This is a genomic window from Kitasatospora sp. NPDC056076 (genome assembly GCF_042266305.1).
GTDB lineage: Bacteria > Actinomycetota > Actinomycetes > Streptomycetales > Streptomycetaceae > Kitasatospora.
The window spans coordinates 1-55,980 of record NZ_JBHJWG010000049.1 but is presented as its reverse complement, the minus strand read 5'-3'; the positions used below and the strand labels follow the sequence as shown (position 1 = coordinate 55,980).

At 72.2% G+C, this 55,980-nt stretch carries 51 protein-coding genes and 1 riboswitch (1 of these 52 only partly in view); of the genes, 30 read left to right on the top strand and 21 right to left on the bottom strand.

Translation table 11 applies throughout. The annotated features are described in order from the left end of the window. Nucleotides 1-1,090: the 3' portion of a catalase gene (locus ACFC1T_RS31530; protein ID WP_375894148.1), read on the top strand. 386 nt of this gene lie to the left of the window's left edge; the window shows 1,090 of its 1,476 coding nt (coding positions 387-1,476); the start codon falls outside the window, past its left edge; it ends in the stop codon at nt 1,088-1,090. A gap of 124 nt (nt 1,091-1,214) precedes the next feature. Here ACFC1T_RS31530 and hisN read toward each other — a convergent pair whose 3' ends face one another. The 5 genes from hisN to ACFC1T_RS31505 form a co-directional block, all read right to left on the bottom strand. After that, nucleotides 1,215-2,012, bottom strand: a complete 798-nt coding sequence (hisN, locus tag ACFC1T_RS31525; protein ID WP_375894145.1) for a histidinol-phosphatase — start codon at nt 2,010-2,012, stop codon at nt 1,215-1,217. 44 nt (nt 2,013-2,056) lie between these two features. Next, complete coding sequence (locus ACFC1T_RS31520) at nt 2,057-2,380, bottom strand: multidrug efflux SMR transporter (protein WP_188303055.1); 324 nt, start codon at nt 2,378-2,380, stop codon at nt 2,057-2,059. Between the two features lie 130 nt (nt 2,381-2,510). Further along, nucleotides 2,511-3,566: a ribosome small subunit-dependent GTPase A gene (rsgA, locus tag ACFC1T_RS31515; RefSeq protein WP_375894142.1), complete on the bottom strand. Its 1,056-nt coding sequence runs from the start codon at nt 3,564-3,566 to the stop codon at nt 2,511-2,513. A 15-nt stretch (nt 3,567-3,581) separates the two neighbouring features. After that, nucleotides 3,582-4,913: a 3-phosphoshikimate 1-carboxyvinyltransferase gene (gene aroA / locus ACFC1T_RS31510; protein ID WP_375894139.1), complete on the bottom strand. Its 1,332-nt coding sequence runs from the start codon at nt 4,911-4,913 to the stop codon at nt 3,582-3,584. 66 nt (nt 4,914-4,979) lie between these two features. After that, a complete protein-coding gene (locus ACFC1T_RS31505) occupies nt 4,980-5,705 on the bottom strand; it encodes a M50 family metallopeptidase (RefSeq protein ID WP_375894136.1) in 726 nt (241 codons plus the stop codon). Between the two features lie 166 nt (nt 5,706-5,871). Here ACFC1T_RS31505 and ACFC1T_RS31500 point away from each other — a divergent pair, with 166 nt between their 5' ends. From ACFC1T_RS31500 to ACFC1T_RS31455, 10 genes are all read left to right on the top strand, one after another. Then, nucleotides 5,872-6,624: an SOS response-associated peptidase gene (locus tag ACFC1T_RS31500; RefSeq protein WP_375894133.1), complete on the top strand. Its 753-nt coding sequence runs from the start codon at nt 5,872-5,874 to the stop codon at nt 6,622-6,624. A gap of 18 nt (nt 6,625-6,642) precedes the next feature. Continuing rightward, on the top strand, nt 6,643-7,281 hold the full coding sequence (locus ACFC1T_RS31495) for an alpha/beta family hydrolase (protein ID WP_375894131.1): 639 nt from the start codon (nt 6,643-6,645) through the stop codon (nt 7,279-7,281). Nucleotides 7,282-7,454: 173 nt separating this feature from the next. Further along, nucleotides 7,455-8,360: a sigma-70 family RNA polymerase sigma factor gene (locus ACFC1T_RS31490; RefSeq protein ID WP_375894128.1), complete on the top strand. Its 906-nt coding sequence runs from the start codon at nt 7,455-7,457 to the stop codon at nt 8,358-8,360. After that, nucleotides 8,357-8,776, top strand: a complete 420-nt coding sequence (gene rsrA / locus ACFC1T_RS31485) for a mycothiol system anti-sigma-R factor (protein WP_375894125.1) — start codon at nt 8,357-8,359, stop codon at nt 8,774-8,776. The genes ACFC1T_RS31490 and rsrA overlap by 4 nt, the downstream gene beginning before the upstream one ends. Before the next feature lie 328 nt (nt 8,777-9,104). Next, a complete protein-coding gene (locus ACFC1T_RS31480; RefSeq protein ID WP_375894122.1) occupies nt 9,105-10,538 on the top strand; it encodes an HD-GYP domain-containing protein in 1,434 nt (477 codons plus the stop codon). A 146-nt stretch (nt 10,539-10,684) separates the two neighbouring features. After that, on the top strand, nt 10,685-12,124 hold the full coding sequence (locus ACFC1T_RS31475; protein ID WP_375894119.1) for an HD-GYP domain-containing protein: 1,440 nt from the start codon (nt 10,685-10,687) through the stop codon (nt 12,122-12,124). A gap of 346 nt (nt 12,125-12,470) precedes the next feature. Beyond that, a complete protein-coding gene (locus ACFC1T_RS31470) occupies nt 12,471-13,457 on the top strand; it encodes a hypothetical protein (protein ID WP_360233351.1) in 987 nt (328 codons plus the stop codon). 52 nt (nt 13,458-13,509) lie between these two features. Continuing rightward, nucleotides 13,510-14,148 (top strand): peptide deformylase, encoded by a 639-nt coding sequence (gene def, locus ACFC1T_RS31465; protein ID WP_375894116.1) that lies wholly within the window; start codon nt 13,510-13,512, stop codon nt 14,146-14,148. Nucleotides 14,149-14,565: 417 nt separating this feature from the next. Then, entirely contained in the window at nt 14,566-15,342 is a 777-nt protein-coding gene (locus tag ACFC1T_RS31460) for a tRNA-dependent cyclodipeptide synthase (protein ID WP_375894113.1), read from the top strand. Nucleotides 15,343-15,384: 42 nt separating this feature from the next. After that, complete coding sequence (locus tag ACFC1T_RS31455) at nt 15,385-16,605, top strand: cytochrome P450 (RefSeq protein ID WP_375894111.1); 1,221 nt, start codon at nt 15,385-15,387, stop codon at nt 16,603-16,605. Nucleotides 16,606-16,692: 87 nt separating this feature from the next. Here the strand turns inward: ACFC1T_RS31455 and ACFC1T_RS31450 are convergent, their stop codons facing one another. Then, entirely contained in the window at nt 16,693-16,854 is a 162-nt protein-coding gene (locus ACFC1T_RS31450; protein WP_375894109.1) for a hypothetical protein, read from the bottom strand. A 418-nt stretch (nt 16,855-17,272) separates the two neighbouring features. After that, nucleotides 17,273-17,929 (bottom strand): TetR family transcriptional regulator, encoded by a 657-nt coding sequence (locus tag ACFC1T_RS31445; protein ID WP_375894106.1) that lies wholly within the window; start codon nt 17,927-17,929, stop codon nt 17,273-17,275. A gap of 82 nt (nt 17,930-18,011) precedes the next feature. Between ACFC1T_RS31445 and ACFC1T_RS31440 the strand changes: the two genes are divergently transcribed. The 3 genes from ACFC1T_RS31440 (at nt 18,012) to ACFC1T_RS31430 (ending at nt 21,432) form a co-directional block, all read left to right on the top strand. After that, nucleotides 18,012-18,932 (top strand): oxidoreductase, encoded by a 921-nt coding sequence (locus tag ACFC1T_RS31440; RefSeq protein ID WP_375894104.1) that lies wholly within the window; start codon nt 18,012-18,014, stop codon nt 18,930-18,932. Nucleotides 18,933-19,268: 336 nt separating this feature from the next. Then, nucleotides 19,269-20,213 (top strand): hypothetical protein, encoded by a 945-nt coding sequence (locus ACFC1T_RS31435; RefSeq protein WP_375894101.1) that lies wholly within the window; start codon nt 19,269-19,271, stop codon nt 20,211-20,213. A 136-nt stretch (nt 20,214-20,349) separates the two neighbouring features. After that, on the top strand, nt 20,350-21,432 hold the full coding sequence (locus tag ACFC1T_RS31430) for a hypothetical protein (protein ID WP_375894098.1): 1,083 nt from the start codon (nt 20,350-20,352) through the stop codon (nt 21,430-21,432). A 241-nt stretch (nt 21,433-21,673) separates the two neighbouring features. Here the strand turns inward: ACFC1T_RS31430 and ACFC1T_RS31425 are convergent, their stop codons facing one another. The 3 genes from ACFC1T_RS31425 to ACFC1T_RS31415 are packed head-to-tail and all read right to left on the bottom strand — an operon-like array spanning nt 21,674 to nt 22,640. Further along, on the bottom strand, nt 21,674-21,895 hold the full coding sequence (locus tag ACFC1T_RS31425) for a hypothetical protein (RefSeq protein ID WP_375894095.1): 222 nt from the start codon (nt 21,893-21,895) through the stop codon (nt 21,674-21,676). Nucleotides 21,896-21,954: 59 nt separating this feature from the next. Next, entirely contained in the window at nt 21,955-22,230 is a 276-nt protein-coding gene (locus tag ACFC1T_RS31420; RefSeq protein WP_375894092.1) for a hypothetical protein, read from the bottom strand. Beyond that, nucleotides 22,227-22,640: an ATP-binding protein gene (locus tag ACFC1T_RS31415; RefSeq protein WP_375894089.1), complete on the bottom strand. Its 414-nt coding sequence runs from the start codon at nt 22,638-22,640 to the stop codon at nt 22,227-22,229. The genes ACFC1T_RS31420 and ACFC1T_RS31415 overlap by 4 nt, the downstream gene beginning before the upstream one ends. A gap of 226 nt (nt 22,641-22,866) precedes the next feature. Here ACFC1T_RS31415 and ACFC1T_RS31410 point away from each other — a divergent pair, with 226 nt between their 5' ends. Further along, nucleotides 22,867-23,727, top strand: coding sequence for a helix-turn-helix domain-containing protein (locus tag ACFC1T_RS31410; RefSeq protein WP_375894087.1), 861 nt, complete (start codon nt 22,867-22,869; stop codon nt 23,725-23,727). Further along, nucleotides 23,724-23,936, top strand: coding sequence for a DUF397 domain-containing protein (locus tag ACFC1T_RS31405; RefSeq protein WP_375894186.1), 213 nt, complete (start codon nt 23,724-23,726; stop codon nt 23,934-23,936). Before ACFC1T_RS31410 ends, ACFC1T_RS31405 begins: the two co-directional genes overlap by 4 nt. A 39-nt stretch (nt 23,937-23,975) precedes the next feature. Here ACFC1T_RS31405 and ACFC1T_RS31400 read toward each other — a convergent pair whose 3' ends face one another. The 3 genes from ACFC1T_RS31400 to ACFC1T_RS31390 form a co-directional block, all read right to left on the bottom strand. Beyond that, the gene (locus ACFC1T_RS31400; protein WP_375894084.1) at nt 23,976-24,449 is read right to left on the bottom strand and encodes a hypothetical protein; all 474 of its coding nucleotides are present in this window, start codon (nt 24,447-24,449) and stop codon (nt 23,976-23,978) included. Nucleotides 24,450-24,546: 97 nt separating this feature from the next. Beyond that, complete coding sequence (locus ACFC1T_RS31395) at nt 24,547-25,563, bottom strand: ribonucleotide-diphosphate reductase subunit beta (protein ID WP_375894081.1); 1,017 nt, start codon at nt 25,561-25,563, stop codon at nt 24,547-24,549. Next, on the bottom strand, nt 25,563-27,974 hold the full coding sequence (locus ACFC1T_RS31390; protein WP_375894183.1) for a ribonucleoside-diphosphate reductase subunit alpha: 2,412 nt from the start codon (nt 27,972-27,974) through the stop codon (nt 25,563-25,565). The genes ACFC1T_RS31395 and ACFC1T_RS31390 overlap by 1 nt, the downstream gene beginning before the upstream one ends. 194 nt (nt 27,975-28,168) lie before the next feature. Continuing rightward, nucleotides 28,169-28,301: riboswitch (cobalamin riboswitch) on the bottom strand. 529 nt (nt 28,302-28,830) lie between these two features. On the opposite strand from ACFC1T_RS31390, the gene ACFC1T_RS31385 reads away from it, so the two are divergent. From ACFC1T_RS31385 to ACFC1T_RS31365, 5 genes are all read left to right on the top strand, one after another. Beyond that, nucleotides 28,831-29,742, top strand: coding sequence for a hypothetical protein (locus ACFC1T_RS31385; protein WP_375894078.1), 912 nt, complete (start codon nt 28,831-28,833; stop codon nt 29,740-29,742). Between the two features lie 139 nt (nt 29,743-29,881). Continuing rightward, the gene (locus ACFC1T_RS31380) at nt 29,882-31,336 is read left to right on the top strand and encodes a glycoside hydrolase family 26 protein (protein ID WP_375894075.1); all 1,455 of its coding nucleotides are present in this window, start codon (nt 29,882-29,884) and stop codon (nt 31,334-31,336) included. Nucleotides 31,337-31,460: 124 nt separating this feature from the next. Next, nucleotides 31,461-32,336, top strand: coding sequence for a hypothetical protein (locus tag ACFC1T_RS31375; protein ID WP_375894072.1), 876 nt, complete (start codon nt 31,461-31,463; stop codon nt 32,334-32,336). 46 nt (nt 32,337-32,382) lie between these two features. Further along, nucleotides 32,383-33,834 carry a glycosyltransferase family 2 protein gene (locus tag ACFC1T_RS31370; protein ID WP_375894069.1) on the top strand — a complete coding sequence of 484 codons (1,452 nt, stop codon included), beginning with the start codon at nt 32,383-32,385 and terminating at the stop codon, nt 33,832-33,834. Nucleotides 33,835-33,850: 16 nt separating this feature from the next. Continuing rightward, entirely contained in the window at nt 33,851-35,044 is a 1,194-nt protein-coding gene (locus tag ACFC1T_RS31365) for a hypothetical protein (protein WP_375894067.1), read from the top strand. Between the two features lie 8 nt (nt 35,045-35,052). Here the strand turns inward: ACFC1T_RS31365 and ACFC1T_RS31360 are convergent, their stop codons facing one another. Together ACFC1T_RS31360 and ACFC1T_RS31355 are read right to left on the bottom strand one after the other, a co-directional pair. Further along, nucleotides 35,053-37,194 (bottom strand): acyltransferase family protein, encoded by a 2,142-nt coding sequence (locus ACFC1T_RS31360; protein WP_375894065.1) that lies wholly within the window; start codon nt 37,192-37,194, stop codon nt 35,053-35,055. A gap of 193 nt (nt 37,195-37,387) precedes the next feature. Continuing rightward, nucleotides 37,388-37,882 carry a GNAT family N-acetyltransferase gene (locus tag ACFC1T_RS31355; RefSeq protein ID WP_375894062.1) on the bottom strand — a complete coding sequence of 165 codons (495 nt, stop codon included), beginning with the start codon at nt 37,880-37,882 and terminating at the stop codon, nt 37,388-37,390. A 394-nt stretch (nt 37,883-38,276) separates the two neighbouring features. On the opposite strand from ACFC1T_RS31355, the gene ACFC1T_RS31350 reads away from it, so the two are divergent. Continuing rightward, a complete protein-coding gene (locus ACFC1T_RS31350) occupies nt 38,277-39,236 on the top strand; it encodes a helix-turn-helix domain-containing protein (protein ID WP_375894059.1) in 960 nt (319 codons plus the stop codon). Nucleotides 39,237-39,272: 36 nt separating this feature from the next. On the opposite strand, the gene ACFC1T_RS31345 is transcribed toward ACFC1T_RS31350, so the two are convergent. The 4 genes from ACFC1T_RS31345 to ACFC1T_RS31330 form a co-directional block, all read right to left on the bottom strand. Then, nucleotides 39,273-40,115 carry a histidine phosphatase family protein gene (locus ACFC1T_RS31345; RefSeq protein ID WP_375894056.1) on the bottom strand — a complete coding sequence of 281 codons (843 nt, stop codon included), beginning with the start codon at nt 40,113-40,115 and terminating at the stop codon, nt 39,273-39,275. 155 nt (nt 40,116-40,270) lie between these two features. Further along, nucleotides 40,271-41,881 (bottom strand): monocarboxylate uptake permease MctP, encoded by a 1,611-nt coding sequence (gene mctP, locus ACFC1T_RS31340; RefSeq protein ID WP_375894053.1) that lies wholly within the window; start codon nt 41,879-41,881, stop codon nt 40,271-40,273. Then, entirely contained in the window at nt 41,878-42,141 is a 264-nt protein-coding gene (locus ACFC1T_RS31335; protein WP_375894050.1) for a DUF3311 domain-containing protein, read from the bottom strand. The genes mctP and ACFC1T_RS31335 overlap by 4 nt, the downstream gene beginning before the upstream one ends. A gap of 296 nt (nt 42,142-42,437) precedes the next feature. Then, on the bottom strand, nt 42,438-43,229 hold the full coding sequence (locus ACFC1T_RS31330; RefSeq protein WP_375894047.1) for a GntR family transcriptional regulator: 792 nt from the start codon (nt 43,227-43,229) through the stop codon (nt 42,438-42,440). A gap of 337 nt (nt 43,230-43,566) precedes the next feature. Here ACFC1T_RS31330 and ACFC1T_RS31325 point away from each other — a divergent pair, with 337 nt between their 5' ends. From ACFC1T_RS31325 to ACFC1T_RS31295, 7 genes are all read left to right on the top strand, one after another. Continuing rightward, the gene (locus ACFC1T_RS31325; RefSeq protein ID WP_375894044.1) at nt 43,567-44,850 is read left to right on the top strand and encodes an extracellular solute-binding protein; all 1,284 of its coding nucleotides are present in this window, start codon (nt 43,567-43,569) and stop codon (nt 44,848-44,850) included. 90 nt (nt 44,851-44,940) lie between these two features. Further along, nucleotides 44,941-45,969, top strand: a complete 1,029-nt coding sequence (locus tag ACFC1T_RS31320) for a carbohydrate ABC transporter permease (protein ID WP_375894041.1) — start codon at nt 44,941-44,943, stop codon at nt 45,967-45,969. After that, nucleotides 45,966-46,793: a carbohydrate ABC transporter permease gene (locus tag ACFC1T_RS31315; protein WP_375894038.1), complete on the top strand. Its 828-nt coding sequence runs from the start codon at nt 45,966-45,968 to the stop codon at nt 46,791-46,793. The genes ACFC1T_RS31320 and ACFC1T_RS31315 overlap by 4 nt, the downstream gene beginning before the upstream one ends. 6 nt (nt 46,794-46,799) lie before the next feature. Beyond that, nucleotides 46,800-48,353: a glycoside hydrolase family 3 protein gene (locus tag ACFC1T_RS31310; RefSeq protein ID WP_375894036.1), complete on the top strand. Its 1,554-nt coding sequence runs from the start codon at nt 46,800-46,802 to the stop codon at nt 48,351-48,353. Between the two features lie 454 nt (nt 48,354-48,807). After that, on the top strand, nt 48,808-50,085 hold the full coding sequence (locus ACFC1T_RS31305) for an extracellular solute-binding protein (protein ID WP_375894181.1): 1,278 nt from the start codon (nt 48,808-48,810) through the stop codon (nt 50,083-50,085). A gap of 191 nt (nt 50,086-50,276) precedes the next feature. Next, nucleotides 50,277-51,335, top strand: coding sequence for an SIS domain-containing protein (locus tag ACFC1T_RS31300; protein WP_375894033.1), 1,059 nt, complete (start codon nt 50,277-50,279; stop codon nt 51,333-51,335). 551 nt (nt 51,336-51,886) lie between these two features. Beyond that, nucleotides 51,887-53,407 carry a sensor histidine kinase gene (locus tag ACFC1T_RS31295; RefSeq protein WP_375894031.1) on the top strand — a complete coding sequence of 507 codons (1,521 nt, stop codon included), beginning with the start codon at nt 51,887-51,889 and terminating at the stop codon, nt 53,405-53,407. A 447-nt stretch (nt 53,408-53,854) separates the two neighbouring features. Here the strand turns inward: ACFC1T_RS31295 and ACFC1T_RS31290 are convergent, their stop codons facing one another. Beyond that, nucleotides 53,855-54,106, bottom strand: a complete 252-nt coding sequence (locus tag ACFC1T_RS31290; RefSeq protein WP_014138019.1) for a WhiB family transcriptional regulator — start codon at nt 54,104-54,106, stop codon at nt 53,855-53,857. Between the two features lie 369 nt (nt 54,107-54,475). Further along, on the bottom strand, nt 54,476-55,447 hold the full coding sequence (locus tag ACFC1T_RS31285; protein WP_375894028.1) for a diacylglycerol/lipid kinase family protein: 972 nt from the start codon (nt 55,445-55,447) through the stop codon (nt 54,476-54,478). Nucleotides 55,448-55,497: 50 nt separating this feature from the next. On the opposite strand from ACFC1T_RS31285, the gene ACFC1T_RS31280 reads away from it, so the two are divergent. Beyond that, nucleotides 55,498-55,914, top strand: a complete 417-nt coding sequence (locus tag ACFC1T_RS31280; RefSeq protein WP_375894025.1) for a hypothetical protein — start codon at nt 55,498-55,500, stop codon at nt 55,912-55,914. The last annotated feature ends 66 nt before the right edge of the window (nt 55,915-55,980 follow it).

Genomic DNA, 55,980 nt, shown 5'->3' with positions numbered 1-55,980 from the left:
CGTCGGCAACAACACCCCGGTGTTCTTCATCAAGGACGCCATCAAGTTCCCCGACTTCATCCACACCCAGAAGCGGGACCCGTACACCGGCTCGCAGGAGGCCGACAACGTCTGGGACTTCTGGGGCCTGTCGCCCGAGGCCACCCACCAGGTGACCTGGCTGTTCGGCGACCGCGGCATCCCGGCCAGCTACCGCCACCTGAACGGCTACGGCTCGCACACCTTCCAGTGGCAGAACGAGGCCGGCGAGCACTTCTGGGTCAAGTACCACTTCAAGACCGACCAGGGCATCCGCAACCTCACCCAGGCCGAGGCCAACCGGCTCGCCGGCGAGGACCCGGACAGCCACCAGCGCGACCTGCGCGAGTCGATCGAGCGCGGCGAGTTCCCCAGCTGGACGGTGCAGGTCCAGGTCATGCCAGCGGCCGACGCGGCCGGCTACCGCTTCAACCCCTTCGACCTGACCAAGGTCTGGCCGCACGCCGACTACCCGCCGATCGAGATCGGCCGGCTGGAGCTCAACCGCAACCCGGAGAACGTCTTCGCCGAGGTCGAGCAGTCGGTCTTCTCCCCGGCGCACTTCGTGCCCGGCATCGGCCCGTCCCCGGACAAGATGCTCCAGGGCCGGCTGTTCGCCTACGCGGACGCCCACCGCTACCGCGTCGGCATCAACGCCGACCACCTGCCGGTGAACCGCCCGCACGCCACCGAGGCCCGCACCAACGGCCGGGACGGGTACCTGTACGACGGCCGCCACGGCCGGCAGAAGAACTACGAGCCCAACAGCTTCGGCGGCCCGGTGCAGACCGGCCGTCCGCTCTGGGCCGCGACCGCCGTCGACGGCCCCACCGGCACCCACGCGGCGCCCTCGCACGCCGAGGACGACGACTTCGTGCAGGCGGGCGACCTGTACCGGCTGTTCTCGGAGGACGAGAAGCAGCGGCTGATCGCCAACCTGGCCGGCTTCATCGCCAAGGTCTCGGCCGACCGCGAGGACATCGTGGAGCGGGCGATCGACAACTTCCGCAAGGCCGACGCCGACTACGGGCAGCGGCTGGAGGCGGCGGTCCGGGAGCTGCGCAAGCAGTAGGACGGGCCGGAACGAGCGGCGGGCCCTGTGACCAGCTCCCACTGGTCACAGGGCCCGCACCATTGCGCCCGGGGCCCCGGGAGCGCTCCGGGGGCGCTCCGGGGGCGAACGGGCGAACAGCGGCTCAGACGGAGAGCCGCCGCAGGGTCTCGTCGTGCAGCAGGCCGTTGGTGGCCACCGCGTCGGCGCCGCCCGGGCCGGGGACGCCGTCCAGGCCGGTGAAGCTGCCGCCGGCCTCCTCGACGACGATGCACGGCGCGGCCATGTCCCAGAGCGACAGCTCGGGCTCGGCGGCGATGTCCACGGCGCCCTCGGCGACCATCATGTAGGACCAGAAGTCGCCGTAGGCGCGGGTGCGCCAGCAGGCCCGGGTGAGGTCCAGGAACGGGTCGAGCCGGCCGCGGTCCTCCCAGCCGGTGAGGGAGGAGTACGAGAAGGACGCGTCCTCGATCCGGGACACCCCGGAGACGTGGATCCGGGAGGCCTTGGTCAGGCTGCGGCCCGCGTAGGCGCCCAGGCCCTTGGCGGCCCACCAGCGGCGCTGCAGCGCCGGGGCGGAGACGATGCCGACCACCGGGCGCTCCACGCCGTCCGGGCCGTCCTCCAGCAGGGCGATCAGGGTGGCCCAGACCGGGACGCCGCGGATGTAGTTCTTGGTGCCGTCGATCGGGTCGATCACCCAGCGGCGCGGGCCGGAGCCCTGGAGGCCGAACTCCTCGCCGAGCACGGCGTCGCGCGGGCGGGCGCGCTGGAGGATGCTGCGCACGAGCTCCTCGGCTGCCTTGTCGGCGTCGCTGACCGGCGTCAGGTCGGGCTTGGTCTCGATCTTCAGGTCGAGGGCGCGGAAGCGCTCCAGGGTGACCGAGTCGGCCGAGTCGGCGAGGACGTGGGCGAGTCGGAGATCGTCGTGGTAGTCGGCCATGCCCGAAACCCTAGCTCAGCGGGTCGGCCGGGGAGGGCGGGCGCTCAGTGGGCGGAACCGCTGAGCTGGAGGCCGATCACGCCGGCGATCACCAGGGAGATGGACACCAGTTTGAGCACCGAGGTGGTCTCGTCCAGGAAGGCCATGCCGTAGATGGCGGTGCCGGCGGCGCCGATGCCGGTCCACACGGCGTAGGCGGGGCCGACCGGCAGGCTCTTGAGCGAGAGGGTGAGCAGCCCGAAGCTGCTGAGGGCGAACACGCAGAAGCTGATGGTGGGCCAGAGCTTGGTGAAGCCCTCGCTGAGCTTGAGGTTGATCGCGAAGCCGGTCTCCAGCAGGCCGGCCAGGATCACCAGGGCCCATGCCATCGCGCGCCCTCCCTGTCGATCGACGGACGGGCCGTGTCCGGCCCGACTTTCCTATGATCGCCAGGGAGGGGCGGTCCGACACCTCGAACGGGCCGCGAGCCTCGGGGAAGGGGCGGGGCCCCCGCCGGGCTCAGTCGCCCTCGCGGGCCTCCTTGCTGGCCAGCAGACGGCGCAGCGAGTAGAGCCGGGCGGCCTCGGCGTGGCCGTCGGCGACCCAGGCGTCCAGGGCGCAGTCCGGCTCGTCGTGGCTGCAGGCGCGCGGGCAGTCGACCGTGCCCGGCTCCAGGTCGGGGAAGGCGAGGATGACCCGGGACGGGTCGATGTGGGAGAGGCCGAAGGAGCGGAAGCCGGGCGTGTCGATCACCCAGCCCGGGTCGAGCGCCTTCTTCGAGCCGGGCTTGACGCCGGGCGGCGGGGGCAGCCGCAGGGCCAGGGCGGAGACGGTGGTGTGCCGGCCGCGGCCGGTGACGGCGTTGACGTGGCCGGTCTGCCGCCGCCGGTCCGGGACGAGGGCGTTGACCAGGGTGGTCTTGCCGACGCCGGAGTGGCCGATGAACACCGTGGAGAGTCCGCGCAGGTGCTCGCGGACGGCCTCGGCGCCGGCGGTCTCCAGCTCGTCCCGGCGGGTGACGACGTAGTCGATGCCGAGCGGGGCGTACGACTCCAGCAGCGGCCCGGCCGGGGCGAGGTCGGACTTGGTGAGCACCAGCAGCGGTTCCATGCCCGCGTCGTAGGCGGCGACCAGGCAGCGGTCGATCAGCCGGGGGCGGGGCTCCGGGTCGGACAGGGCGGTGACGATGGCCAGCTGGTCGGCGTTGGCGACGACGATCCGCTCGTACGGGTCGTCGTCGTCCGCGGTGCGCCGCAGCACGGAGCTGCGCTCCTCGACCCGGACGATCCGGGCGAGGGTGTCGGCGTCCCCGGAGAGGTCGCCGACCAGGTTGACCACGTCGCCGACGACGACGCCCTTGCGGCCCAGCTCGCGGGCCTTCATGGCGACGACCTCACGCTCCTGCTTGGTCCCCGGGTCGACCAGGCAGGTGATCCGGCCGCGGTCGACGGTCAGCACCATCGCCTCGTCGGCGTCCTCGTGCTTGGGCCGGATCCGGGTCCGCGGCCGGGAGCCCCGGCGGGCGGGGCGGTTGCGGATGTCGTCCTCGTCGGCGTCCTTGCCGTAGCGGCGCATGGTTCAAGTCTCCGCTCAGGCGTCCGCGGCCGCTCCGCCGAGCAGCTCCGCCCACATCTTGGGGAAGTCGGGCAGGGTCTTGGCGGTGGTGCCCACGTTCTCCACCTCGACGCCGGGCACGGCGAGGCCGAGCACCGCGGCGGCGGTGGCCAGGCGGTGGTCCTCGTAGGTGTGGAAGATGCCGCCGTGCAGCGGGCGGGGGCGGATCCGCAGGCCGTCCTCGGTCTCGCTGACGTCGCCGCCGAGGTCGTTGATCTCCTTGGCGAGGGCGGCGAGCCGGTCGGTCTCGTGCAGGCGCAGGTGGGCGATGCCGTACAGGTGGGACTCGGAGTCGGCGAGGGCGGCGACGGCGGCGATCACCGGGGTGAGCTCGCCGACGTCGTGCAGGTCGGCCTCGATGCCGTGGATCCGGCCGGTGCCGGTGAACTGGAGGCCCTCGTCGGTGTACTCGCAGGCGCCGCCCATCCGGGAGTAGAGGTCGCGCAGCTGGTCGCCGGGCTGGGAGGTGTGGCGGGGCCAGTCGCGGACGGTGACCCGGCCGCCGGTGACCAGGGCGGCGGCGAAGAACGGGGCGGCGTTGGACAGGTCGGGCTCGACGACCAGGTCGCGGCCGAGCAGGGCGCCGGGGGTGACCCGCCAGACGTCCTTCTCACCGCCGTCCTCGGGGGCGTCGACCTGGGCGCCGGCCAGGCGCAGCATCTCGACGGTCATCCGGATGTGCGGCAGCGACGGGACGGGGCCGCCGACGTGCCGGACCTCGACGCCGTGGTGGTAGCGGGCGCCGGAGAGCAGCAGGGCGGAGACGAACTGGGACGAGGAGGAGGCGTCCAGCTCGACCGGGCCGCCGTCGAGGCCGCCGGTGCCGTGGACGGTGAGCGGGAAGCTGCCGCGGCCGCCGTCCTCGATCCGGGCGCCGAGCGCGCGCAGGGCGTTGATCACGCCGTGCTGGGGGCGCTCGTGGCTGCGCGGGTCGCCGTCGAAGTGGACCGGGCCGTCGGCGAGGGCGGCGAGCGGGGGCAGGAAGCGCATGACGGTGCCGGCGTTGCCGACGTCGACGTTGGCGGGGCCGCGCAGCGCGGGGGCGGGGATGACCCGCCAGGCCTCGCCGCCGCCGGTGCCGCCGGAGTCGTTGTTGACCTTCTCCTCGATGGTGACCCCGAGGGCGCGCAGGCCGTCGGCCATCAGCTGGGAGTCGCGGCTGCGCAGCGGGCGGCGTACCCAGCCGGGTCCGTCGGCGAGGGCCGCCAGCACCAGGGCCCGGTTGGTGACCGACTTGGAGCCGGGAATGGTGACGGTGGCGTCGACGGGGGCGCTGGCGACGGGGGCGGGCCACAGGGTCTCGGTCATGGGGGCCAGTCTAGGGTCCGTGACGGAACGGCCCCTGCTACGGCCGGATGGCGGGACGGCGGTGATCTAGTGGAGGGGTTGCAGCAGCCAGGTGGCGCCGAGGGCGAGGCAGGCGAGGGCGGTGAGCAGGAAGACGGTGACCCAGGCCAGGGCGGGGACGTGGGTGAGCCGGGCGAGCTGGTCGGCGTCGGAGTCGCGGGCCCAGCCGGTGCGGCGCTGGTGCTGGAGTTCCAGGACCGGGCGGACCGCCCCGAACAGCAGGAACCAGCAGCCGAGGTAGGCGAAGCCGGCCTGGACCTGGGCGCTGCCGAACCAGGAGACCAGGAAGAAGGCGCCGCCGGCGACGAGCACGGTGAACAGGCCGAAGGCGTTGCGGATCCGCAGGAGCAGGGCCAGCAGCAGGGCGATGGCGAGCCAGAGCAGCAGGGTGATCCGGTCGGCGGCGAGCAGGGCGGCGCAGCCGAGGCCGAGCAGGGCGGGGGCGGTGTAGCCGGCGGCGGCGGTGAGGACCATGCCGGGGCCGGTGGGGCGGCCGTAGGAGAGGGTGAGGCCGGAGGTGTCGGAGTGCAGCCGGATGCCGGCGAGCTTGCGGCCGGTGGCGAGCGCGGCGAGGCCGTGGCCGCCCTCGTGGGCGATGGTGACGGCGTTGCGGGTGACGTGCCAGAGCGGGCGGGCGAGGACGGCGAGCAGGGCGGCGCAGCCGGTCGCGAGGACGAGCCAGCCGGGTGGGGCGGCCTGGGTGCCGGTGACCCGGTCCCACAGTTCGCCGAGGTTCTGGTTGTTCGGGTTCATCGGCGGGCTGCGCCTCCGTTCGCTGTGCTGTGTCGTGATTCGCCGTTCGGGCCGGGTTGGGCCGTTCGGGGCAGCCTCCCATGCGGGGACGGGCGGAGGGGAGCGGGCGGTTCTGCTCCGTGGATGAGGAAGTGCTGAGCGGGCGCGGTGTGGTTGGCTGGCCCGCATGTGCGGTCGCTTCGCAGCCAGCAGCAAGCCGGAGGACGTCGTCGAGCTGTTCGACGTGGAGTTCTGGGACCCGGAGGAGTCCCTGGACCCGAACTGGAACGTGGCGCCGACCAACAGCGCGTACGTGGTGCTGGAGCGGTTGGCCAAGGGGGCGGCGCGGCCGGTGCGGCAGTTGCGGGCGCTGCGCTGGGGGCTGGTGCCGCAGTGGTCGAACTCCGCCGAGACAGCGGTGAAGATGATCAACGCGCGGTCGGACACGGTGCACGAGAAGCCGGCCTACCGGCAGGCCTTCGCCTCGCGCCGGTGCATCCTGCCGGTGGACGGCTACTACGAGTGGCAGACGGTGCCGGGGGAGCGGGGCAAGGCGCGCAAGAAGCCGTTCTTCGTGTCCCGGGCGGACGGCGCCCCGCTGGCGCTGGCGGGACTGTACGAGTTCTGGCGCAACCGGGCGGTGCCGCCGGGGCACCCGGAGGCCTGGCTGGTGACCTTCACGATCGTGACCACGGACGCCGAGGAGTCGCTGGCGCCGATCCACGAGCGGATGCCGCTGTTCCTGGACCGGCGGGACTGGGGGCAGTGGCTGGACCCGGGGCTGGGCGACCCGGAGGAGGTGCGCCGGCTGCTGATACCCCCGCCGCCGGGGGCGCTGCTGGCCACGCCGGTGTCGCCGGCGGTCGGGAACATCCGCAACAACGGTCCGGAGCTCAAGGAGCCGTGGACCGAGGTCGAGTACGAGACCACACTGTTCTGAGACTTGGGAGCTGCCGGGATGACCACCTCCGAACTCGTCACCACCGGGGCCGGGGACGCCCGGATCACCTACCACCGGGCGGCCGCGCCGAGGGCGGTGCTGGCGCTGGGCCACGGGGCGGGCGGCGGGACCGGTGCCCGGGACCTGGTGGCGCTCGCCGGGCGGCTGCCGGAGCGGGGGATCACGGTGGCGCTGGTGGAGCAGCCGTGGCGGGTGGCGGGGAAGAAGCTGGGCCCGGCGCCGAGGACGCTGGACGTGGGCTGGCTGCCGGTCGCGGAGCGGCTGGCCGGGGCCGGGCTGCCGCTGGTGGTCGGCGGGCGCAGCGCGGGGGCGCGGGTGGCCTGTCGGACGGGGGCGGCGAGCGGTGCGGTGGGGGTGGTGGCGCTGGCGTTCCCGCTGCACCCGCCGGGGAAGCCGGAGAAGAGCCGTGCCGAGGAGCTGCTGGGGTCGGGGCTGCCGACGCTGGTGGTGCAGGGTGCGGCGGACCCGTTCGGCGGGCCGGCGGAGTTCCCGGAGCTGCCGGCGGGGCACGAGCTGGTGGCGCTGCCGTACGGGAACCACGGGTTCGAGGTGCCGAAGCGGGCGTCGGTGGGGCAGGACGAGGTGCTGGAGCTGATCTGCTCGGCGGTGGGGGACTGGGTGCTGGGGCTGCTGTGACGCCGGTGCCGCTGTGGCTCCGGTGCCGGTGTGAGGGGCCGTGAGGGGCCGTGAGCAGGGTGTTTCCGCTCGCTCACTCGTGCGAGTGAACGGCGGGTGCGGGCGGGAATGCGGGCGGGGCCGGTGTGGTTGTCGTGTCCGTCAGCATGAGTCACCGGTGAGAGGTAGGGCAGATGGGTTCGATCGCGTGCCCCGAACGGCCGGAGGAGCGCGAGGCCGCCGCGGCGTTCGCCCCCTCCTGGTCGGACTGGCTCGACGCGGGCGAGAAGCCCGTCAGCCCGATATCCTCCATTTCTGGGCGGCCCGCAGTGGGCCGTGCCCGTCATGCCGAGGAGGTGGGTCCGGTCGTCGGGACCGAGCACGAGGCCGATCCGGGCCGTGGCCCGGACGAGGCCCTGCCTGCGGGCGAGGCGCTCACCGGTGAGGAGCTGGCCGAGGCGATCGGTGAGGACACCTTCCGGGTGTCGGCGGAGGAGTCCGAGGAGGCCCGGCGGGAGCGCTTCGAGCGCGACGCCCTGGGCTACCTCGACCCGATGTACTCGGCGGCGCTGCGCATGACGCGCAACCCCGCGGATGCGGAGGACCTGCTCCAGGAGGCGTTCGCCAAGGCGTACGCGTCCTTCCACCAGTTCCGTGAGGGCACCAACCTCAAGGCCTGGCTGTACCGCATCCTCACCAACACGTTCATCAACTCGTACCGCAAGAAGCAGCGGGAGCCCCAGCGCACCGCGGCGGAGGAGATCGAGGACTGGCAGCTGGCCAGGGCCGAGTCGCACATGTCGACCGGTCTGCGCTCGGCCGAGACCCAGGCGCTCGACCACCTGCCCGACAGCGATGTGAAGGACGCGCTCCAGGCGATCCCGGAGGAATTCCGGATCGCCGTGTATCTCGCGGACGTAGAAGGCTTTGCGTACAAGGAGATCGCGGACATCATGGGTACTCCCATCGGTACGGTGATGTCCCGGCTGCACCGCGGCCGCCGGCAGCTGCGCGGCATGCTGGAGGATTACGCCCGTGAGCGCGGGCTGGTCCCGGCCGGCAGCGGGGCAGGGCAGGAAGCGAAGGGCTCGGGCTCATGAGCTGCGGCGATCCGCACGAAACCGAGTGTGGCGAGGTCCTCGACCACCTCTATGAATTCCTCGACAACGAGATGGCCGAGGGCGACTGCGCCAAGCTGCGCGTGCACTTCGAGGAGTGCTCGCCCTGCTTGAAGCAGTACGGGCTGGAGCAGGCGATCAAGGCGCTGATCAAGCGTTCCTGCGGCTGCGACGACACCCCGACGGACCTGCGCAGCAAGGTCCTGGCCAGGATCGACTCGATCCGGGCCGGGCAGCGCTCGGGTGAGCCGGTGGTGGTCGCCGTGGAGACGACCGTCGAGGTGCACGTCGAGGCGGCCCGTCCGGCGCCCAGGCCGGTGCAGGCGCGCGAGGACGCGGGCGACGCGCCGGGCGTGCGCCCCGGTGCGCCGGTCGAGGCCGGAGCGCCGGCCGAGTAGTCCGGCGCAGCGGCCCGTACGGCCCGCCGGCGAGGGCGGTGCCGAGCGGTTCGGGCAGGGAGTTCAGCGGCCCCGGGAGCATGCGCTCCCGGGGCCGCTCCCGTTCTGCTCGCATGCGCCCTCACTCGTTCGAGTGAGTTGGCGGTGCGCCAACTGCGCCATTGCGCGATCATGCGTCCCCACGCCCGGACGGCGGCCTATCCTCCTGACGGACGCTCACCGCCGGTCAGCCCGGCGCGCTGAGGCAACAGGGCCCGGACGCGGGGAGGCCGAGATCGCTACCGACAGTGGAGGCGCGACCCTGCCGCGGGGGGCTGCGCGCTACCTGGTGGCCGTCCCGGTGGCGGCCCTGTGCTGCCTGCTGCCGCTGCTGCCCGAGGCCGTCACGCCCGGGGTGCCGCGCTGGCTCGGACACCCGGCGGACTGGCCCAAGATCGGACTGCTCGGCTTCCTGCACGGCTGCTGGGAGTCGCTCGCCCAGGGCCTGCCCACCCCCTGCTCGCTCCTGCTGCGCCGGCTGCTGCGCCGCCCCGCGCCCGCCGGACGGGTCCCCGCCCGCCCCGGGGCGAACGCCTTCTTCCCGGTGCTGTTCGCCGGGGTGCTGATGCTCCCGCCGGCCGCCGCCGCGCTGGTCGCCGCCCCCGCCGCCCTGCTCGGCGGCCCGACCGGCCCCGGCTGCCGAGGCCGCCAGCTGTTCAACGGCTCGCAGCTCGCGCTGTGCGCCTTCGCCTCCTCGGTCGCCTTCCACCTGCTGCACGGCCCGCAGCTGCTGCTCGGCTCCCGCTTCCCCGCCGCACTGCTGCCCGGCTTCGCCGCCGTCGGCGCGTTTTGCCTGGTCAACGGGCTGGTGGTGGGGGTGATGGTGGTGCTCAGCGAGAGCCGGCCGGTCACCGAGGTGCTCCGCGGCGCCTGCGCGGTGTGCGGGCTGCCGGTGCTGGTGCACGCGGCCGGCGGACTGATGGTCGCGGTGCTCTGGCAGGGCCCGTACGGGGCGTTCGCCGCCCTGCTGGCCCTGCTGCCGCTGTCCATCTCGGCCTGGGTCTTCGCCCAGGGCCAGCGCGAACGGGACGCCCACCAGGCCACCGTGCAGTCGCTGGTGCAGGCGGTGGAGATCAAGGACGCCTACACCCGGGGGCACAGCGAACGGGTCGGCCGCGCCTCGGTGCTGATCGCCGATCAGCTCGGCATGGAGCCCGAGCGGCTGCGCACCCTGCGCTTCGCCGGGATCCTGCACGACGTCGGCAAGCTCGGCGTGGCCACCGAGCTGCTGCGCAGAAACGGTCCCCTCGACGAGGACGAACGCCGCGCCGTGGAGGTCCACCCGGTGTACGGGTACGAGCTGGTGCGCGGGATCGACTTCCTCGGTGAAGCGCATGCCGGGATCCTGCACCACCACGAGCGGATGGACGGGCGCGGCTACCCGAGCGGACTGGCCGGCGAGCAGATCCCCGAGTTCGCCCGGATCATCTCCGTCGCCGACGCCTTCGACTCGATGACCTCCACCCGCTCCTACCGGCGCGGCCGCCCCGTCGCCGAGGCGGTGACCGAGCTGGAGCGCTGCTCCGGCAGCCAGTTCGACCCGGTGATGGTGCGGGCGCTGATCGACGCGCTGGCCGTGCACGACTGGCAGCCGGTGGTGCACTCCGAGGACTGCGTACGGGCCGTCCCGGACATCCCGCTCGGGGTGCCCGAGCCGGTGCGGGCCGCGCCCGGACGGGTGCCCGCCCAGGGCGGGGCCCGCCCCGCGGCCGGGCAGCCGTGACCGGGCGCGCGGCCGGGGGCGGGGGCCGGGCCGAGGGCGGGGCCGGTGCGGGGCACGGGAGCGGGCACGGGGCCGGGGCCGGTGCGGGGCACAGGAGCGGGCACGGGGCCGGTTCGGGGCGTGGGCGTGGGCGCACCGCGCGGGGTGTGCACGCGGCCGCCGCCGTCTTGGTGGTGCCGGCGTTCGGCGCGGTGGCGGTGCGGGGGATCGCCGAGCCGAGGGTCGCGCTGGCGTTCACCGCGCTGATCGCGCTCGGCGAATGCGTCCGGATCACCCTTCCGGGTGACCGTGAGCAGGCGCCCATCGGCGCGGCCGGCGCGCTGGCGTACGCCCTGCTCGGGCCGCTGCGCGGGGTGCCGACCGCGCACGGCACCCTCCAGGTCGTCGCGGTGACCGGGGTCGGCCTGCTGCTGGGCTGGCTGCCCGGGCTCGCCCTGCCGCACCGGCCGGGGCGCCCGCACCGGCGGCCGCCCTGGGCGGACCCGGCCCGGCGGGACAGCGCGGCCCGCCGGCTGCTCGCGGTCGGCTTCGCCGCCGCCGTGTTCCAGCCGCTCTACAACGGCGGCCTGGTCGACCGCTTCTCGCCCGAGGGCCCCGCCTACGGGGCCTTCCTGACCGCCGTCGCCGCGCTGGCCGCGCTCTGCGACGCGACGCTCGCGGCGCTGCTGCGCTCCTCGGGCCCGTCCTCGCCCGCCCGCCGTTCGACCGGAGGGCGGGCCGGGCGCAGCTGGGGGCACCTGACCGGCGCCGCTCCGGGAGCCGTCGGCGACCGGCCACGGCGCGACGGGGCGTGTGCCCCGGCGGCGGCCCGCGGGCGGGAGCCCGAGGACGGGCCCGGGGCCGGCGGGCCGCGCTTCCCGGCCGCGCTGGAGGACGAACTGCGCTCGCTGTTCGGGATCGGTTCGGCGATCGTCGCCACCGGGATGCTGGTCAGCCTCGCGGCCGGCGAGGTCGGGCTGTGGGCGCTGCCGCTGTTCTGCACCCCGCTGCTGCTCGCCCAGGTCTCCTTCCGGCGGGCCGCCGCGGTGCGGGCCACCACCGGGCAGACCATCGCCAGCCTGGCCCGGGCCACCGAGGTCGCCGGGTACACCCCGCACGGGCACGCGCGCCGGGTCGCGGACACGGCGTGCGCGCTCGGCCGCGAGCTGGGACTGGGCACCCGTGAGCTCGCCCTGCTGGAGTACGCGGCGCTGATGCACGACGTCGGGCAGCTCTCCCTGGTCGAACCGGTGCCGGACGGCGCCACCGCGCTGCTGCCCGCCGTCGAGCAGCAGCGCATCGCCCGGCTCGGCAGCGAGGTGATCAGCCGCACCGGGGTGCCCCGGCAGGTCGCCGAGCAGGTCGCCCGACTGGCCGACCCCTGCCCCGGGCCGGTGGGCGGTGAGGGCCCGGTGCCGCTCGCCGCCCGGATCATCCGCGTCGCCAACGCCCACGACGACCTGCTCACCGCCGCCCGGGGGCGGGGCCTGGGCGAGGCGGTGGGGCGGCTGGAGGCGCTGGAGGTGCTGCGGCTGGGGCGCGGGCGGGTCTACGACGCCCGGGTGGTGGACGCCCTCGCCCGGGTCGGCGGGCAGGGGCGGGGCTGAGGGCCGGCTGCCGGGGGCGGGGCTGAGGGTCGGCCGCCGAGAGCGCCGTCCTCGCGAGGGGTGTGGTGGCGCCCGCCCAGGGGCCCGCCCGCCCGCCGGGGCGCGGCGGTGCGGTCGGGGCGCGGCCGGGCGGCGCCCGTCCGGGGTTGAGGAGGTGCGCTCCGACGGGCAGGCTGGGGAGGGGCGGCCCCAACCTCGGCGGTGGGGAGCGCGGGCGGGGGCGGGCGTGGTTGGATGCGGTCGTAGCGTGGAACACCGACCCGGAGCACCGGGACCCGGGCCCCGTCGAGGACGGGACGGGCCCGGCGGCAAGGGACTTGAGCGGACGACGACGGCAGGGACGAACGTGAGGATCTTCCACCGGGCACGGCACCGGCCGTCCGCCACCTGGCGGCAGACGACCGACCGGGCCTTCACGCTGATCGGCGACGGCCGCTACGAGGACGCCGGCGCCCTGCTGGTGATGGCCGCCGACCTGGAGCCCTGGCTGTCCGACTCCTGGTTCAACCTCGCCCTGCTGCACAAGTTCCGCCGCGACTGGGAGCAGGCCCGCTCGGCCGGCCTGCGCGCCGTCGCCCTGCTCGACCGCGAGCAGGGCGCCCCCGACTGGTGGAACCTCGGCATCACCGCCACCGCCCTCCAGGACTGGCCGCTCGCCCGCCGCGCCTGGCAGGCCTACGGGCTCAAGCTGCCCGGCGGCCCCGGCGGGGACGGCCCGGTCAGCCTGGAGCTGGGCACCACCCCGGTGCGGCTGTCCCCCGACGGCGAGTCCGAGGTGGTGTGGGGCCGGCGCCTCGACCCCGCCCGGATCGAGGTGCTGTCCATCCCGCTGCCCTCCTCCGGCCGCCGCTGGGGCGAGGTCGTGCTGCACGACGGCGCCCCGCACGGCGAACGGGTCACCGACGGCGTCGCCTACCCCGTCTTCGACGAGATCGAGCTGTGGGCGCCCTCCCCGGTGCCGACCTACGTGGTGCTGCTGCAGGCCGCCACCGCCGGCGACCGGGACGCGCTGGAACGGCTGGTCGCCGACGCCGGCTACGCCGCCGAGGACTGGACCTCCTCGGTGCGGCTGCTGTGCCGCGCGTGCTCGGAGAGCCGGATGGCCGCCGACGACGGGATCGTCGCCCACCACGACCCCCACGACGACGGCGACGCCGCCCACCCCGGGCACCTCAGCCACCTCAGCCAGGGCGGCGCGGCCGGGATGTCCTGGCTGGTCGAGCGCGAGTGCGGGCTCGCCGCCCCGGCCCACCTGGTCCGCTCCCTGCTCGACCGCTGGGTCGCGGCCGCCCCCTCGACCAGGGCCTACCGGGATCTCGAAGAGGTCTGCTGATCCCGCTGAGTACCCTGGTGAGGTACGCGTAGACCTATGGGAGCGGAAGACAATGGCGGAGCAGCACGACCACCAGCACGAGCACGACGTGGAGGGGGCGGCGCCCGAGGCCCCCGCGAAGGTGATCGGTGAGGAGCCCGACCTCACCAAGGGCACCGCGCGCCCGATCACCGTGGTCGGCAATCCCGTGCTGCACCGCGAGGTCAAGGACGTCACCGCGTTCGACGCCGAACTCTCCGCGCTGATCGACGACATGTTCCAGTCGATGTACGCCGCCGAGGGCGTCGGCCTGGCCGCCAACCAGATCGGCGTCGACCTCAAGGTCTTCGTCTACGACTGCCCGGACGACGACGGCGTGCGCCACATCGGCCACGTGATCAACCCCAAGCTGGAGGAGTACCCGGCCGACCGGCGCCGCGTGCTCGACGACAGCAACGAGGGCTGCCTGTCCGTCCCGACCGCCTACGCCGAGCTGCCGCGCCCGGACTACGCGGCCGTGACCGGCGTCGACAAGGACGGCACCCCGATCCGCGTCGAGGGCACCGGCTTCTTCGCCCGCTGCCTGCTGCACGAGACCGACCACCTGTACGGCACCCTCTACATCGACAAGCTGTCGAAGCGGGACCGCAAGGACGCCCTCAAGCAGATGGCCGAGGGCACCGCGAAGTACGCGACGGTGCCGAACGAGTAACGGCTGAGCGGTAGTCGGCGAAGGCCGGTGCGGATCCTCCGCACCGGCCTTCGGCGTTTCCGGGGGGCGTATCTTCCGAAACGCATTCCCTTTTCCCGAGGGATGTTGGAGGATTTCACACTGGCCCGAGGAGCCGTCCGGGCGGTATTCGGCAGTCGTCGGGGAAATCTTCGTGAACACGTTTCCCGGGTGGCGGTTCACATGGATTCCGGCCGCTCGGTGATCACATTTCGCCAACCCCCGTACGGGACTTGCGGAGCTCCCGCGCGGCAGCGGTAGTTTCAGGGCGCCGCAGCCCCACCAGGTGCACACGGCACTCCGGGTGAACTCCCCCCACCCGCCGTGCACCTCTGCGAATTCCCCCACATCCCCATGAACGCCCAGTCCGTGACCACTGCTGTGATGTGGAGGCAAGGCATGCGCGACGCCCTCCGGGACGAGCGCCCGACGGTGATTCCGTCGGGCGGGTACGAGGCACTTCCGTATTCCCGCCGCTGCCAGGAGATCTGGCGGCGCGGCGAGCACCTGCTCATCGGCGTCAGTTCCGGCAACAGCTATTTCAGCGCCCGGCGGATCACCGAACTCGTCCGGTGGGGGCGGGAGTTCTTCGAGCGGATCGACATCGTCTACGCCGACCTGCTCGTCGGCACCCAGTTCGAGACCTTCGGCTACGCCCCCGAGCAGGCCGAGCGCCGGGCCCGCAAGGAGGTCAAGGCCACCGCCCGCCGGATCGAGCGGGGCGTCGAGGAGGCCGGCCCGCGGGGCGACGTCCGGGACGCCCCGGACGTCCGGGTGCACGCCCTCTCCTCCTTCACCGGCGACCGCGCCTACCAGCGGCTGCACCGGCGGGCCGTCGACGCCCTGCGGACCGACCCGGAGTTCCGGGCGGCCGCCGAGGGCATGGCCCGCGGCTTCCTGGCCGCCCGGCTGGACGAGGGCCTCGCCCCCAGCGAACCCCAACTCGCCGCCGGGCTGCGGTACATCGCCGCCGAACTGCCGTTCTTCCTGGACACCCCGGCGCTGCTCGGCGTGCGCTCCTCGGTCAGCTGCTACCACCTGCAACTCCCGCTCACGCCCGTCCTGTTCGGCCGGGACGAAGGCCTGCGCGCCGCGGCGGGCCAGGCGTACGCGGTGATCCGGCCGGCTGCGGCGTCCTCCGTCGTCGAGGCCGTAGAAGCCGCTGTGCCCGCGTAGTCGACCGTCCGGACCGCCGAACTTCCCCGAGGAGCAACGCCCGTGAGCACGACCGTGACCGTGACCCACCCGCCGACCACCGACATCGCCTTCCCGCTCTCCCGCCGGGGCGACGTCCTGCCCGCCGAGGCGAACCGGCTGAGGGAGGAGACCCCGATCGCCAGGGTCCGTACCCTGACCGGCGATCCGGCCTGGCTGGTCAGCAGCTACGCGCTGGCCAAGCAGGTCCTGGAGGACGAGCGGTTCAGCCTCAAGGACACCGCCAACCCCGGCGTCCCCCGCCAGTACGCGCTGACCATCCCGCCCGAGGTGGTCGACAACATGGGCAGCATCAACAGCGCCGGACTGCGCGACGCCGTCATGAGGACCCTCTCCCCGCGGGCCGACCGCGCCCTCGACGGCTGGCTCCAGGCCGAGGCCCACCGGCTGATCGACGCACTCACCGCCCAGGGCGCCCCCGGCGAACTCCGCGACGGCTTCGCCGACCCCTACTCCGCCGCACTGCACTGCCGACTGCTCGGCATCCCGGCCGAGGACGGGCGGCGGCTGATGGCCGGCGTCGACCTCGCCTTCCTCACCAGCCCGGTGCCCTTCGCCGGTGCGGCCCCCAACTGGTACAAGGACCTCGGCCACGTGCTCGGGCGGCTGAACGCCGACCCGGAACCGGTGGACGGCCTGCTCGGCCGGTTCGCCGCGCTGCGCCGTTCCCCGGACGTCGCGGACCGGGTCGGCGACGAACTGCTCGCCACCGTCGCGCTGTCGCTGTTCGGCGCGGGCGCGGTGTCGACCTCGGCGTTCCTGCTGAACGCGGTCGTCTACCTGTGCGAGCGGCCCGAACTCGCCGACCGGCTCCGGCGGGAGCCGGCGCTGATCGGGCGCGCGGTGGACGAGTTGCTGCGGGTGAACTTGTCGATCGGCGACGCCCTGCCGCGGCTCGCGCTCGCGGACGTCCAGGTGGGCGGGGTGCTGGTGAAGGAGGGCGAACTCGTGCTCGTCCTGGTCGAGGGCGCCAACTACGACCCGGCGGTCTTCCCGGACCCGGAGCGGATCGACTTCGACCGGCCGAGCAACCCGCACCTCGCCTTCGGCGCGGGCCGGCACTTCTGCCCGGCCTCGGCGCTCGGCCGCACCCACGCCGAGATCGCCCTCACCGCGCTCGTCGAACGGCTCCCGGGCCTGCGGCTCGCCGTTCCCGCCGACCAGCTGGCCTGGCGGCCGGGGTTCATCAAGCGGCTGCCGGAGCGGCTGCCGGTGGTGTGGTGAGCCGAGGGCCTTCGGGGCCGGAACGGTCCCGTCCGTACCGGTCCCGTCCGTACCGGTCCCGTCGGTATCGGCCCCTGCGCCGTTCGGTCACACCAGGAGCCACTCCGGGCCGTAGGTGAAGCGGGGGTCGGCCGGGAGCTTGACGTCGACGATCTGCTGGGCGGTGTCGCGCAGTTGGCCCATCAGGCCGATCGCGGTGCCGAGCGGGGACGGGTCGCCGCCCCAGGCGCGTTCGAGGGCGTGCAGCATGGCGCTGTAGTGCTGGTTGAAGGCGTCCAGCTGCCCGGCGGTGGGCCCGTCGGGCGAGTTGGGGTCGCCCTGGCGGGGCCAGCCGCCCTTGGGGACCCGGGCGACCGGGAAGGTGTCCGGCAGCGGGACGTCGGCGCCGGTGAACTCCCACGTCTTCGTCGTGGGGTTCTGGACGAGCTTCCGGCCGACGGCGATCTCCTGGAAGGCGTAGTAGTGGGCGAGTTCGCCCGGGGCGCTGGGGAACGGGTCCTCCGGGGAGGCGGGCGTACGTGGGGAAGACGTTGGCGATGCGCTGGTAGAAGGCGCCGATCGTGTTGCCGTCGGCGGCGTAGGCGAGCGGGTTCTCGGGCTTCTCGATGCCGGTGCGGCCCGGGAGTTCAGTCGGACGGGCGGCGCGCGGCGGTCGTCGACGCGGTCGCTAGCGCGGGGCGGCTCGGACGGGTGCGGCGTCGAGGGCTGCCTCGTTGACGGGTGTGGCGTCGAGGGCCGGGGCGATGGCGGTGAAGGCCTGGTCGGTCAGGGCGGCCGGGTCCGCCGTTCCGCCGCTCGCGCTCCAGCACTGGAGCACGACGTCGAAGGCGGTCAGGGCCATTCCCGCGGCCATCCGGGGGCGGAGTCCGGCCGCGGCGTCCACTCCCAGCCGGTCGGCGAGTTCGGCGGCCAGCTCCTCCCGCCACTGCGACTGGTGCTCCAGGAGGCGGGCGCGCAGCGCGGGTGTGCCGAGGATCAGCCGGACCACGCGCAGGGTCTGCTCGGAGTGGCCGGCGCACGCGTCGACGGCGGCCCAGACGGTGTGCCGCAGGGCGGTGGAGGGGCTCTCCCCGGCGGGCCGCGCGGCGAGTTCGGCGCGCATGCCGTCGCCCAGCTCCGCGAGGAAGCGGACGACCACGTCCTCCTTGGAGGCGAAGTAGCGGAAGAACGTCCGCTTGGACATGCCGGTGGCGGCGGCGATCTCGTCGACCGTGACCGCGTCGAACCCGTGCTCGGCGAACAGGCCCAGTGCGGCCCTGGTCAGTTCGTCGGAGACGAGCCGGCGCTTGCGCTCGGCCAGGCTCGGGGCGGGGAGGGTGGTCATCCCCTGATGCTACACGCGGGGCCGTTTCTGGCGCATGGAGTCGCACTTGACACTTGGTGACATGAGAGGCAGCGTGTGTCGCATGACGAAGCCTCAAGCGTGGAACGCCGACCGGATCCCGGACCAGACGGGGCGACTCTTCGTCGTCACGGGTGCCAGCAGCGGCCTCGGGCTGGCGACCGCCCGCGCCCTCGCCCACCGGGGCGGCCGGGTCGTCCTCGCCGTCCGCGACGAGGCCAAGGGGCGGCGCGTCGCCGCGGAGATCACCGCCGAGCGGCCGGGGGCGTCCCTGGAGGTGCGGCGCCTCGACCTGGCCGACCTCGACTCCGTCCGCGCCTTCGCCGAGCGGCTGCGCTCCGACGGCCTCCGCCCGGACGTCCTCGTGAACAACGCGGGTGTGCTGGCCCCGCCGCGCACGCTCAGCGCGCAGGGGCACGAGCTCCAGTTCGCGGCCAACCACCTCGGACACTTCGCGCTCACCGGCCTGCTGCTCGACCTGCTGGCCGGCGGGACCGACCCCCGGGTGGTCACCGTGAGTTCGGCCAACCACCGGCAGGGGCGGTTCCACTTCGACGACCTCACCGGCGAGCGCGGGTACTCGCCGATGGGGCGCTACAACCAGTCGAAACTGGCCAACGCCGTCTTCGGTCGGGAGCTCCACCGGCGTCTCACCGCCGCAGACAGCCCGGTCCGCAGCCTGCTCGCCCACCCCGGGTACGCGGCCACCGGCATCCAGGCGGGCTCGGTCGGCCCGGTGAAGCTGCTCTTCGGCCGCCTCCTGCGCCCGCTCGCCCAGACCCCGGACCGGGGCGCGCTGCCCCAACTCTTCGCCGCCACCGCCCCGGACGCCCTCGGCGGGCAGTTCATCGGCCCGGGCGGGATGGGGGAGCTGCGCGGCGCCCCGAAGGTCGTGCGGCTCGCCCCGAGGGCGACCGACGCCGAGGCGGCGCGGCGGCTCTGGGAGCTCTCGGAGCGGCTGACGGACGTCCGCTTCGCGCTCTGACGGAGCAATTTTTGCCCTGCGGGGGCGAGTCGGGCGGCGCACGGGAAGTCGGCCCCGCCGACTTCCCGTGCAGAGGCGCGCCTGGGGGCGTCCCCGCGCCGGCCGGGAACCTGGTGTCGGTGGGGATGTCTAGGCTGCCCGGCAAGATCATCGGCAGGTTCGCCGGGGTCGGGCGGAGCGATCGTGCGGGGGTGTGTCCTGGTGGGCTGGTGGGAGCGGAAAGCGGAGGCGAAGCGGGCCCGGTGGGTGCTCGATCCGCTGGTGGGGGTCGGGCCGCTGCGGTTCGGGATGAGCCCCGACGAGGTCAGGGACGTCCTTGCGGAACACCCTTCCCCGGTGCAGAGCACCCAGGACCGGGTGTGCTGGCAGGGGTACCACCACGGTACGGGCGTGACCGCGATCTACGGGCCGGACGAGCGGCTGGCGGCGGTGGCGGTCGACGCGAACACCGGACCACTGGTGCGGCTGCGAGAGGTGGAGCTGATCGCCCGGGTGCCGTCCGAGGTCCGGGCCGAGGTCCACGCGCTCGCCGGCCGGGAGGGCGTTCCGGTCGGGGTGAACTGGAGCGGCGATCCGGAGGTCGCGGCCTGGGGCGTGTCCATGGGCGCCGATCAGGAGTGGGGAACGTCGCCCGACGGGTACCTGGAGCGGCGGGACGCGATGCTGACCGGTGCCCTGCTCGTCGGTCCTGAGCTGGCCGAGGACCCGTACGGGGCCGAACCGGTGCTCGCCTGGCGCGACGTCCGCAGGCTGGAGGCGAACTCCGGCTCCTGGCCGGTGACGTCCGATCAGGACCGGCCCCGCTGGGACTGGACGCCGCTGGAGCGGGTCGGCCCGCTGCGGTTCGGGATGCGCCCGCGAGAGGTGGCGGCCGCGCTGGGCGGTGAGACGCCGGCCGCCCGGCGGGGGTGGTGCTACCAGTCGATGCGGCACTACGGGGCCAGGCAGTGGATCCTGTCGGAGGACCAGTTCGACCGGGCCGGAGTGACCGCGCACTACTGGTACCAGCAGGGCTCTCCCACCCTGGCGGCCGTGACCGTGAACGGCCGTACCGGGCCGCAGCTGGAGTTCGAGGGCCTGCCGCTGATCGGCCGGACGGTCTCCGAGGTCGATGCGGCCCTCACCCGGTACGTCGAGAGCCATGACGGGACGCTGCTCATCGGCTGCGACGGAGACCTCGGGCCGGACGGCTCCGGCATGTCCGTGCGCGCCACCAGGGCCGGGGACACCGTGGTGAGCGGTGCCCGGTTCCACGCGGAGGACTGGGACGACCACGGCTGACCCGGCGCGGTGCGGTGTGGCGTTGTGTGGTGCGCAGGAAGTCGGCCCCGCCGACTTCCCGTGCAGGGGGCAGGGCGGCGCTGGTGGGGGACTCGGCTCCGCCGTCGGAGGGTGGGTCCAGCGAGGGTGTGGCGTGGTGATCTGGTGGAAGCGGAAAGCGGAGGCGGAGCGGGCCCGGTGGGTGCTCGACCCGCTGGTGGGGGTCGGGCCGCTGCGGTTCGGGATGAGTCGTGAGGAAGTCGAGTCGGCCCTGGACCAGGTGGTCCCCGACCCCGCGTGGGACAGGGGCGGAAGCGCGCCCTGGCAGGAGTACCGGGACGAGGGCGTGACCGTGTTCTACGGGCCGGGGTCGCGGTTGGTCGCGGTGGCGATCGATGCCCTGTCCGGTCCGCTGGTGCGGCTGCGGGGCGTCGAGCTGATCGCCCGCGTCCCGTCCGAGGCTCGCGTGGACCTCCTCGAACTCGCCCGTCAGGAAGGGCGGTCGGTCGGGGTCAACCGTGGTGGTGACCCGGAGGTGGCCGGATGGGGCGTCTCGATGGGGGCGGACCAGGAGTGGGGGCGGGCGGCGGAGGGCCATATCGAACGGAGGAACCGGGCGATCACCACCGCCCTGCTGGTCGGGCCCGAGCTGGCAGCGGATCCGTACGGGTCCGAGCCGGTCGTCCGATGGCGCGGCGTTCGGAAGGTGGGGGCGAAAGCCGGGGCGTGGCCGTCGACTTCGGGGCGGGAGCGGCCCCGCTGGGGTTGGACGCCGATGGAGAGCGTCGGTCCGCTCCGGTTCGGCATGAGCCCGTCGCAGGTGGCGGCCGCACTGGGCGGCGCGGTGCCGGCAGCCCGCCAAGGGGCCTACCCCCAGTCCTGGCCCTCGGTCCCGCCCGAGGCCGGGCAATGGCGCTTGCACGAGGACGTCTTCGAGGAAGCGGGGGTGACCGCCCACTACGGGTACTGGGCAGACGTCCCAGTGTTGGGCGCCGTGACCGTGCACAGGCTGACCGGACCGCAGATCGAGTTCGAGGGCATCCCGCTGATCGGCAGGCCGGTCGCCGATGTCGACGCGGACATCATCCGCCACATCGAGGATCGGGGCGCGGGCCTGCGCCTCACCTGTGCCGGAGACCAGGGGCCGGACGGCACCAACATGTACGTCCGAGCTGTCAGGGCCGGGGACACCATGCTCAGCGAGGCCCGGTTCTGCGTGGAGGAGTGGTGGGAGGAGTAGGCCGCACGTGCTGCGCGGGAAGTCGGCGGGGCCGACTTCCTGTGCAGGCTGTCCCTACTGCTGAGGCATCGGCTCCAGGACGAAGCCGCGGAGCGGCACGTCATCGGTGGGCGGGCCGTAGGTGGGTCCCTCGGGCGTTGCCTGTTGCCTGCGGTAGCAGGCAACCAGCTCTGCGTACCGGGGATCGATCCACTCTTCCATTCGTGGTGCCTCCTGTCGGTCGCTCGGCAGCGTACGCCGTTCAGGCCACCTTCGGCTTGTGGCAAGGGTGTTCGGGCTTCGGCATCGGCTTGACCGGGCCGTCCTTGGCGGGGGCGTGCTGGCAGCCAGCGGCGACGGTCACCAGGCTGTCGTCGTCGGGAGCCCGCCACAGGTCCAGGTCGATGTCGAAGTCGGCCGCGCGGATGGCGGCCTGCGTGTGTCGGAGGATGCTTGGGTCGTAGTTCTCGGTGCCGTTTTCCATGACGGGAAAGCGGTTCGGTCGCCCCGGCCCGGCGTGTACGCCGGGCCGGGGCGGGGAGTTCAGGGGCGGTGGCGGGTGGTGATGGTGAGCGGGTGGGCGGTTCGGTCCGCCGTGTCGCCGAGGTAGAGGGTGATGGACCAGCGGCCGCTGCGGGCGAGGGAGTGGGCGACGCCGTTGTTGCCGCCCGGGCCGATGCAGAGGCGGAGGAAGTCCCGGTGGGCGGCCCGGACGGGGTGTCGGCGGACGTGGTCCCAGAGGACGGGGAGCGCGTGGTCGAGGCTGGGGAACACGGTCGGCAGCATGATGCCCGCGATCCCGGCTCGGACCGGATTCACGCGGCGGCCTCGGCGGTGGGCGCGGTGATGTGGCACCAGATGAACTTGCCGATGCCACCCCGGCGCGGGCAGCAGCCCCACTGGGAGGCCAACTCCTGGACGAGGAGCAGGCCCCGACCGCACTCGGAGGTGAGGGAGGCGGGCCGGAGCGAGGGCTTCTCGCTGTCGGCGTCGTGCACCTCGATGCGGAGCGAGGTGGGGGAGGGGAGCTGGAGGCGGACGAAGATCAGGCGGTCACGCGGGGTGCGGGTGTGGGTGACCGCGTTGGTGACGAGCTCGCTGAGGAGCAACTCGCCGATGGGGAGCAGGGGTTCGGCGGAGGGGTGGAGGAGGAGGAAGGAGCGGAGCTCCTGGCGGGCGTTGCGGGGGGACTTGGGGTGCCGGGGGAGCCAGCAGGTCTGTTCGCTCATGGCAGGGCCACCTCTGGAGTGTGCAGGTGAGAGCGGCGGGAGCGGGCATAGGGATGCCCGGTGAAAGCCCGTCATGATCACTATGTGTCGATCATCAGGCTACGTTTAGTAGCATCCTCCTGGGGACTTCCAAAGTGCAAGTCCCCACTTTAGAAGTGATCAAAGATTGTTGTCGGTGCCGGAGGGGGGCAGACTGGCAACTCACAGAAGTGGGGAGGTCGCGACGGTGCCGGTGAACAGGAATCCGACGGTTCGGCAGCGGCGGCTGGCCCGAACGCTCAAGGAGCTGCGAGTAGGGAGCGATCTGACGATCGCCCAGTCGGCGCGGCAACTCGACTGCGCGGAGAGCAAGATCAGTCGGATCGAGGCTGCCCAGTCAGGCATTCGACTGGTGGATCTTCGACTGCTGCTTGATCTGTACGGGGTGAAGGATCCGGAGACGCGGGGCCGGATGGAGGCTTTGTCGCGAGAGGGCCGTCTGCGTGGATGGTGGGATCGATACTCGGACACACTGTCGCCGCTCTATGCCGACTACATCGCGCTGGAGTCCGACGCATCGGACATGTACAGCATTCAGACCTTGCTGGTGCCGGGGATCCTGCAGACCGAGGACTACACCAGGGCCGTTGTCCGGGCGCAGATAGAGGATGCGACGGCTGAGCAGGTCGAGACGCTGACGAAGGTTCGCCAGGAACGTCGTTCGGTCCTCACGCGGGATGTGCCTTTGCGGGTGTGGGCTGTTCTCTCCGAGTCGGTGCTCAAGCACCAGGTGGGTGGCAAGGGGGTCATGCGCGAACAGCTTGAGTTCCTCGCGGCTTCCGCCGAGCGCCCCAACATCAACGTCCAAGTCCTGCCGGAAGCGTCGGAGATCCATGCGGCGCTCTTCGGTCCTGTCACCATCCTCAGCTTCCCGGAGGTGACCGAGACGGATGTGGTGTATGTCGACAGCCTTCTCAGCACCCTGTACATCGAGGAGCCGGAGGAGGTCTTCAAGTACGCGAATCTGTTCCGCCGCGCGTTGGCGGAGTCGCTGCCCCGCAGTGAATCGATCGCGCTCATCGGGCGCATGGCGAGCGAGAAGGTCTGAGGATTGTGAACGAGCTCTCGGGACTTGTGTGGCGCAAGTCCTCGTACTCCGGGGCGCAGAGTGAATGCGTTGAGGTGGCCGACGGTGTGATCGGTCTCGTGCCGGTCCGGGACTCGAAGGACCCGGACGGGCCGGTGCTGCTGTTTCCGGCTGGGGCCTGGGCTTCGTTCCTCTCCGGGGTCAAGGGCGGGGAGTTCTTGGCCGAGTAGAAGAACAGTGGTGCCCCGGGTGGGGCGCCACTGTTTGGCTCACGTGAGGTTGTCGGTCCAGAAGAACACTGTCCGCAGGACGATGCCCGGGGCGCCGGCGCCGAAGGCGAGGACCATGGACTGGCCGACCGCGACATCCGTCGGGTCGATGCCCTGGGACCAGGTGACCTTGGCGTCGAGGCCGGGGATGGATCTTCCCGGGGCGTACGACCGGAAGCTGCCGCGGGCGTGGGCGATGAGGGTGCCGTTGCGGCGCAGCTCTGCGTGGCGGAGGCCGGTCGATCTCAGCTCGTAGGTGCGGTCGCCCAGGACGGCCGTGCGGGTGCGGGACTTCCGGGTGGTCGGGACGCTCCGGCCGTTGACGTTCATCGCGCCGTGGTCGCGGTCGGGCACGACCGTGACGGTGGGCATCCCCGCCCCCTGCACCCGGGCCACGACGGTCGGCCAGCGGTCATGACTGATCTGTATCGGCCCGAACGGGCCGTCGATCAGACGTTGTTGGAGCTTGGACATGCCTGGGCTACCCCCGTACGCCTGGAACCGAGAACAGCGGGGCTGCCGTGACGGCAGCCCCGCTGTGTCCCGCTGTTGAAGCCGAACGATATTCGACCTAGAAGTCGTCGTCGAAGGAGACCGAGCCCTCGACCGCGACCTGGTACGCCGACACGCGGCGCTCGAAGAAGTTGGTCAGCTCCTGGACGTTCTGGAGCTCCATGAAGCCGAACGGGTTGGTCGACCCGTAGCGGATCGGCATCCCGAGCCGCGCGAGGCGCTGGTCCGCGACGGCCTGGAGGTACTCGCGCATCGAGGCGGTGTTCATGCCGGGCAGGCCGTCGCCGCACAGGTCCTGGGCGAACTGGAGCTCGGCCTCGACGGCCTCCTCCAGCATCTCGGTGACCTGCTTGGCCATCTCGTCGTCGAAGAGGTCGGGCTCCTCCTCGCGGACGGTGTCGACCACGGAGAACGCGAAGTCCATGTGCATGGACTCGTCGCGGAACACCCAGTTGGTGCCGGTGGCCAGGCCGTGCAGCAGACCGCGCGACCGGAACCAGTACACGTACGCGAAGGCGCCGTAGAAGAACAGGCCCTCGACGCAGGCCGCGAAGCAGATCAGGTTGAGCAGGAAGGCCCGCCGGTCTTCCTTGGTCTGCAGCGAGTCGATGTGGTCGACCGCGTTCATGTACTTGAAGCAGAACTGGGCCTTCTGGTGGATGGAGGGGATGTTCTCCACCGCGGCGAAGGCCGCGTTGCGGTCCTCCGGGTCCGGAAGGTAGGTGTCCAGCAGCGTCAGGTAGAACTGGACGTGCACGGCCTCCTCGAACAGCTGGCGCGACAGGTACAGCCGCGCCTCCGGGGAGTTGATGTGCTTGTAGAGGCTCAGCACCACGTTGTTCGCGACGATCGAGTCACCGGTCGCGAAGAACGCCACCAGGCGGCCGATCATGTGGCGCTCGCCCTCGCTCAGCTTCGCCAGGTCGGCGACGTCCGAGTGCAGGTCCACCTCCTCGACGGTCCAGGTGTTCTTGATCGCGTCGCGGTACCGGTCGTAGAACGACGGGTAGCGCATCGGGCGCAGGGTCAGCTCGAAGCCGGGGTCGAGCAGCATCTTCTGGCGATCGTCGGACATTACTGGCAGGCCTCGCAGGACTCGGGGTTCTCCAGGGAGCAGGCCAGTGCGGCCTCTTCCTCGGGGGTGAGGGTCGGGGTGTTCACCGGCACCGGCGTACCAGCGGCGGTGCGGGCGGCACCCGAGGCGGCCTGGGCGATCCGGGTCGCGGGGCGCGAGCGCAGGTAGTAGGTGGTCTTGAGACCGACCTTCCACGCGTAGGCGTACATCGAGCTGAGCTTGCCGATGGTCGGCGCCGCCATGAACAGGTTCAGCGACTGGCTCTGGTCCAGGTACGGCATGCGGGCCGCGGCCAGGTCGATCAGGGCGCGCTGCGGCAGCTCCCACGCGGTGCGGTACAGCGACCGGACCTGCTCCGGCAGCCAACCGAGCTCCTGGACGGAGCCGTTGGCGTCGCGCAGGGCGTCGCGGGTCTGCTGGTCCCAGACGCCGAGCTCCTTGAGCTCGCGCACCAGGTACGGGTTGACCTGGAGGAACTCGCCCGAGAGGGTCTCGCGCTTGAACAGGTTGGACACCTGCGGCTCGATGCACTCGTAGACGCCGGCGATGGAGGCGATGGTCGCGGTCGGGGCGATCGCGAGCAGCAGCGAGTTGCGCAGGCCGGTCTCGGCGATGCGGGCGCGCAGCGCGGTCCAGCGGTCGGTCCACTCCGGGGCGGCGCTCGGGAAGTGGTCGATGTGCAGCTCGCCGCGGGCGGCGCGGGTCTCGCCGTAGGCCTCGTGGCGGCCGAGCTGCTCGGCCAGGTCGGCGGAGCGCTCGTAGGCGGTGAGCATGATGCGCTCGGCGATCAGCGTGGACAGCCGGGCGGCCTCGGCGGAGTCGAAGTCGATCCGCAGCTTGAAGAAGACGTCCTGGAGGCCCATCACGCCGAGGCCGACCGGCCGCCAGCGGGAGTTGGAGGTGCCGGCCTCGGTGGTCGGGTAGAAGTTGATGTCCACCACGCGGTCGAGGAAGGTCACGGCGGTGCGGACGGTGGCGTCGAGGCGCTCCCAGTCCATGGCGCCGAGCAGGTCCTCGACGGACGCGCCCTCGGCCACGTGCGCGCCGAGGTTGACCGAGCCCAGGTTGCAGACGGCGGTCTCGGAGTCGTCCGTGACCTCCAGGATCTCGGTGCACAGGTTGGAGGAGTGCACCGTGCGGCCGGGCAGCGCGGTCTGGTTGGCGGCGCGGTTGGAGGCGTCCTTGAAGGTCATCCAGCCGTTGCCGGTCTGCGCGAGGGTGCGCATCATGCGGGCGTAGAGGGTCTGCGCCGGGATGGTGCGGACGGCCTTGCCGGCCAGCTCGGCCTTGAGGTAGGCCTCGTCGAAGTCGGCGCCCCACAGGTCGACCAGCTCGGGGACGTCGGCGGGGGAGAACAGCGACCAGTCGGCGTTGGCGTTCACGCGGCGCATGAACTCGTCCGGGATCCAGTGGGCCAGGTTGAGGTTGTGCGTGCGGCGCGCCTCCTCACCGGTGTTGTCGCGGAGCTCCAGGAACTCCTCGATGTCGGCGTGCCAGGTCTCCAGGTAGACGCAGGCCGCGCCCTTGCGGCGGCCGCCCTGGTTGACGGCGGCGACCGAGGAGTCGAGGGTGCGCAGGAACGGGACGATGCCGTTGGACTTGCCGTTGGTGCCGCGGATCAGGCTGCCGCGCGAGCGGATGCGCGAGTAGGACAGGCCGATGCCGCCGGCGTGCTTGGAGAGGCGGGCGATCTGCGCGTAGCGGTTGTAGATCGAGTCCAGGTTGTCCAGCGGCGAGTCCAGCAGGTAGCAGCTGGACATCTGCGGGTGCCGGGTGCCGGAGTTGAAGAGCGTCGGCGAGGAGGTCAGGTACTCCAGGCGGCTCATCAGGCCGTACAGCTCGGACACCTCGCGCACCGACTGCTCGGAGTCGCCGACCGCCAGGCCGCAGGCGACGCGGAGCAGGAAGTGCTGCGGGGTCTCGATCACCTTGCGGGTGATCGGGTGGCGCAGCAGGTAGCGGGACTGGACGGTGCGCAGGCCGAAGTACTCGAAGCGGTCGTCGCCCTTGGTGTCGACGAGCGCGTTCAGGGCGTCGGCGTGCTTGGCGACGAAGGCCGCGGTGGTGTCGCCGATCAGGCCCTCGGCGTGGCCGACGGCGATCGAGGCGGAGAAGGAGGTCGAGCCCTGGCTGTTCGCCTCGTCGACGATCTCCAGGGCGAGCAGGCGGGCGGCCAGCTTCGAGTACTGGGGGTCCTCGGCGATCATCGACGCGGCGGCGTCCACGGCCAGGCCGCGCAGCTCGGCGAAGTCCGAGCCGGCGTGGCGGCCGCGCAGCGCGGCGGCGGCGACATGGCCGGGGTCGACCTCGGTGAGGTCGGCGCTGCGGTCGGTGAGCAGCCGCAGGAGAGCACCGCCGGGGTCGGAGACCGTCGGGTCGGTGAAGGCGGTACCGGAGCCCTGGGCGGGCAGGGTGACTGAGGCAGCGGTGGTCAAGGCGCTCTCTCCTGGCGGCGATCGTGCGGCGGTGATCGGGGTCACCCGGGCCGATCTGGGCAGGGGAGCACGGCGCGAACGCAAAAAAGCGTCGCGCGAGGTGTCTCCCCGGCCCGCCCGCGAGGCCCGGAGGGGTGGTGCTGGTGCTTGGCGCGGCCTCTGCGGGAGGGCCGTGGCGCACGCTGTTCGGCAGGTACTCGGACTCGCGGTACGGCTGCTGGAGCCGCCCGCACACCGCTGCGGGGCAGTCCCGGATTCCCACCGGGTTCCCCTGCATCGACAGCAGAAGCGAGCATACATGTAGTGGTGTCTCCTCGATGCGACACCACATGTAGTACGGCGTGGTGTGTTGTCGCGATGACGGGTTGTGCCCGGGCCGGTGGCGGTTCGTGGACGTCCGAGGCCCGGAACCACGCTCCGGACGTGTCGCGGCCGCCCGCCGGACACCCCGGATCCGGGTGCCGGACACCCGGGCCCGGCGCGCCGGGCGTCCTGGTTTCGATACGGAACGGTCACCGGGCCGAGGGGCGGTGCGGGTGATGCCCTACGATCTGGGCGCATGAGCGACGGAACTGGTGTACCTGGGCACGGGCCGCAGGGGACGCCTCCCGCCGGGCCGGGGGGCGCACAGAATCAGCAGCCGGTGGGGCCGGGTCCGGTGCCGCCGCCGGGCGGTGGTTTCGGCCCGCCGCCGGCCTCGTACGGACCGGTGGCGCCGGCGGCGCAGCCGTTCTCCCAGCCCGTCCCGCCGGTGCCCCAGCCGGCGCCCCAGCCGGTTCAGCCGCCGGCTCCGCAGCCGCAGTGGCAGCAGGCCCCGCAGCAGGCGGTTCCCGTGCAGCAGTCGGGTCCCCCGCAGCAGCCGGCCGCGCCGCAGCAGCCGGTCCCGCCGCAGCGCGTCGAGCCGGACTGGGCGGCGCTGGCGGACCGCAACGAGGCCGACGGCAGGCGCAAGCGCCGGGTGAGGATCATCGGCGGCGCGGTGGCCGTCGTCCTGGTGGGTGGTCTGGCCGCGGGCGGAGTGCTGCTGTTCGGCAAGAAGGACGACCCGGCCAAGCCCGGTGGCGGTGCGGTCGCGTCCGCGTCCGTCTCGGGCAAGCCGACCCCCGGCCCGTCGAACGGCGGCCCGTCGACCCCAGGCCCGTCGAACGGCGGTGCGGCCGCGGGAGGGCAGCCGGACGACCCGTCGAAGCCGATCTGGGAGGTCGCCACCGACCCGGCGCCGCAGGACGCGGGGGCGCTGTTCTCCGCGCTGCAGGTGACGGTCAACGGCGTGTCCTGGAACCGGACCGTGGTCGCGCTGGACCAGCCCTGCTGGGACGGCAACTCCACCACCGGCGGGCTCGGCAAGGTCCTCGGCGACCAGGGCTGCCAGAAGGTGCTCCGGGCGACGTACGTCTCCGGCGACAGCGCGGTGACCGTCGGTGTCGCGGTCTTCGACCACAAGATCCAGGCCGAGACGGCGATGAAGAACTACGCCGGGCAGCTCAAGGGCCTGCCCGCGCCGGGCGGCCCGGCGTTCTGCGCCAACCCCGGCTGCACCGGCACGCACAGCAGCCTGGGCCGGTACGCCTACTTCACCGTCGAGGGCTCGGCGAAGGGCGGCAACGCCCCTGACGCCGCCGCGACCGCGGCGTCCGCCGGGTTCGCCGAGCACGTGAAGGGCCAGCTGCTCCAGCGGGCCAAGGCGGCGGGCTCGGCCACGGCGGGTTCGCAGGGCACTCCGGCGGCCGCCGCGACCGGCTGACCCGCGGTGACACCCCGGTCCCGGCGGACCCGTTCGCCGGGACCGGGGGAGTGTGGCAGGCTCTCGTCGGAGTCATTCGTACGCGTGTTCCGGTTGCGTCCGCGGGGGTCGGCGCCGGCGAGAAACCGGAGGAGCGGTCGTGGCCCTGCCCAGAGTCCTGCGCGGTAGGCCGGCTGTGCTGGCCGCGGCCGGCATCGTGGTCGCCGCCGGCAGCCTCGTGCTGCTGGACCGCGACGACCGGACCGACCCCGGACAGCCCGTCCGGGTACCGGTGTCGGTCGGGGCCCCCGGCCGCACCCTGCCGCCGGACGTGGGCCGGGACCTGCTGGCCCGGGACCCGCAGGCCTCGCCGAACGCCCGTGCCGTCCAGCAGTTCCTCGCGGACCTGGAGGCCCAGGCCCGCACCGGGCACAGCGGCGGCACGGTGATCGGCCAGCACGTCGAGGCGCACAACGAGCGCAACAACCCCGAGTACGGCGACTACCGGGGCACCAAGCAGGTCGGTTACTACTACAAGAAGGCCGCCGACATCACCGGCCGCCTGCCCGGCTTCATGGAGACCGACCTCGGCCCCGGCTACGGCCAGAACGCCTGGGGCGTCGGCAACCCGCGCTCCTACTCGGCCGGCCGCTGGCCCACCTGCCGCACCGGCTGGCAGTACACCGACGACGCCGTCGACCTGATGACCGCCGTCTGGTCCGGCCACCCGCGCGCCGACGACGGCACCTACGACGGCTCCGGCGTCCAGCAGAACTGCGACGGCAGCACCACCGAACTCCCGGACAACGGCGGGGCCCCGGCCGGGATCGTCGGCATGTCCTTCCACGAGCCCTACCCCGGGTCCGCCGTCAAGTCCTTCGACCGGGTGCTCTGTTCGAACTCCCCGGCGGCCAAGGACCCGGGCTGGTTCGGCCGGGTCGTGGACGCCGGGGGCGACACCCCCGAGTACCGCGCACTGGTCACCGACCTGTCCTACCTGGCCGACCACCTGGAGTACCTGGCCGCCCACGACGTGCCGGTGCTGCTGCGCCCCTACCACGAGATGAACGTCCAGGACTGCGCCAGCCGGTTCTGGTGGGCGGGCCAGAAGCCGGCCGACTACCAGGCGCTGTGGCGGATCACCTACAAGTACCTGGTGGAGACCAGGGGCCTGCACAACCTGCTGTTCGTCTGGACACCGGTGTCCTGGGACGGCGCCCCGGGTGTGGACCCGTGGGACTACTACCCGGGCTCCCAGTACGTCGACGTGGTCGGGGTGGACGACTACAGCGGCAGCCCCGCGCACCCGATCGGCACCGGCGAGGTCTGGACCAAGCGCTACTACGACGGGCTCGCGGCCTACCACAAGCCGAGGATGCTCGCCGAGTCCTTCGCCGTGCCGGTCAACTCCCGCCAGCCGGACACCCTCGGCCGCACCCCCTGGACGATCTGGACGGTCTGGGGGCAGTCCCTCACCTCCGACAACCTGGCCCCGGACCAGCCGCGCAACTCCGGAGCGGACGTCAACGCCACCTACCACAGCCCGTTGGCGATCACCGGCGGCTCCGGACCGTCCGGCGGGAGCATCGACTGGGGCGGGCTGCACGTCCGCTGATCGGGCCCGGATCGGTTGAACGGGCGGAATTCCGGGTCCGTTGTGCCGTGTGGCATCCTGTGGCGGCGAAGCCCGAGGGCTCGGTGAACGGTCGGGAGAGGACCGAAGGGGCGGGGGTACGGGGATGACACAGGCACGTCCGATACGCGGGGCCGGTGGCCTGGCGGTCGGTTGGGGCGTGGTGCTGCTCGGCTGGGCGGCCTACAACTGCTTCGGGCAGGTCGGCTTCGCGACCTACCTCAAGGGCATCTTCTACTACGGCGGGACCTCGGTGGACGCCGAGACCGGAAGCCTCAACTACGGCCTGCTGTACCTGGCCGCGGGCATCCTGCTGCTGCGCGGGCGCTCCTGGGCGCTCGGGGTGGCGGCGGGCGTGGCACTGGTCGAGGGCTACAACCGGGTGCGCAGCCTGACCGGCGCGCTGCTGGACGAACCGCAGCGGCAGTGGTTCACGGGGACGACCGAGGGCGGACTCAAGCTCGCCACCTTCGCGCTCGGCGTGGTCGTCACCGCGACGCTGATCGTGCTGCTCGCCCGCTCCAAGTGGCGGGAGCAGCCGGAGGGTTCCCCGGCCGGGACGCCCTGGCCGCTCACGCAGGGCGCGGTTCCGGCCGCGCCGCTGCCGTCCGCGCCGCAGCCGGGTCCGTACGGAGTGCCGCAGCCGGGGCAGCCGCAGCCCGGGTGGCCGGCCCAGCCGCCGGCTCAGCCGGTGTGGTACCAGCAGCCGCAGCCGCAGGCCCAGCCCGCCGCCTGGCCGCCTGCGCAGCCCCAGCCGGTGCCGCCCGTGCCGGGTCCGTACGCCCAGCAGCCGCCCCAGGCGGCGCCGACGTACCAGCCGACCGCGCTCCAGCAGCAGTGGCCCGCCGCCCCGCCCGCGCCCGCCCCGCCCGTGCCCGCCCCGCCCGCGCCCGGCCCGCAGGGCGCCGCTCCGGTGGCCCCCGGCCCGGTCGTGCCGCCGCCCGCGGACGCGCCGCCGGCCCCGCACCCGCCGCAGGCCTGACCGACCGCCCGGACTGACCGACACCAGACGAGGAACGACTTCCGCCATGACGTCCACAGCCCCTGCGCGGACGGTGCTCACCACGTCCCGCGAGGCCGCCCGGCTCGCCGAGCGACAGATGTCCTGGAAGCCCCGGGTGCTGCCGTTCTACACCGCCTTCGCGATCATCTTCACCTTCTCGATCTGGGCGTACGTGCCCAACCCGACCCCGCTCGGCTGGGCGATCACCATCCTGTGGGGCATGCCGGTGTTCGGTGTGCTGATCGGCTTCCAGGGCGTGCTGATGGTCCGCCGACGGCTGCGGCAGGTGGACCGAATGACCCCGCCCGCGCCGGCCGAGGACGACTTCCTGATCGTGCTGGTGCCGACCATCGGCCGGCACGACACCTACCCGGCGCTGGAGCGCTCGGTGCTCTCGTACGTCGAGCACCTGCCGTCGTACTTCCCCTGGATGAGGGTGGACATCCTCACCGAGGAGGGCTGCGCCGCCGCCGAGAAGATCGACGAGCTGGCCGAACGCCACCCGCTGATCCGGGTGGTGACCGTGCCGAAGGCGTACGAGACGGCCAACGGCACCAAGTTCAAGGCCCGCGCCAACCACTACTCGCACGAGCTGCGGATCGAGGAGGGCGAGGCGCAGGACGACGTCTGGGTGCTGCACATGGACGACGACACCGGAGTCGGGCCGGACACCGCCGCCGCCGTCGCCCAGTTCGTCAACCGGCAGCGCCGGGCCGGGGACGACGCCAAGCACATGGCGCAGGGCATCCTGACGTACCCCCGGGAGAACGCCGTCTCCACCTTCACCTGGCTCGCCGACGCGATCCGCCCGGCCGACGACATCGCCCGCTTCCGGGCGATGACCGGCACCGGCACCCCGATCGCCGGCGTGCACGGCGAGCTGCTGATCGTGCGCTCCTCGGTGGAGGCCACCATCGGCTGGGACTTCGGGCCGAAGACCATCGTCGAGGACGCCCAGATGGCGCTGAACTTCTGCCAGCGCTACCCGGGCCGCAGCGACTGGTTCAACGGGCGCTGCTACGGCGCCTCGCCGGCCGGCGTCAAGGACTTCCTCAAGCAGCGCGAGCGCTGGGCCTGGGGCCTGGTCGCGCTCTGCTTCAACAGGACCATCCCGCTGCGGTACCGGCTGTTCATCGGGATGGGCATGGTCAGCTGGGTGCTCGGCCCGCTGCAGCACGTCGGCCTGGTGCTGATGGTCGCCTGGTTCACCGGCACCTGGAACACCTCGCCGGTCACCCAGTCCGTGGTGCTGCTGTGGGCGATCAACTTCGCCTACGTGATCTGGACCTACTGGGAGGGGCTGCGGCTGAACGTGGTCGCCTCGGCCAACCACCGGCGCAAGTGGTGGGAGCCGATCGTCGTGGTGGCCTGCATCCCGGTGTTCTCCTTCCTGGAGGGCTGGGGCGGGCTGCGGGGGCTGATCAAGTTCCTCAAGCGCGAGGAGAACAAGTTCGTCGTCATCGCCAAACCGGCCTGATCGGAAGTCACGACCGTTGAAGCGCCCCGCCATCTTCATCCTGCCCACCGTCGTCGTCGCCGTCGCCGTGGCCGTCCCCGTGGTGTGGGGGGACCACCCGATCCGGTTCGACCACCAGCGGCCCACCACCGTCCACCTCGCCGCCCCCACCGAGCAGGGCCGGGTCTGGGGCTTCGGCAAGGACGCGCCGCCGGTCGAGGACACCGGCCCCAAGGTGGCCCGCCCGTGGACCAAGGGGAGCCCCGAGTGGGGCGTGCAGGTGTACTGGCTGGACGACCCGGCGGACCCGGACAACTTCGTCCAGGGCAAGGTCGACCGCATCGTCAGGTACGTGGTCGGGCTGAACGCCAACTCCCTGTCGGTGACGTTCCCGTACTACACCACGGGTACCAAGTCGAACGCCGTCGCCGCCCGGCCGACCTCGCCCACCCCGGAGCGGCTCGCCCTGCTACTGGAGGCCGCCCACCGGGCCGGTCTGCGCACCACCGTGCGTCCGATCATGGACGAGGACGTGTTCGACTACGTCCACACCCTCAAGTGGCGCGGCAACATCACGCCGACCGACCGGGACGCCTGGTTCGCCAGCTACGCCGCCTTCCTGGCGCCGTACCTGAAGACCGCCCAGGAGCACTCCGCGGCGGAGTTCACCCTCGGCACCGAGTTCAACTCGCTGGAGGGCGACCCGCGCTGGCAGGGGCTGGTCGACGAGGCCAGGAAGACCTTCCACGGCGAGCTGGCGTACGACGCGAACTTCGACAACTGGGCCAAGGGCCCGATCGCGGTACCCGTCGACGGGACGGGCGCGGACGCCTACCCGCCGGCCAAGAACTCTGACGACGACGCCCCGATCGCCGACCTGAAGGCCAGCTGGAACGCCTGGCTCGACAAGCGCGGCACGGGGCCGCAGCCGACCACCAAGCTCACCGAGGTGGGCATCCCGGCGCAGAAGGGCGCGTACAAGACGCCCGGCGAGTACTACAAGAAGACCGAGGTGAACGAGGCCGTCCAGGCCACCTGGTTCACCGCGGTCTGCCAGGTCGCCCAGGAGCGCAAGCTGGGCGGGGTCTACTTCTGGTCGCTGTACTTCGGCATCGACCCGACCCTGCCGGTCACCCCGGACACCCCGCGGATGGACTACGCCGGGCGCCCGGGCTCCGAGAAGGCGATCCGCGACTGCTTCGCGCAGACCTACCAGGTCCCGCAGCCGTAGCGGGTCCGCTACGGCTGGGGCTCGGCGGGGTGCTCGCCGGCGCCCGGGGTCCCCTTGGGGGTCGGCGTCCGGGCGGGCTTGGCCGTGGTCGGACGGCCCGTCGGCCGGGTGCTCGCCGTCGGCGTGGGCGTGGGGGTGGGCGTCGGGGTGGAGCTCGGTGTCGGGGTCGGCGTCGGCGTCGGGGTGGCCGCCGGCGCGGCCGGGGACTGCGGCTGGGCCCCGGACAGCCCGTCCGCGATCTGCTTCTCCAGCCACGGGGTCACGAACCGCATGCCGGCCGGGGTCAGGTGCACCCCGTCGTTGGCCGGGGTGACCCAGTGGCCGTCCTTGTCCTTCCACACGCAGGTGTCGTACGGACAGTAGAAGGTGTCGAGGTCGACCAGCCGGACGGTGCCGCCGGCGGCCTTCACGAAGTCGCCGACCTGCTGGTTGTAGCAGGTGCCCCAGGCCTTGCCGATGGCGCCGTTCTCGACGCGTTCGTTCATCAGCAGCACCCGGGCGGCGGGCGCCCGCCGGTGGACCTGCTCGACGGCCTGGGTGAGCTCGGTGCGGTACCGGCTGCGGTAGTCGTCGTCGCAGGGGTTGAGCCAGGTGCCGTCCAGGTACTGCTCGGCGGCGTCCCAGCCGAGGTGGATCACCACGGCCTCCGGCGCGGTGGCGGCGACCTGGCGGTCCCACTCGGCCGCCCGGTTCCGGCAGTCGGAGCTGGTCTCGAACTCCGTCCCGGAGACGGTGCGCACCTTGTCCGGGTCGAACACCCCGCAGCCGCTGATGCCGCCGTCGACCACCCGGTAGCCGTCGCCGTCCCGGTACAGCCCGGTGGCGAGGTCCTGGGCGAAGGAGTCGCCGAGCACCAGGACCATCGGCCTGCCGCTCGGCCCGGACCGCATGTCGTGGGTGACCCAGGCCGGCAGGTACCAGGCCCCGGCGGTGGCCACCGCGGCGGTGACGGCCAGCAGCGGGACGGCCGGGAGGGCCCGCCAGCGCAGCACCCGCAGCTTCTCGGTCGCGGTGTGCAGCAGCCAGGCCAGCACCCAGGAGACCGGGCCGCCGATCAGCAGCAGCTTCTGCGGCGAGATGTCGTCGACGAAGTGCTGCAGCAGCCAGTACACCGGCAGGTGGAGCAGGTAGAGGCTGTACGAGATGGTGCCGGTGAGCCGCAGCGGGGGAAGCGACAGCAGCCGCACCAGGGGGCCGCGGTCGTGGCAGAGCGAGGCGGTCAGTACGGCGGCGAGCGCCGCGACGAGCGCCAGTCCGCCCTGGTAGAGCCAGGGTTCGTGGTAGCTGCCGACGGACAGGCTGGCCCAGACCAGGCCGCCGAGGGCCGCCGTGCCGACCAGGGTGGGCAGGGCGGCGCCGCCTCGGCGGGCCGAACGGGGGCCGTCGGCGGCGGCGCGGGCCTTGCGGCGCAGCCACAGGTGGACCCCGAAGGCGGCGGTGGCGCCGGCCGCGAAGCCGACGGCGCGGGTCTCGGTGCCGAGGTAGAGACGGTCGCTGTTGCCGCCGTTCCACATCAGCGGGGCGACGAGCGCGGAGGCCGCGAACAGGACGGCGGTGACGATGCCGGCGGCGCGCAGCGAGCGGCGGCACAGGCCGAAGACCATCAGCAGCAGCAGCGGCCAGACCGCGTAGAACTGCTCGGTGATGCTGAGCGACCACATGGCCGCCAGCGGGTCGATCGAGGCGAAGTGCTGCCAGTAGGCGTCACCGCGGGACAGCTGGGCCCAGTTGGCGACCTGGGCGAGCGTGGCGAGCGCCTGCGGGCGCAGGTCCCGGACGTCCCGGAGCGGGCTGACCAGGGCGGACAGTCCGACGACCAGGATGATGGTGGCGAGCAGTCCGGGCAGCAGCCGCTTGGCACGGCGGCGGTAGAAGACGCCGAGCCGGATGCCGTCGGTGCGGTCCAGCTCGCGGATCAGCACCAGGCTGACCAGGAAGCCGGAGAGCACGAAGAAGACGTCCACGCCGAACAGGCCGTTCTGGAACCAGTCGGTGTGGTAGAGCAGCACGGAGGCGATCGCGAGGCCGCGCAGCCCGTCGACCGCCTTGAAGCGGACCGACGGCGGCAGCGGGCCGCGGGGCGCACGGACGGGTGCGGGGATCGCGTAGCGGCTGGAGGCCGGGGCCTCGATGCCCCGTGCCTCGCGCATGTCCTGGAGCGTCGGGCCGCTTCCGGGCGTGCTGGGGCCGGGCCCGTCGTCCATGTGGTGCGTCCCCCCGGTCGATCGACTGTCGCGACCTGTCGACGACATGTCTTGATCTGTGGTTTATATCAAAAGACGCCTGTTGATCGTCTGCCCGTCACGGGGGTGGGGGAGGGGCCGGTGGACTGCCGCCGGGCCGTCAGAACGCCATGGTGTAGACCATCAGGTCCATCCCCGGGTACGGCGCCCAGTCCCGCTCAGGGGTGCGGCGGAAGCCGACCCGCTCGTAGACGCGGTGGGCGGCGGTCATCTCGGGGCGGGTGGAGAAGGCCATGCCGGTCAGGCCGAGTTCGCGGCTGCGGGCGACGCAGGCGCGGACCAGGGCCTCGCCGACGCCGCGGCCGCGGGAGGCGGCGGCGGTGGCGAGCATCCGGATCTCGCCCTCCTGCGGGGTGGCGATGTCGGCCCACTCGGTGCCGCCGACGGCGAAGGTCACGCAGCCGAGGACCTGCTCGTCGGCCGCGTCGGCGGCGACCAGGAGCTCGGCCTCGCGGGAGCGCCGCCCGGCGTCGCGGAGCAGCTCGACGTAGCCGCTGGTGGGCTTGGTGTAGCCGTCGCCGACGAAGGCCTCGACGGTGATCCGGCCGGCGTCTTCGAGGTCCCGGGGGAGGGCGTGGCGGATGAGGTAGTCCATCGGGCCAGTGTGCCGGAGCCCGGTACGGCGACGGGCCCGGGGGTCGGGCGGAGCGGCAGGTCAGCGGGGGCGGCGGGGGTGGCGGGGGCGGTGGGGGCGCCGTGCAGCCGGTCGGCGCGGTGCGGATCGGCGGGGTAGCCGCCGGGGCGGTGGTAGTTGTCGCGGCCGGCCGCGGGGCCGCGGGAGAGCTCGCGGCCGATCAGGGAGCCGAGCAGGCCGAAGCCGCCGACCGCGCCGGCCAGGGCGAGTGCGCTTGCGAGGGTGCCGGATTCCATGGCCACCACTGTGGCCGGGAGCCGGCGGGGCCGACGAGTGGCAGGAACGCCGGGTTGCCTCGAAATCCTGCCAGCCGGGGGCTTCCCGGCGCCCGGCCCGGCGGGGCATCCTGGGCGGCATGCTGAGGAACGTGGTCGCGGTGGTGCTGGAGGAGGTCCACCCCTTCGAACTGGGCGTGGCCTGCGAGGTGTTCGGCCTGGACCGCACCGCGGACGGGCTGCCCGGCTACGACTTCGCGCTGGCCGGCGCCCACCCCGGGCCGCACGCCACCCACTCCGGGTTCACGGTGGACGTCCCGTACGGCCCGGAGCGGCTCGCCGACGCCGACCTGGCGGTGGTCACCGCCTCGGGGATCCGCGACGCCTACCCGGAGCCGCTGCTGGCGGCGCTGCGCGCGGTGGTGGCGCGCGGCGGCCGGGTGCTGTCCATCTGCAGCGGCGCGTTCGTGCTGGGCGCCGCCGGGCTGCTGGACGGCCGCCGCTCCACCACCCACTGGCGCTACACCGACGACCTGGCCGGCCGGTTCCCGGGGACGGCGGTGCAGCCGGACGTGCTGTACGTGGACGACGACCCGGTGGTCACCTCGGCCGGTACGGCGGCCGGCATCGACGCCTGCCTGCACCTGGTGCGCAAGTTCCAGGGCGCCGAGGTGGCCCGGGGGATCGCCCGCCGGATGGTGGTGGCGCCGCACCGGGAGGGCGGGCAGGCGCAGTTCGTGAACCGCCCGCTGCCGGAGGGCGGCGGCGACTCGCTGGCCCCGCTGCTGGACTGGATGCGCCACCACCCGGACCAGGAGGCGACCGTCGAGCAACTGGCCGCCCGGGCGCACATGTCGCCGCGCACCTTCGCCCGGCGCTTCCAGCAGGAGACCGGCACCACCCCGCACCGCTGGCTGGTGGGGCAGCGGGTGCTGCTGGCCCAGCGGCTGCTGGAGTCCACCACCGAGTCGGTGGACGCGATCGCGGCCCGCTGCGGCTTCGGCAACGCGGCGGCGCTGCGGCACCACTTCGGGCGGCGGCTGGGTACCACGCCGCTGGCCTACCGCCGCTGCTTCGCCGATCCGGCGGTCGCGCGGTGACCCGACGGCCGACGGGCCGTCAGTTGTCGCCGCCCGTCAGTTGTCCTCGCCCGTCAGGTGGTCGACGCCGTTCCAGCGGTCCGGCCGCAGCCGCCCGTCCTGGGCCCGCCACAGGCTGGTGGAGCAGTTGTGCACCGCCCCGAGCTCGGTGAGCTGCTGCTCGGTGAGCCGGTCCAGCGCGTAGCGCAGCATCAGCACCGTGCAGTCGTGGGCGACCAGCAGGACGGGCCGGCCGGCCTCCTCCTCGCAGACGTCCCGCAGCAGGCTGCGCACCCGCAGGGCGACGTCGGCCCAGGACTCGCCGCCGGGCGGGCGGTAGTACAGCTCGCCCATCTTGCGCCGCCGGGCGGCCTCCTCCGGGTGCTTGGCCTCGATGGCGGCCTTGGGCAGCATCTCCAGGATGCCGAGCTCGCGGTCGCGCAGCCGCTCGTCGTAGCGGACGGCCAGGGTGACGGGCACGGCGCCGAGGCCGGCCGCCTGGGCGAGCGCGATCCGGGTGGTCTCGGCGGTGCGCACGTACGGCGAGCACCAGACGCTGCGCGGGCGGTCGGCGCTGGGCAGGGCGGCCCACCAGCGGCCGAACGCCTGGGCCTGCTGCTGGCCGCGCAGGGACAGCGGGATGTCGGCGTCCCGGCAGCTGATCGGGACGCTGAGCGCGCCGACGGCCTCGGCCAGCTGGAACTCGACGTTGGCGGTGGACTCGCCGTGCCGGGTGGCGATCAGCACGGACGGCAGTCGGGTGGCCGCCGCCGGGCGGTGGGCGGTGACGTGGGGGTGGTGCTGGTTCTGGGCCGGCTGGTGCTGGGCGGCCTGGTGCGGGGCCGACTGGTGCTGGGTGGTCTGGTGCTGGCCGTTGAGGGTGGTGCCGAGTTCTGCCATGGCCGCGAGCTCCCCGTGGGTCGATCAGGTTCCGGCCGGATGCCGGTCCGGTCTGGTGGTGCCCGGCGTGCACGCCTGTTCATACATATGATCGCGCCGCCTCCTCCAGTGTTCACGGAGAAGGCGGCGCGATCACAGGGCGCGCGCACGGCCAATCAGTGCGCCGCTACGGGCTCCGGCGCGTTCTCCCGCTCGTCGCCGCCGGTCTCGGCGCTGTAGTCGGAGGGCTTGGTCTCGTCCGGTCCGTCGGGCGTCCTGAGCGCCCGCAGCACCACGGTGAGCACCACCGAGACGACCAGGTTGAGCACGAAGGCCGTCATGCCGATGTAGCCGATCTCGCCGATGCCGGGGATCTCGGCCGCGTTGCCGCCGAAGTGCTTGGTGGCCGGGCTGGCCAGCCCGTACGCCGTCCAGGTGCCGTAGCCCATGCCCGCCGCCCAGCCGGCGAACAGCGCCCAGTGGTGGAACCAGCGGGTGAACAGGCCGCCGACGATCGCCACGAAGGTCTGCAGGATCCACAGGCCGCCCAGCAGCTGGAGGTTGATCGCGGCCTGCTTGTCCATGCCGAGCACGAAGACCAGCGCGCCGACCTTGACCAGCAGCGAGACCAGCTTGGCGACCCGGGTCTCGTCGGCCGGGGTGGCGGCGGGCTTGAGCCACTCTTTGTAGACGTTGCGGGTGAACAGGTTGGCCGCGGCGATGGACATGATCGCGGCCGGCACCAGTGCGCCGATCCCGATCGCGGCGAAGGCCACGCCGGTGAACCAGTCCGGGAACATGTTCGCGAACAGCTGCGGCACCGACAGCTGGGCGTTGTAGCCCTTGACGCCGCTGCCCACGCCCGCCGCGATCGCCATGAAGCCGAGCAGCGCCAGCAGCCCGAGCATCAGCGAGTACGCGGGCATGATCGCCATGTTGCGGCGCACGGTGTTGCGGGACTTGGAGGCCAGCACGCCGGTCACCGAGTGCGGGTACATGAACAGCGCCATCGCCGAGCCGATCCCCAGCGTGGCGTACGTCCACTGCTTGTTGTCGGGGAGGGTCAGCCCGCCGGCCTTGGCCTGCTTGAAGTGCGCCGCGGCCGCGTCGAAGACGTGCCCGTAGCCGCCGAGGCGCAGCGGGATGTAGATCACCGCGACGATGATCACGATGTAGACCAGGGCGTCCTTGACGAAGGCGATCAGCGCCGGGGCGCGCAGGCCGGAGGAGTAGGTGTAGGCGGCCAGTACGCCGAAGGCCAGGAAGAGCGGCAGGTCCTTGACGAACCAGTTGGCGTCCGCGCCGCCGCCGAGGCCGAGCACGTCCAGCACGGCCTGGATGCCGACCAGTTGCAGGGCGATGTACGGCATGGTGGCCAGGATCCCGGTCAGCGCGATGACCAGGGACAGCGGCCGCGAGCCGTACCGGCCGCGGACGAAGTCGGCCGGGGTGACGTAGCCGTGCACCCGGGAGACCGACCAGAGCCGGGGCAGGAACAGGAAGACCAGCGGGTAGGCGATGATCGTGTACGGCACCGCGAAGAAGCCGGCCGCGCCGGTCGCGTACACGGCCGCCGGGACGGCGACGAAGGTGTAGGCGGTGTAGAGGTCGCCGCCGAGCAGGAACCAGGTCACCCAGGTCCCGAAGCTGCGCCCGCCCAGGCCCCACTCGTCCAGGTGGGCGGCGTCGTCCGCGCGGCGCCAGCGGGAGGCGAGGAAGCCCATCACGGTGACCAGCAGGAAGAACAGGACGAAGACCACGAGGGCCGGCACGTTGACGTCCTTCATCGCGCACCGCCCTCGCGGGCCGCGCCGCGGGCCTTCTCGTCCCGGTTGATCAGCAGGTAGGCGGCGACCGTGAAGACCGCCGAGACCGGCACCCAGAGCAGCTGGTACCAGTAGAAGAAGGGGATCCCGGCCACCGCCGGGTCGGTCTTGTCGTAGGAGGAGACCCAGAGCATCGCCACGATGGGCACGAGCAGGGCGAGTCCGGCGAGCACCCGCTCGGGGGTCACGGCCGGGACTGGGGTCCCGGCTGGCTCGGGCATGACAGCTTCGCTGGGGGCTTGGTCAGACGGCATCTTCTGCTCCGCTCCGGAGGGTTCCGTCGGCGCCGCAGCCCCGGAGGTGCCCGGCACCCCCGTGAGCCCGCCGGGCAGCACCATCGGTGATCGGCAGTCAGTACGGCTGCGCAATCTAGGGCATGGGGTGATCCATGTCACCCGATATGACGCAACTTTCCGCCATCCGGACACGAACGGGCACCGGTGCGCGGGTCGCGCACGCCGGTGCCCGTGGTGAGGGGGAGGGGTCCGTTCGAGGTGAGGGCCCCGGACGGGGACGACTACTCCGGCCGCTGGAGCCGGGTGATGAACTTGTAGCGGTCGCCGCGGTAGATGGAGCGCACCCACTCGACCGGGTCGCCGTCGGCGTCGAAGGAGTGCCGGGAGAGCTGGAGCATCGGCAGGCCCAGGTCGGAGCCGAGCAGGCCGGCCTCCCGCGGGTTGGCGAGGGTGGTCTCGATGGTCTCCTCGGCCTCGGCCACGGTGACCCCGTAGACCTCGCGCAGCGCCGCGTACAGCGAGTTGTGCTTGGCCAGGTTGCGCCGCAGGGCGGGGAAGCGCTTGGCGGAGAGGTGGGCGACCTCGATGGCCATCGGGTCGCCGTTGGCCAGGCGCAGCCGCTCGATCCGCAGCACCCGGCCGCCGGGCTTGATGTCCAGCAGCGGGGCGAGCCGGTCGTCGGCGGTGATGTAGCCGATCTCGATCAGCCGGGAGGTGGGCTCCAGGCCCTGGGCGCGCATGTCCTCCGTGTAGGAGGTGAGTTGCAGCGCCTGGGCGACCTTGGGCTTGGCCACGAAGGTGCCCTTGCCCTGGATGCGCTCCAGCCGGCCCTCGACGACCAGTTCCTGGAGGGCCTGGCGCACGGTGGTGCGCGAGGTGTCGAACTGGGCGGCCAGCGCGCGCTCGGGCGGGACCGGGGTGCCCGCGGGCTGGGTCTCGGTGAGCTGGAGGAGGTGGCGCTTGAGGCCGTAGTACTTGGGGACGCGCGCGGTCGGATCGGCGCCGGCCTGCGTCGGGAGGTTCTTCACCTCGGGGTCGTCGGCCTGGGCGGTGGATCCCCCGTCGCTGCTCATCGGACCTGTTCTCCCGCTTCTCGCGGAGCCTTTTACCGCCCCGCCACATCGTTAACGGACCACATCGTTGCATGTATGGCTACGGAACGAATACCTCATCACGCGATGAACGATGTGCGGTGTCGGCTTGATAACGGGTGGTCGAGATCGGTCGAACAGCCGTTGACAGGCCCATTGGTCTAGGCCAAGCTCCAGGCATCTGGTCTACACCACTAGGCCGGTAACGATGAATCCCCCCACCCGCTCGAAGGGGTCCGCGGCACCTAATCTCCCGCTTTGCGTGGGTCTGCCGCTGCCGCCCGACGGGGGTAACCCAGGCATCCCTCAGGAGGATGGCGTGAAGCGTCAGCTCATCGCGGCGGTCGGCGTCGCAGCAATGGTCGTCGGTCTCGCGGCCTGCAGCTCGGACGGCAAGAAGGACGACAGCGGTTCCTCGTCCTCCACGTCGGCCGACCGGTACAAGGGCAAGACGCTCAAGGTGTGGACCATGACCGGCTCCGCCCCCAAGGGCTGGACCGACGCGGTCAAGACCGAGTTCGAGACCACCTACCCGGGCTCCAAGGTCGACTTCCAGGCCCAGGAGTGGACCGACATCGGCCCGAAGATCACCGCCGCGCTGTCCGAGGGCTCGGTCGACGTCCTGGAGCTGGGCAACACCCAGACCTCCGGCTACGCCGCCACCGGCGGTCTGCTCGACATCACCAAGGACAAGTCCGCGCTGGGTGGCGACGCTTGGGCCGCCAACCAGAACGAGGCCGCGATGCTGGACGGCAAGCAGTACGCCGCCCCGTGGTGGGTCTCCAACCGCGTGGTCGCCTACAACAAGGACCTCTGGAAGGCCGCCGGCCTGACCGACGCGCCGAAGACCCTGGACGAGTTCTACGCCGACCTGGACAAGCTCAAGACCACCCCCGGCGTCGTCGACCCGCTCTACCTGCCGGGCCAGGAGTGGTACACCTACTTCGGCCTGCTCACCGGCGAGGGCGGCAAGATCGCCAAGCAGGAGGGCGGCAAGTGGGTCGGCGGCCTGGAGTCGCCCGAGGCGCAGCGCGCCTTCGAGACCTACAAGACGCTGCAGAGCCACTCGCTCACCGGTCCGAAGGACAAGGACGAGGCGACCCCGCAGCAGAAGGACGTCTTCGCCAAGGGCAACGTCGGCACCATGATCGCCCTCGGCTGGGAGCTCCCGCTCGAGAAGGAGATGCCGAAGGACAAGATCGGCTTCTTCCCGATCCCGGGCAAGACCGCCGACAAGCCCTCCGGCGTCTTCATCGGTGGCTCGAACCTCGCGATCTCCGCGCAGAGCAAGAACACCGCGATGGCGAAGGACTTCCTGAAGATCGCCCTCAACGACAAGAACGAGGGCATGGTCGCCGCGGCCGGCAACATCCCGAACAAGCCGGCGCTGAACAGCCAGCTCACCGGTGACTTCGCGAAGGCCGCCCAGGCCGCCACCGCGGTCGGCGGGATCACCCCGAACACCCCGAACTGGGCCAGCGTCGAGAACACCCCGAACCCGATCAAGGACTTCCTGACCGCGGTCCTCCAGGGCGGCGACTACGCGTCCACCGCGAAGAAGTACGACGACGAGATCGCCAAGCGGCTCAACCAGAAGAACTAGTGCATCGAGCGGCGTCGCTCACCGGCCCCCGGCGGGGGGTCGGTGGGCGGCGCCCGTCCGTCGTGGCCGGGTTGTGAGGAAGTGAGAACGATGGCTGTGCATTCGGACCGGGTGCAGACGCAGTCCCCGGAGTCAGGGGAGGCTGTGGTGGCCGAGATTGACACCAGTGCCGCCGGCGGCGGAGCCAAGGGCACCGCGCCGAAGGGCACCAGACCCGCGAGCGGCCCCGGTCTCGGCGCCCGCTCCGCGCCGTACCTGCTGCTGCTGCCGGCCATCGTGGCGACCATCGTCCTGCTCGGCTGGCCGCTGCTGAAGACCTTCCTGCTGTCGTTCCAGGACCTCAACCGGCGCCAGCTGGTGATGCACCTGACCGAGTGGACCGGCTTCGACAACTACAAGGAGCAGCTGAGCGACCCGGAGTTCTGGTCGGTCACCGGTCGCACCGTCGCCTTCACCCTGGTCAACGTGGTGCTGATCATGGTCGGCGGCACCCTGGTCGGCCTGCTGCTGAACGTCCTCGGCAAGAAGATGCGGCTCGCGCTGTCGGTCGCGCTGCTGATGGCCTGGGCGATGCCGGTGGTCGCCGCGACCACCGTCTACACCTGGCTGTTCGACGAGCAGTGGGGCGTCGTCAACTGGTGCCTGGACAAGCTCGGTTGGCACTCGATGGCGAACTACAACTGGATGAGCGACGAGTACTCGACGTTCTTCGTCGTCATCCTGCTGATCGTCTGGATGTCGATCCCCTTCGTGGCGTTCAACATGTACGCCGGGCTGACCACCATCCCCAAGGAGCTCTACGAGGCCGCCCGGATGGACGGCGCCGGCTCCTCGAAGATCTTCAGCTCGGTGATCTTCCCCAACCTCAAGCCGTTCTTCCTGGCCACGACCTTCCTCGAGGTCATCTGGGTCTTCAAGTCCTTCACCCAGATCTACGCGATCAACGGCGGCGGCCCCGAGAAGCTCACCCGGACCCTTCCGGTGCACGCCTTCCTGGAGGGCTCGGGCAGTCAGCACTACGGCGTCGGCGCCGCGATCGCGGTGCTCACCATCCTGATGCTGGGCGTCCTGATGGCCTACTACTTCCGCATCATGATCAAGCAGGAGGACGAGCTGTGAGGCGCTCTCTCTTCGGACGTACCTGGCCGAACGTGATCGCGGTCGTCCTCATCGTCTTCTTCATCTTCCCCGTCTACTGGATGATCGCGACCGCGTTCAAGCAGAACAACGACATCATCAGCAAGACGCCGGTCTTCATCCCGCTCGACGCGACCTTCGAGCACTTCACCACCGCGGTCAACGCACCGGACTTCTGGACGTACGTCACCAACAGCATCACCGTCACGGTCGGCGCGGTGCTGATCTCCCTGGTGATCGCGACCCTGGCGGCCTTCGCCATCGCCCGGATGAGGTTCCGCGGCCGCAAGGCCTTCGTACTGGTCATCATGCTGGCCCAGATGGCGCCCTGGGAGGTCATGACCATCGCGGTCTACATGATCTCCCGCGACAACGACATGCTGAACAGCCTGCTGCCGCTGACCTTCTTCTACATGATGATGGTCCTGCCCTTCACCATCTGGACGCTGCGCGGCTTCATCGCCGCGGTGCCGAAGGAGCTGGAGGAGTCGGCCATGGTGGACGGCTGCACCCGTACCCAGGCCTTCGTGAAGGTGATCTTCCCGCTGCTGGCCCCGGGCCTGATGTCGACCTCGCTGTTCGGCTTCATCACGGCGTGGAACGAGTTCCCGCTCGTCCTGATCGTCAACAAGGAGCAGGGCAAGACCCTCCCGCTCTGGCTGTCCTCCTTCAAGACGGCCTTCGGCAACGACTGGGGCGCGACCATGGCGGCCTCCACGATGTTCGCCGTCCCCGTGCTGATCCTGTTCGTCTTCCTGCAGCGCAAGGCAGTCGGTGGTCTGACCGACGGCGCCGTGAAGGGCTGAGCCACCGTGAGCATCCTCGTACCCACCGTCCCGGACAGCGACCAGCTCCACCGGGACGCCCTGACCGTCCTGCAGCCCGGCTTCGTCGGCACCGAGCCGCCCGCCTGGCTGCGCCGCCACCTGGCCGCCGGGCTCGGCTCGGTCGCGCTGTTCGACCGCAACGTGGTCGACCTCGACCAGCTGTCCGCCCTCACCGGCGCGCTGCGCGCGGAGAACCCCGACCTCCTGATCGCGATCGACGAGGAGAGCGGCGATGTCACCCGGCTGGAGGCCGGCTCCGGCTCGTCCTGGCCGGGCAACCTCGCCCTCGGGGCGATCGACGACCCGGCGCTGACCCGGGACGTCGCCCGCGAGCTGGGCCGGGCGCTGGCCGCGGCCGGCGTCAACTACAACTGGGCGCCCACCGCGGACGTCAACTCCAACCCCCGCAACCCGGTCATCGGCGTGCGCTCCTTCGGCGCCGACCCGGAGCTGTGCGCCCGGCACACCGCCGCCTGGGTGGAGGGCCTCCAGTCGGCCGGCGTGGCCGCCTGCTCCAAGCACTTCCCCGGCCACGGCGACACCGCGGTGGACTCGCACCACGGCCTGCCGGTGATCGACGTCGACCTGGACGTGCTGCGCACCCGCGACCTGATCCCGTTCCAGGCCGCGATCGCGGCCGGCACCAAGGCCGTGATGACCGCCCACATCATGGTCCCGGCGCTGGACCCGAAGCTGCCCGCCACCCTGAGCCCGACCGTGCTGCGCGACCTGCTGCGCGCCGCCCCGGCCGACGGCGGCCTCGGCTACCAGGGCCTGATCGTCAGCGACGCGATCGAGATGGGCGCCATCGCCGACACCTTCGGGATGGGCCAGGGCACCGTGCTGGCGCTGGCGGCCGGCGCGGACGCGATCTGCGTCGGCGGCGGGCTGGCCGACGAGGAGACCGTGCTGATGCTGCGCGACGCCATCGTGGCGGGCGTGCGCTCCGGCCGGCTCACCGAGGAGCGGCTGGCGGACGCCGCCGACCGGGTCCGGGCGCTGGGCAGCTGGGGCCGGATCGCGGCCCAGGGCGAGCAGGCCGAGCCGGACCTCGCGGTGGGCCTGCGGGCCGCGCGCCGGGCGCTCAAGGTGGTCCGGGCGCCGGGCCGCGAGGTGCTGCCGGTGAGCGAGCGCCCGTACGTGGCCTCGTTCTCGGACGAGCCGAACATCGCGGTCGGCGACGTGACCCCGTGGGGCGTGGCCGGCATGCTGGCCGACCGCTTCCCGGGCACCCGGACCCGTGCGGTGTCCGCGGCCGAGGCCGCGCCGGAGCTGCTGGAGGCGCTGGTCGCCGAGCTGGTGGCCGGGGCCCAGGGCCGCCGCCTCGTGCTGGTGGTCCGGGACGCCCACCGGCACGCCTGGATGGCCGCCGCGCTGGCCCGTCTGGTGGCGGCCCGGCCGGACGCCGCGGTGGTGGAGATGGGGCTGCCCCAGTCCGAGCCGGTCGGCGCGCTGTACATCGCCACCCACGGCGCCGCCCGGGTCTGCGGGCTGGCGGCCGTGGAGGTGCTCACCGGGCAGCCGGGAGCGGTCGGCTGAGACCGTACGGACGTCGCCGGCCGGAGCCGGGGGCGTCCGCCGACGGGCCCGTCATGCGCATGTCGCATGGCGGGCCCGTCGCGTTTCCCCGCCGTCGACCCGGACGTTCTCCGGATGACCGTGCTCCCTCAAGGCAGCCTTAAATCCACCTTAAGTCCCACTGAGGGTGACGGCCCGACGACTGATCGCCACGCGGTACAACGGGTCGGCAACAGCCTTGCTGACAAGGCCTGTTGGCCGTTGACACCACAGTTGGTCTAGGCCAGAGTCCATGCAACCGGTTCGAAATTGAACTCACCGGTTGTGGTATTGCGCCCTCCTCGAAGCTCTTCGCCGCCCCCGCCAGGACTCTCCGCCGCGGGCGCCAATCACGCTGTCGGCGGGCACCACCGTTCTTGGACAACCCTCGGAGGATGGCGTGAAGAAGCGTCAGCTCGGTTCGACGCTCGGGATCATGGCGCTGGCAGTCGCCCTGACGGCCTGTTCCTCGTCCGGATCACCCTCGGCCGACGGCCGGAGCTCCGCCGCGGACCCGCAGGCCGCCTCCGGCACCGTCACTGTCTGGTTGATGGACGACGCCCAGAAGAACTGGCCGGACCTGGTCCAGCGGGTCAACGACGAGTTCGCGGCGAAGTACCCCAAGGTCGGCCTCAAGCTGGTCTACCAGGGCTGGGCCGACAAGGTCTCCAAGCTCGACAAGGCGATCGCCGACGGCAGCGCCCCCGACGTGGTCGAGCTGGGCAACACCGAGACGATGAAGTACGTGCTCTCCGGCGCGCTGGCCCCGGTGGACCGCACCACCTTCGACAACTCCGACAGCTGGATCAAGGCGCTCGCCAACACCTGCACCTACCAGGACAAGCTGTGGTGCGTGCCCTACTACGCGGGGGCCCGGGTCGCGGTCTACAACTCCAGCGTCTTCCAACAGGCCACCGGCAGCGCGGAGTTCCCCAAGACCGAGGGCGAACTGATGACCGCCCTGGACAAGATCGCGGACAAGAACAGATCGGACCGGACCTTCTCCCCGCTCTACCTGCCCGGGCCGTACTGGTACGCCGCGATGAGCTACGTGGCCGCGTACGGCGGCAGCATCGCCAAGTTCGACAGCTCCGGCAACTGGCACGGCACCCTGCACGACGCCAAGTCCCAGCAGGGCATCGGCCACTTCGCGGACCTCGTCCGCAAGTACAACAAGGGCGACCTGACGCAGAACGAGCAGAACCAGTTCGAGGCCATGGCGCGCGGCCACGCCGCGTCCTTCTACGGCAACGGCTTCGAGGCCGCCAGCGTGATCGCGCCGGTCACCGGCGACTCGGGCCTCAAGGACAGCGTCAAGGTCGCCACCATGCCCGGCCCGGACGGCAAGCCGCTGCCCACCTTCATCGGCGGCTCCGACCTCGCCGTCACCGCCAAGTCCCAGCAGGCGGGGCCGGCCGCCGACTGGATCCGGATGTTCACCAGCACCAAGTCCGAACAGGCGCTGGCCGACAAGGACATCCTGCCGAACAACCTCAACCAGCTGAACCCGTTGAAGAACAAGCCCAACACCGCCGCCGCGGCCAACGCCGTCCCGGACGCCTGGTTCACCCCGCTGGCCCCCGGCTGGGGGGCGGTCGAGAAGCAGAAGATCATCCCCGACATGCTGACCGCGATCCTCAAGGGCAAGTCCGTCGACCAGGCCACCAAGGACGCCGACGCGGCGATCGACCAGCTGATCAACAACCCGTCCTGACGCCCGGCCCGCCGCACCGCACCGCTCCTGTCCGCCTCCGGGCCGGGGCGGTGCGGGGGTGCCGCGGCGGGGGCCCGCTCGTAGGATTGCCCAGCAGGAACCGCAGCGAGTGTGCGGACTCGCCGCCGTAGAGGTCCCCGTCGGGCAATCCGCCCGGGCGGGGTCGACCCATCTCATCGGAGGCAATCCAGATGTCCGACCCGCAGACTGTTTCCGTACCCGGCCGGATCATGGCGGCGGAGATGGCCGAGCAGCCGGCCGTCCTCCGGCGCATCCTCGACGAGGGTGCCCCGAAGATCCGCGAGATCGCGGCCGGGATCGCCGCCCGCAGCCCCCGCTTCGTCCTGCTGACCGCGCGCGGCACCTCCGACAACGCCGCGCTCTACGCCAAGTACCTGATCGAGATCCTGCTCGGCAAGCCGGCCGGCCTGACCTCGATGTCCACCACCACGGCGTACGGGGCCCAGCCGGACCTCACCGACGTCCTGGTGATCACCGTCAGCCAGTCCGGCGGCTCGCCGGACCTGGTCGCCTCCACCAAGGCCGCCCGCGAGGCCGGGGCGATCACCCTGGCCGTCACCAACAACCCCGACTCCCCGCTCGCCGAGGTGTCCGAGTTCCACATCGACGTGCTGGCCGGGCCGGAGAAGGCGCTGCCGGCCACCAAGACCTACACCGCCGAGCTGCTGGCGCTCTACCTCCTGGTCGAGGGCCTGCGCGGCGGGGACGGCTCGGCGGCCGAGGTGCTGCCGGGCCTGGCCGCCGGGGTGCTGGCCCGCCAGGCGGAGGTGAAGGCGCTGGCCGAGCGCTACCGCTTCGCCCAGCGCCTGGTCATCACCTCGCGCGGCTACGGCTACCCGACCGCCCGCGAGGCGGCGCTCAAGCTGATGGAGACCACGTACATCCCGGCCACCCCGTTCTCCGGCGCCGACCTGCTGCACGGGCCGCTGGCCATGGTGGACAACGTCTCCCCGGTGATCGCGATCGTCCCGGACGGCAAGGGCGGCGAGGCCCTCCAGCCGGTGCTGGACCGACTGCGGGGCCGCGGCGCGGACCTCGTGGTGATCGGCCAGCAGGCGCAGGTGGACGCCGCCTCGGCGGGCTTCGCGCTGCCCGCCGGCGTGCCCGAGGAGGTCCAGCCGATCCTGGAGATCCTGCCGCTCCAGCAGCTCGCCTACGAGGTCACCATCGCCCGCGGCCAGGACCCGGACGCCCCGCGCGCCCTCGCCAAGGTCACCGAGACGCACTGATACTCGCCCGCTCGCCTCCGGGGCGCTCCGGCCCGGTGCCGACGGTCGTCGCTCCGATGCCCCTCGTTCCTCGGGGCCTCCTCGCTCCTCTCTTTCGGCACCGGCGCGCCCCTTCGGCTCGGGGCGGGTGCTCGCCCGCTCGCCTCCGGGCGAGGGCGCCCGCCGGAACGGAACCGGCCCCCGTCCACAGGCTGTGGACGGGGGCCGGTTCACTGAGCGGCGGAAACGGGTCCGGAAAGCACTACGGGCCACGGCGCCGACACGGGACCCTCAACCCATGCGGCACCGCAGCCCGGAGCTGTCGTCGGGCACCGGTGTCGATCGAGGACTGTGCGGGGTCCTCGTTCGCCGGCGTCCGACCGAGGAGAAGCCGCGCGCGGTCAGGGCAGTTGCGCGGTGGGCCTCTCCTTGGTGCCCTTTCATTGTGGACTAGACCAATCTGCGTTGTCCAGGCCGCTCGGTGAATTGGTCTAAACAACTCCGGACAGTCATCCGGCGCCAGCGGACAGTCCGCCGAGCCCCCCGCCGGGCCTCGGCGCTACGCTCGCCATGTGCCCTCGCTGAACGAACTCGTCCGCCGCCACACCACCCTGACCGGGGCCGACGTGGAATGGCTCCACATGCTGGTCTCGGAGTGGCAGCTGCTCTCCGACCTCTCCTTCGCCGACCTGGTGCTGTGGATCCCCACCTGGGACGGCATCCGCTACGTCTCGGTGGCACAGATGCGGCCCAACACCGGGCCGACCTCCTACCAGGACGACATGGTCGGCCACCTCGTCCCGCGCGGGCGCCGCCCGCTGCTGGACGCCGCCTTCGACGAGGGGCGGATCGTGCGCGAGGGCGATCCGGAGTGGCGCGAGGAGGTCCCGGTCCGGGTCGAGTCGATCCCGGTCCGGCGCGAGGGCAAGGTGCTCGGGGTGATCGCCCGCAACACCAACCTGCTGACCGTGCGCACCCCCAGCCGGCTGGAGCTCACCTACCTCCAGAGCGCCTCCGACCTGGCCCAGATGATCGCGGCCGGCAGCTTCCCGTTCCCCGGCGTCGAGCAGGCCGACATGGACGCCGCGCCCCGGGTCGGCGACGGCCTGATCCGCCTGGACGCGGACGGCATCGTCACCTACGCCAGCCCCAACGCGCTCTCCGCCTACCACCGGCTGGGCCTCACCACCGACCTGGTCGGCAGCCACCTCGGCCGGGCCACCGCCGACCTCGTCCCGCCCTCCCGCTCGGCCGTCCACGAGGCCCTGGTGAAGCTGGCCAGCGGCTGGGCGCCCCGGCAGACCGAGGTGGAGGTGCAGGGGGGAGTGGTGACCCTGCGCGCGATCCCGCTCAAGCCGAAGGGGACGCTGACCGGCTCCCTGGTGCTCTGCCGGGACGTCACCGAGCTGCGCCGCCGCGACCGCGAGCTGATGACCAAGGACGCCACCATCCGGGAGATCCACCACCGGGTGAAGAACAACCTGCAGACGGTCGCCGCCCTGCTGCGGTTGCAGTCCCGCCGGATGGAGTCCGAGTCGGCCCGGGCCGCGCTGGACGAGGCGGTGCGCCGGGTCGGCTCGATCGCGATCGTGCACGAGACGCTCTCCCAGGCGCTGGACGAGCAGGTGGCCTTCGACGAGATCGCCGACCGGGTGCTGGCGATGGCGATGGAGCTGTCCCAGGACGGCCGGGTGGCGACCCGCCGCAGCGGAAGCTTCGGCATCCTCTCCGCCGAGGTGGCCACCCCGCTGTCGATGGTGCTGACCGAGCTGCTGCAGAACGCCCTGGAGCACGCCTTCGGCCCGACCGCCTCCGGGAACCTGGAGGTCAGCGCGCTGCGCGGGCGGGCCCCGGCGACCGGCATGGGCTGGTCGGACAGCTGGAACGGCGGTGCCAAGCCGGAGGAGTACCTGCTGATCACCGTGCAGGACGACGGGCGCGGCATGCCGGAGGGCTTCGACCCGAAGACGGCCGGCAACCTCGGGCTGCAGATCGTCCGGACGCTGGCCACCGGTGAGCTGGGCGGGACCTTCGACATGGTGGCCGGCCCGAACGGCGGCACCAAGGTCATCCTGGAGATCCCGGTGCGTTGATGCGTCGGGTTGCGCGGCGGGGGCGTGCGTGCGGCGGAAGCGCCGGGTGCGCGCTTCACGCGCCCGGCGTGCGAAGGCGGGGCACGGCCGGGTCGGGCGCCGGGCCTGAAACAGAAACGAGGCCCTGTCGACCGGGGGGGGTGGGTCGACAGGGCCTCTCAACCCGTTCCGGCCGTCGGGGGGAGTCGGCCGGAACGGGGGCTCTAGGTGGTGCGACACCTCACATGTGCGTTGCACACGGTGAGCGCCTCAGCTCCACAATATTGCTCTAAGTGAACAGTATCAAGTGGCTGGACGGTTCGGTGTCGCGGGACCTCGCGTGGCAAGGCCCTTGGTGCGGAAGGCTTCACCAGGAGGTGCAGGGAAGCCTTTGATCATGTGTTGATCGGTTGTTGATCGGTACTACGGTTACTGCTGGTGCTACGGCGTGTGACCAGATGCTGCTGATCAGGCGGTGCGGGCGCGGTTGCGGGCGGCACGGCGCTTCATCGCGCGACGCTCGTCCTCGCTCATGCCGCCCCAGACGCCGGCGTCCTGGCCGGTCTCGAGGGCCCACTGGAGACACTGCTCCATCACCGGACAGCGGCGGCACACGGCCTTGGCTTCCTCGATCTGCAGCAGAGCAGGACCGGTGTTCCCGATCGGGAAGAACAGCTCCGGGTCCTCTTCGCGGCAGACAGCGCGGTGGCGCCAGTCCATGGTCGTCCAACTCCTCCTGCCGCGGGGGGTGGCCCGATCGGCATAATCGAATGGCTTGTGAATGTGAACGCTTTCACGAATCCCACAACAGCAAAAGAGACCAAAGGCCCATCGGGCCCGGGTGGTCTGTGCTGGGGGGGATTCGGCGATTCGAGGGACACCCCGCGGTCGGCGCTCCTGTGGTTCCGGAGTTGCCGTCGCTGCGATGTGTCCCGATCGCCATGTAGAGGTTCGCAAACCTCGGGCTCGGATACAACCCCCTTCGGGGAGGAATTTTTGATTCTTCGGTGTCGCCTAGCTCACAGCCAGTACTTCTATGGAGTGAAGGGGGCTTGTGCGTTCGAGAAGAAGGGCGAAGCCCCCTTCCGGTCACACAATCACACGCAGTGCCCGCCGAACGCCTGTGAAACTGACGCGACTCCGGTCTCCAAGATGGTCCCCGTCGACCTGGAACGGCACAGGTTCCTGGGAAACCAAGGTGAAGTGTCTGACGTCGTGATAGGAGACGACGTGCTTTCCGGACGGGCCGGCCGGCGGGGCGCCGTCGCTCGAAGGCGCGTACGACCGCAGGATCTGACGGATCGTTCGAGCAGTACCGAACGCCGTCATCCGGGTGATGCCGAAGACGTCCAGATCCGTGTCGAAGGAGGCGAGGGGCGAGGGGTAGACCGGACGGCTGCCGAGGAACGTCCACGGCGAGGTGTTGCTGACTATCGTCAGCGCCAGGCCCGGAACGGCCTCGCGGCCCGGTATTTCCAAGGCCACCGGGCCCGAGCGGCGCTGCTCACGCTGGGTGAAGTAGTGCCGGAGGGCCTGCCCGACGTACAGGGCGTGGGTGGACTTGCGCCCGGCCCTGCGCTGCTCCTCGACCCGGCCCACCACGCCGGCGTCGAAGCCGAGGCCGGCGGTGAAGGTGAACCAGCGGTCCGGCAGCCCCTCGGTCATCGCCTTGCCCAGGCCGATCGGCCGCTCGTGCCCCTGCTCCAGTGCGTTCAGCAGGGCGCCGGTGGCCTCCACCGGGTCGTTGGGCAGGCCCAGTGCGCGGGCGAAGACATTGGTCGAACCGCCCGGCACCACGGCCAGTCGCGGGACCTTCTCGCCCGGGCCGTGCGCCAGCAGCCCGTTCACCACCTCGTTGACGGTGCCGTCCCCGCCCAGCGCCACCACCAGGTCGACCGTGCCGTCCTGGGCGGCGTCCCGGGCCAGGTCGTGCGCGTGCCCCCGGTACTGGGTCTCGGCGACGTCCAGCTTGAGGTCGCTGCGCAGCGCGTGGATCAGTACGTCCCTGGTCCGGCCACTGGTGGTGGTGGCCTTGTGGTTCACGACCAGGAGAGCGCGCATGGGGAAAGCCTACGGGGCCGTACGGACCGACCGGCGGCTACCCTGCTGGAGTGACCGCAGAATCCTCCGCACCCGTACCCGCCCGCCCGGTCCCGCTCACCCTGGGCGCCGCCATCACCGCCCTGGAGGGCGCGGCGCTCGCCGTCGTCGGCGTCTCGGACATGGTGTCCGCACTGTCCGGCCAGGCCAAGCAGCTGGCCCTGAACGAGTTCGGCGGCCTGGTCATCGTGCTGCTCGGGGTGCTGCCGATACTGGCCGCCCGCGCGCTGCTCAAGGAGCGCCGCTGGGGCCGCAGCCCCGCCGTGCTGACCAACTCGATCTGCCTGCCGGTGGCTTACTACATGGTCCAGAGCGGCGGCGCGATGATCGCGGTCGGTGCGCTGGTCGGCCTGCTCGGCCTGGTGGGCATCGGTGCGCTGCTGAACCCGAGGTCGACCGCGGCCCTGTACGCGCAGCAGGAGGGCTGAGCGCCCCCACCGCCCCGAACACGAACGGACGGCCGCCGCAGCACCTGTCTCTTATACACATCTCCG

What these genes read in the sequence shown, in the direction of transcription:
- hisN (WP_375894145.1), bottom strand. Translation starts at nt 2,012, where the DNA reads ATGGCCGACTACCACGACGATCTCCGACTCGCCCACGTCCTCGCCGAC.
- ACFC1T_RS31520 (WP_188303055.1), bottom strand. Translation starts at nt 2,380, where the DNA reads ATGGCATGGGCCCTGGTGATCCTGGCCGGCCTGCTGGAGACCGGCTTC.
- rsgA (WP_375894142.1), bottom strand. Translation starts at nt 3,566, where the DNA reads ATGCGCCGCTACGGCAAGGACGCCGACGAGGACGACATCCGCAACCGC.
- aroA (WP_375894139.1), bottom strand. Translation starts at nt 4,913, where the DNA reads ATGACCGAGACCCTGTGGCCCGCCCCCGTCGCCAGCGCCCCCGTCGAC.
- ACFC1T_RS31505 (WP_375894136.1), bottom strand. Translation starts at nt 5,705, where the DNA reads ATGAACCCGAACAACCAGAACCTCGGCGAACTGTGGGACCGGGTCACC.
- ACFC1T_RS31500 (WP_375894133.1), top strand. Translation starts at nt 5,872, where the DNA reads ATGTGCGGTCGCTTCGCAGCCAGCAGCAAGCCGGAGGACGTCGTCGAG.
- ACFC1T_RS31495 (WP_375894131.1), top strand. Translation starts at nt 6,643, where the DNA reads ATGACCACCTCCGAACTCGTCACCACCGGGGCCGGGGACGCCCGGATC.
- ACFC1T_RS31490 (WP_375894128.1), top strand. Translation starts at nt 7,455, where the DNA reads ATGGGTTCGATCGCGTGCCCCGAACGGCCGGAGGAGCGCGAGGCCGCC.
- rsrA (WP_375894125.1), top strand. Translation starts at nt 8,357, where the DNA reads ATGAGCTGCGGCGATCCGCACGAAACCGAGTGTGGCGAGGTCCTCGAC.
- def (WP_375894116.1), top strand. Translation starts at nt 13,510, where the DNA reads ATGGCGGAGCAGCACGACCACCAGCACGAGCACGACGTGGAGGGGGCG.
- ACFC1T_RS31460 (WP_375894113.1), top strand. Translation starts at nt 14,566, where the DNA reads ATGCGCGACGCCCTCCGGGACGAGCGCCCGACGGTGATTCCGTCGGGC.
- ACFC1T_RS31450 (WP_375894109.1), bottom strand. Translation starts at nt 16,854, where the DNA reads ATGCTGCACGCCCTCGAACGCGCCTGGGGCGGCGACCCGTCCCCGCTC.
- ACFC1T_RS31445 (WP_375894106.1), bottom strand. Translation starts at nt 17,929, where the DNA reads ATGACCACCCTCCCCGCCCCGAGCCTGGCCGAGCGCAAGCGCCGGCTC.
- ACFC1T_RS31440 (WP_375894104.1), top strand. Translation starts at nt 18,012, where the DNA reads ATGACGAAGCCTCAAGCGTGGAACGCCGACCGGATCCCGGACCAGACG.
- ACFC1T_RS31425 (WP_375894095.1), bottom strand. Translation starts at nt 21,895, where the DNA reads ATGGAAAACGGCACCGAGAACTACGACCCAAGCATCCTCCGACACACG.
- ACFC1T_RS31415 (WP_375894089.1), bottom strand. Translation starts at nt 22,640, where the DNA reads ATGAGCGAACAGACCTGCTGGCTCCCCCGGCACCCCAAGTCCCCCCGC.
- ACFC1T_RS31400 (WP_375894084.1), bottom strand. Translation starts at nt 24,449, where the DNA reads ATGTCCAAGCTCCAACAACGTCTGATCGACGGCCCGTTCGGGCCGATA.
- ACFC1T_RS31395 (WP_375894081.1), bottom strand. Translation starts at nt 25,563, where the DNA reads ATGTCCGACGATCGCCAGAAGATGCTGCTCGACCCCGGCTTCGAGCTG.
- ACFC1T_RS31375 (WP_375894072.1), top strand. Translation starts at nt 31,461, where the DNA reads ATGACACAGGCACGTCCGATACGCGGGGCCGGTGGCCTGGCGGTCGGT.
- ACFC1T_RS31370 (WP_375894069.1), top strand. Translation starts at nt 32,383, where the DNA reads ATGACGTCCACAGCCCCTGCGCGGACGGTGCTCACCACGTCCCGCGAG.
- ACFC1T_RS31360 (WP_375894065.1), bottom strand. Translation starts at nt 37,194, where the DNA reads ATGCGCGAGGCACGGGGCATCGAGGCCCCGGCCTCCAGCCGCTACGCG.
- ACFC1T_RS31355 (WP_375894062.1), bottom strand. Translation starts at nt 37,882, where the DNA reads ATGGACTACCTCATCCGCCACGCCCTCCCCCGGGACCTCGAAGACGCC.
- ACFC1T_RS31350 (WP_375894059.1), top strand. Translation starts at nt 38,277, where the DNA reads ATGCTGAGGAACGTGGTCGCGGTGGTGCTGGAGGAGGTCCACCCCTTC.
- ACFC1T_RS31345 (WP_375894056.1), bottom strand. Translation starts at nt 40,115, where the DNA reads ATGGCAGAACTCGGCACCACCCTCAACGGCCAGCACCAGACCACCCAG.
- mctP (WP_375894053.1), bottom strand. Translation starts at nt 41,881, where the DNA reads ATGAAGGACGTCAACGTGCCGGCCCTCGTGGTCTTCGTCCTGTTCTTC.
- ACFC1T_RS31335 (WP_375894050.1), bottom strand. Translation starts at nt 42,141, where the DNA reads ATGCCCGAGCCAGCCGGGACCCCAGTCCCGGCCGTGACCCCCGAGCGG.
- ACFC1T_RS31330 (WP_375894047.1), bottom strand. Translation starts at nt 43,229, where the DNA reads ATGAGCAGCGACGGGGGATCCACCGCCCAGGCCGACGACCCCGAGGTG.
- ACFC1T_RS31320 (WP_375894041.1), top strand. Translation starts at nt 44,941, where the DNA reads ATGGCTGTGCATTCGGACCGGGTGCAGACGCAGTCCCCGGAGTCAGGG.
- ACFC1T_RS31305 (WP_375894181.1), top strand. Translation starts at nt 48,808, where the DNA reads ATGGCGCTGGCAGTCGCCCTGACGGCCTGTTCCTCGTCCGGATCACCC.
- ACFC1T_RS31300 (WP_375894033.1), top strand. Translation starts at nt 50,277, where the DNA reads ATGTCCGACCCGCAGACTGTTTCCGTACCCGGCCGGATCATGGCGGCG.
- ACFC1T_RS31290 (WP_014138019.1), bottom strand. Translation starts at nt 54,106, where the DNA reads ATGGACTGGCGCCACCGCGCTGTCTGCCGCGAAGAGGACCCGGAGCTG.
- ACFC1T_RS31285 (WP_375894028.1), bottom strand. Translation starts at nt 55,447, where the DNA reads ATGCGCGCTCTCCTGGTCGTGAACCACAAGGCCACCACCACCAGTGGC.